The organism is Rathayibacter sp. AY1C9, from assembly GCF_002932315.1.
Lineage (GTDB): Bacteria > Actinomycetota > Actinomycetes > Actinomycetales > Microbacteriaceae > Rathayibacter.
Window position 1 is genome coordinate 1 of sequence record NZ_PSVZ01000009.1, and the last position, 55,986, is coordinate 55,986.

The window sequence follows — 55,986 nt, forward strand, 5'->3', positions numbered from 1 at the left end:
CTCCCGATGTCGACCCGCCACCCCCTCGCTCTCCCCCCGAGCCGAACGATCGATCCGCGTGCCAGCGGATCGGTCTAGGCGGTCGCTCCCCGCTCTGCGAATCGCAGCCACCCTCTCCGGCCGACCGCGCCGAGCCCGGCGGGGACGGGCTCGGTATGAAACACCCTCGAGCCGAACGATCGATCCGCGTGCCACCGGATCGATCTAGGCGATCGCTCCCCGCTCTGCGAAACGTGACCACCCTCTCCGGCCGACCGCGCCGAGCCCGGCGGGGACGGGCTCGAAGGAAGATCAGCCGAGGCTCGCGACCCACTCCGAGCTGCCGTCGACGAAGGACTGCTCCTTCCAGATCGGCACCGACGCCTTGATGTCGTCGACCAGTGCCGCGCAGGCTTCGAAGGCCGCTGCGCGGTGGGCCGAGGCCACGGCGCAGGCGAGGGCGAGGTCGCCGACCACGAGGTCGCCGACCCGGTGCACGGCGGCGATCCGGACGTCAGGCCAGCGCTCGGCGATGCGGCGGGCGGAGGCGAGGAGTGCGGCGGGGGCGTCCGGGTGCGCCTCGTAGGACAGCCGGAGCACGCCGCGGCCCTCGTCGTGGTCGCGGACGACGCCCGCGAAGGTCACGACGGCGCCGTGCGTCGGGGAGTCGACCGCCTGCTCGCACTCGTCGACGGTGATGGCCTCGGCCGCGAGCCGGGCGAGGGCGACCGGCTCAGCGGGCATGGTCGCCGCCTCCGAGCTGGTCGAGCAGGTGCCCGATCACCGGGTCGAGCACGTCGATCCCGTCGCGGACGCCGCCGGGGGAGCCGGGGAGGTTCACCACGACGGTGCGGCCGCTGACGCCGGCGAGCCCGCGGCTGAGCACGGCGGTCGGGACGTGGGCGGCGCCCTTGGCGCGCACCGCCTCGGCGAGGCCGGGCAGGGGCCGCTCCAGGAGGGGGGCGGTCTGCTCCGGGGTGACGTCGCTCGGGGCGACGCCCGTCCCGCCGGTGGTCACGACCACGTCGACTCCGCTGCCGATCGCGTCGGCGATCGCCTCGCCCACCGCGTCGCCGTCGGCCACGACGACCACCCGGGACTCCCAGCCGCGGGTGGTGAACCAGGCCTCGAGCGCCGGTCCCGTCCGGTCCTCGTACACGCCGGAGGCGGCACGGGTGGAGGCGACGACCGCCACCGCCCGCCGCGTCACGGGGTTCCTCCGCTCGTCCACGAGCCGCTCCTCCCGCCCGCCTTCGCGAGCACACGGATACCGGTGATCGCGGCACCGCGATCGACCGCCTTGATCATGTCGTAGACCGTGAGGGCGGCCACGCTGACCGCGGTCAGCGCCTCCATCTCGACGCCGGTACGCCCGGTCGTGCGCACGCGCGCCTCGATCCGGACGCGGCCGTCCTGCGGCTCGAGGTCCACGTCGACGCCGTCCAGCGCGAGCGGGTGGCAGAGCGGGATGAGGGTCGAGGTCGCCTTCGCGCCGAGGATCCCGGCGATCCGCGCCACGCCGAGCGCTTCGCCCTTGGGCAGCTCGCCCTGCTCGAGGAGCCGCACCACCTCGGGCGAGGTCTCGACGTAGCCCTCGGCGACGGCGGTGCGCGCCGTGACCTCCTTCGCGCTCACATCGACCATGTGCACGGCTCCGTCGCCGCGCACATGGGTGAGCCGATCGCTCTCAGTCATCGATCCTCCAGATCTCGACCGTGTCGCCGGTCGCTGCGTGGTCCGTCCCGACGGGGACGTGGATGAGCACGGTGGAGCGGGCGTAGGACGCCAGCAGGTGCGAGCCGGGCCCGCCCACCGGGTGCACGAGGCCCTCGTCGTCGAGGACTCCGCGGCGGATCTGGTGCAGGTGCGCGGGCGAGTCGAGCGCCGTGCCGAGGCGCGCACGGAGCCGCGGCCGCTCGGCGGGCGTCCGTCCCGCGAGCGAGCGCAGCACGGGCCGGAGGAACACCTCGAACGAGACCAGGGCGCTCACCGGGTTCCCGGGAAGCGAGACGACCGGCAGGTGCAGCCCCTCGGCCACGCGCACGAGACCGAGGCCCTGCGGGCCGCCCGGCTGCATCTCGACGTGGCCGAACTCCGAGCCCGCCGGGCCGAGCGCGTCGCGGACGACCTCGTAGGCGCCCGCGCTGACACCGCCGACCGTGATCACCAGGTCGGCCGCGCCCGCGTGCTCCTCGAGCAGCGCCAGGAGGTCCTCGGCCCGATCGCTCGTGCATGCGGCGACGACGGGCAGCGCGCCCGCTTCGCGGACGGCCTCGGCCAGCAGGGCGCCGTTCGCGTCGTGGATCTGCGCCTCCTCGAGGACGGCGCCTGCGGGACGGATCTCGTTGCCGGTGGGGACGACGAGCACCCGGAGTCGCGGCAGCACCTCCGCCTCGGTCAGCCCGAGGGAGGCGAGGAGTCCGTAGTGGGCCGCGCGGAGGACCGTGCCGGCCGGGAGGGCGAGCTCGCCGCGGCGGGCGTCGCTGCCCCGGGCTCGGACGAAGGTCGCCGGCACCACCGGGTGCGCGAAGGCGACGCTGCCCTCCTCGGGGAAGCGCGGAGGATCGACGCGCTCGACCGGGACGACGGCGTCGGCCCCCACCGGCAGCGGCGAGCCGGTCATGATCGGTGTCGCCGTGCCGGGCTCGTGCCGCGGCGCCCGGTCGCCCGCGGGGATCGGCGCCGAGACGGGCAGGGCGACGGGATGCTCCGGCGCCGCCGCGTCGAGGTCGGCCGCCCGCACCGCGAAGCCGTCCATCTGCGAGTTGTCGAAGCGCGGCAGGTCGAGCGGGGAGTCGACGGAGCGGGCGAGGACCCGCCGGTCGTACGCGCCCGGATCGGCGGCGACGGCGGCCGGCTCCAGGCTCAGCGTCTCGCGGGCGCCCCGCGTGGCCAGCGGCGCGAGCAGCGCCCGCACCCGGGCGGCGTGCAGGTCGATCGAGGTCATCGTGTCCTCTCGCGAGCGGCGGAGCCCGACCGGCGGCGGGACCGAGTCCATCTTGCCGGGTCGCGCCCGGTTCCGCGGCGTAGTGTGAGCGGATGAGCACAGCACTGGGGATCCCGGGCTTCCGGCCCCGACAGCGCAGCGCGGTCCTCCCGGCCGACCGCCCCGCCACCCCGCTCCTCCTGGACACCTACGGGCGCGTCGCGGACGATCTGCGGATCTCGCTGACGGACAAGTGCAATCTGCGCTGCACCTACTGCATGCCGGCGGAGGGCCTTCCGTTCCAGCCGCCCGCGTCCCTGCTCAGCCGTGAGGAGATCCTCCGCCTCGCGCGCATCGCCGTGGAGCAGTTCGGCGTCCGCCAGATCCGCTTCACCGGCGGCGAGCCGCTCCTGCGCAAGGACCTCGTCGACATCATCCGCGACGTCGCCTCCCTCGACCCGCGCCCCGAGATCTCGCTCACCACGAACGCGATCGGCCTGTCGGGTCGGGCGGCGGCGCTCGCCGACGCCGGTCTGAACCGCGTCAACGTCTCGCTCGACTCCATCTGCGCCGAGACCTTCGCGAAGGTCACCCGTCGCCCGTTCCTCGACCGCGTGCTCGCGGGCATCGACGCGCTCGGTCCCGCCGGCCTGGACCAGACCAAGATCAACGCGGTGCTCCTGCCCGGGATCAACGACCACGAGGCCCCGGAGCTGCTCGCCTGGGCCCTCGCGGGAGGCCACCAGCTCCGCTTCATCGAGCAGATGGCGCTCGACGCCGACCACGGCTGGGACCGCGCGACCATGATCACCGCCGCGGACATCCGGGCGCTGCTCTCGGAGCGCTTCTCGCTCAGCCCGCACGCGGCCCCCCGTGACGGCGCCCCCGCCGAGCTCTTCGACGTCCGCGAGGCCGGGGGGTCCGAGGTGCTCGGCCAGGTGGGGATCATCGCGTCCGTCACCGAGAACTTCTGCGACGACTGCCGCCGCACCCGGCTCACCGCCGAAGGAGGTGTCCGCAGCTGCCTCTTCTCGAACGAGGAGACGGACCTGCTCGGCCCGATGCGCGCGGGCGCGGACGACCACGAGGTCGCCCAGCTCTGGCGCGGGGCGATGTGGGCCAAGCCCGCGGGACACGAGATGAACAGGGCGGGCTTCGTGCAGCCCGAGCGCACGATGAGCGCGATCGGCGGATGAGCATGCGGGTCCGCTACTTCGCGGCGGCCAAAGCCGCCCTCGGCCGTGGTTCCGACGAGCTCGACGAGGTGCCCGACCTGGGCGCTCTCGAGGAGAGACTCGTCGCCTCCGCGCCCTCGGCCGCCGACGTGCTCGCACGGTGCACCTACCTGGTCGACGGCGTGTCGACCGCGGACAGGGCCACGCCGCTGCGTCGCGATGCCGCGGTCGACGTCCTGCCGCCGTTCGCCGGCGGCTGACCCCGAAGAGCCCTCCGTGACGAGCCGTCCTCGACCGGACCGGTGCGTCCGCTCCGGGCGGTCCGCAGCAGGTGCGTCCGCGCTTCTGGAGGACGCTGCATCCCGAGGACGGACTGGTCCTGTCCCGCCGCACAGGGACCCGCGGGACGCCTCCCTCGGACCCGCGTGCGGCGGGGCAGGACCGGGTCAGCGGCCGATCCCGTGCGTCACGGGCACAGGACGTTGGTCATCGTGTCGAGCACGTTGCGGTTCTGCACGTCGAGGAATCCGAACGCCGAGGAGACTCCGGTGGCGACCAGCACGCCGCTGACGAAGGCCCTGCCGTCCCGGGTCACGTAGGCGTCCGGCGCGAAGATGGTGGCGTCGGAAGGCACACCGGAGGCGACGCGGATCTGCGGCTGCGTCCTGTCCGCGAACGCGCCGTACCGGACGAGAGCGCCGTTCTGGATCACGTCCACGACGTCACGGTTCTGTCGATCGCGGTAGGCGTCGGCACTGGTCACCCCGGTGGCGACCAGGATGCTGCTGTTGAAGAGGCGCCCGTCCGGCGTCAGGTGGTACGAGGGCGCCAAGGCCGTCGATCCTGCCGGAACGTTCCTGGCGTAGACCTGGTTCTTCGTGGAGGAGATGTAGCGGACGAGCTCCGAGCCGACGATCACGTCAATGACGTCGTTGTTGCTCTGGTCGCGGAAGGAGTCCGCGCTCGTCACTCCGGTGGTCACGAGGGCTCCGCCGGCGCGCCGCAGCTCGCCGTTCGGTGTGACGTAGAAGGCGGGCGCATGGACCGTCGATCCGGCCGGCACGCCGCTCCCGATGGCCTTCGGCGCGGCCTCTCCGGTGACGAAGCGGTAGAAGACGCCGTCGACGACGAAGTCGGCGACGTCGCGGTTCTGCTCGTCGCGGAAGCCCTGGACGCTGGTGACGCCGCGCGCGATCCGCCCCCCGCCGTGATAGAGCTCGCCCGACTCCGTCAGGTAGTACCGGGGTCCGACGGTCTTGGCTCCCGAGGGCACGTTGCCGTTCGACTCCGTCGTCGTCCGTCCGCCGTCGGTGACGTACCGGACGGCGGTCCCCGTGGTCGCGGTGGTGCTCGCGGTCGCCGTCGCGCCCGCGGCGCCGGAGACGGCGGAGAGGGTGATGCCGTTCTGCGCCACGTTCCCGGCCGTGACCGGGATGCTCACGCGTCCGTCCGCGCCGGTCGTCGCCCTGACGGTCTGCGCGCCGCCGCTGGTCAGGCCGGCGGGGAGAGTGATGGTGACCGTGTCGCCGGCAGCGGGAGCGCCGTTGGTCGTGGCGAGGACGGAGACCGTTCTCGTGGTGCAGGCGGGGAAGGAGTACGCCGGGGCGTCGAAGGCGAGGGTGAGGCCGGTGGACGCGGCGGCCGCGGGGGTCGCGACCGCCGCGGCGACGACGGGGACGGACCAGGCCGCACCCGACATGATCGTCCGCCGGGCGGGCCCCCGCCGGTCGAGTCGATCCGCGGTGGGAGGGAGCGCGAGTGCGCTGCCGTCGGGTCCAGGGCGTTGGTGTCCGTCATGGTGTTCCTTTTCTTTCTTTCGTGCGAGGGGTGGTGGACGCGCCGATCCTGCCGAACGTCCGGCCTCCGGTCGACGCGGAACGGGCCGCGACGAGGTTCCATGCCCGACCGTGGACGTTCCGTCGCGCCGCCGGACCGGGGGAGCCACTCAGGGCGCCTCCTCGCCGGGAGCCCGTCCGGCGCGGGGGACGCGGCGGCCCACGTCAGCTCGCGTCGTCGATCCGGCGGAGGGTCCGCTGCATGTGGATCCGCGAGCTGAAGCCGGCCGACCGCGCCACGCGGTCCAGGTCCGTCGCCGCCCGCGGGCCGGGCTCGTCGAGGAGGCGCTGCGCCTCGAAGGCCCGCGCGCGCTCGATCCGCTGACGAGGGGTGGTGCCGGCGGCCGAGAACGCCCGGTGCAGGTGGCTGACCGACACGCCGAGACTCTCCGCGAGCGTCTCCACCGTGAAGGAGCGGTCGCGGTAGTGCCGCTCGATCAGGCGCGTGCCGTTCGCGTACACGGCGGCGGGGGACCGGTCCTCCCGGTCGGAGGAGGGCAGCAGCGCCGAGAAGGCCGAGGCCAGGAGGTGCTCGCTCGCGATCTCGAAGTGCTCGAAGGCCGCGTCCGAGGGCTCGACGCCGAAAGTGAGGACGGTGTTCGCCGCACCGGTGAGTGCGCGCCAGTAGGCCTCGGGGAGGGCGAGGACCCGGTCCGTGAGCGAGGCGAACTCGCTCGCGCGGAGCACCGAGGGGCGCAGCTGCCACTCGAAGCGCGCCCACGGACTGAGCGCCGCCGCGTACTGCACCGTCGAGGCGCGGGTCACGAGAGCGCTGCCGGCCGGGAGCCGGTGGTCGCGGCCCCGGGCGGAGAGGCGGCCGGTCCCGTCGAGGCTGAAGAGCACGCGGAGCCTTCCGGGATGGGGGAGGACCTCGAACTCCCCGGTCTGCAGCCAGGCGCGGCTGAGGCTGAGGCGCGGCGAGACGATCGCGTCGCAGACGGCACCTCGCGGAAGGGGGCGCCGCGGAATCCAGCCGAGCCGACGCAGCCGCCTCTCGGCGGGACTCCAGACCTCGGGCATCACGCCTCCGCGCCGGGGTCGAGCGGGTCGGGAGGATCGAGCAGCGCCGCCTGCCGCGCGGAGTGCGGTGAAGGCGTCGGCATGGGTGCTCTCCTCGGAACGGTGGCCGCGAGCACGCCACCGCCGATCAGCTTCGGACACTGCTCCGCCCTGATCCGCGGAGAAGGACGGATCCTCTCCGCTGCGAGCACCGAACATCCCGGGTCGCCGATCGGCAGGGCGCTGGGTGCGCCTCACCCCTCCCGTTCCGCGGCGCACGCGGCCGCGGCGCGGGTCACCGCTCCCGCCACGACGCCATCCCGCCGTCGAGCGAGTCGGACGCCACGCCCGCCGCCGCCGCGCGCTCCGCCGCGAGACGCGATCGGACCCCGGAGGCGCAGTGCAGCACGAGCGGACCGGCCGGCAGAGCGACGGGGTCGAAGCGCGACATCGGCATCCGCACGGCACCGGGCACCGCGACGGTCCGGTCCTCGTCGTCCTCGCGGAGGTCGACGACGGTCGGGGGCGTCGGCCCGGCCAGCCGCTCCCGCAGCTCGGCCGCCGTGATCGAGCCCGCCGCGGCCCGCCGCTCCGGGACCGGCGGCACCCGCCGCTCGAGAGGGAGCTCGGCCCAGGAGGAGTCGAGGGCGTCGTGCACGAGGACGCGACCGAACAGCGGCTCGCCCGCCCCGGTCACGAGCTTCACGACCTCGGCCGCCATGGCCGAGCCGATCAGCGCGCAGAGCGCGCCCAGCACGCCCACCGTCGAGCAGCTGTCGCCCGCGTCCTCGGCCTCGGGGTGCAGCGCGCGCAGGGTCACCCCTCCGCCCGGGGCGCCGGCCCAGAAGGTCGAGAGCTGCCCGTCGAAGCCGAGTGCCGATCCCCACACGTGCGGGATCCCGGCGCGCGTCGTCGCGTCCGAGGCGAGGTAGCGCGCGCCGAAGGTGTCGAAGCCGTCGACCACGACGTCCCAGCCCGCCACCAGGGCGTCGACGTTGGCCGAGGTCAGCGACACCGGGAAGGCCCGGGCGTCGATGCCGGGGGAGAGCCGCCGCGCGGTCGCCGCCGCCGACTCCGCCTTCGACCGGCCCACCGAGGAGTCGTCGTGCGCCGTCTGCCGCGCCAGGTTCGAGAGCTCGACGACATCGCCGTCCACGATGCCGAGCCGCCCGATCCCGGCCGCGGCGAGCGCCGTGATCACCGGCGAGCCGATGCCGCCCGCGCCGAGGATCAGCACGCGCGCGTTCCGGAGGCGCCGCTGTCCGAGCTCCCCGAGGGGCGCCAGGCGGATCTGCCGGGCGAACCGCTCGCGCTCGGCGGCGGTCAGCGGCGGTCCGGGCTCGACGAGCGGGGTCATGGGAGCTCCTTCCTCCACTGGCCCTCGTGGGCGACGGGGGTGAAGCCGACGGCCTCGTTCACAGCGAGCATCGGTCGGTTCTCCTCGGCGTTCCAGGTGTAGACGGCCCGGCAGTCCGGGGCGGTCCCCACCGCATCGCCGATCGCGGTCAGGGCGAGGAAGTCGCTCCAGCCGTGGGCGCCCACGGCCTCGGGGATCGCGAGCTCGCGGATCCGGAGCGCCGGGTCGGAGGTGCGGTTCACCACCCCAGTGTGCACGTCCCGGCGCCCGCGGCGGCCTCCTGCGCCTGTTCCGGTGCGGGATCGCGGCGGTCCGTCGGCCGGTCGGGGCTCCGCCTCCCGGCCCGGCCGCGGCCGTCGGCTACCGTGGAGGCGTTGTGGACGGGAGCGAGGCGGCCGGGTGTACCTGAAGAGCCTGACCCTCAAGGGGTTCAAGTCCTTCGCTCAGCCGACCACGTTCGCCTTCGAGCCGGGGGTCACCTGCGTCGTCGGCCCCAACGGCTCGGGCAAGAGCAACGTCGTCGACGCGCTCGCCTGGGTGATGGGGGAGCAGGGGGCGAAGACGCTCCGCGGCGGCAAGATGGAGGACGTCATCTTCGCGGGCACCTCCACCCGCGGACCCCTCGGCCGCGCCGAGGTCGCGCTCACCATCGACAACTCGGACGGCGCCCTGCCGATCGAGTACACCGAGGTGACGATCACCCGGACCCTCTTCCGCAACGGCGGCAGCGAGTACGCGATCAACGGACGCGGCTGCCGGCTGCTCGACGTGCAGGAGCTGCTGAGCGACTCCGGTCTCGGGCGCGAGATGCACGTCATCGTGGGGCAGGGACAGCTCGACGCCGTGCTGCACGCGACCCCCGAGGAGCGGCGCGGGTTCATCGAGGAGGCCGCCGGGATCCTCAAGCACCGACGCCGCAAGGAGAAGACGCTCCGCAAGCTCGAGGCGATGCAGGCGAACCTGACCCGCCTCTCCGACCTCGCGGGCGAGATCCGGCGCCAGCTCAAGCCCCTCGGGCGCCAGGCCGAGGTCGCACGGCAGGCTCAGACGATCGCCGCCGTGGTGCGCGACGCCCGGGCGCGCCTGCTCGCCGACGACGTGGTCGAGCTCCGGACCGCTCTGGACGGCTTCGCCCGCACCGAGAGCGAGCGGCACAGCGAGCGGGTGGTCCTGCAGCAGCGGCTCGAGCAGGCGACGCTCCGGCGAGCGCGGATCGAGGCGGAGGTGGTCGGCGACGCGGTCGACGACGCCCGGCGCACCTCGTTCGAGCTGGAGTCGGTGCAGGAGCGGCTGCGCAACCTCTCGGCCCTCGCCGGGCAGCGGCTCGCGATGCTCGAGCTCGAGTCCGAGCAGCCGCAGATCCAGCCGCGCGTGACGCCGGCGCAGGTGGAGGAGGCGCGGGTCGAGTTGGAGCGCCTGCGGCAGGCCGTCCTCGACGCGGAGACGGCGTGGGTCCAGGCGCAGCGCACGACCGTCGCCGCCCGCTCCGCCCTCGACGCGGTCGACGAGGAGATCGCCGCGCAGGCGGCCCTCGTCTCGCGCTACGACCTCGAGCTCTCCACCCTCTCGGGGCAGGCCGACACCGCCGCCTCCCGTCTCGCGTCCGTCCGGGGCGAGGTCCTGCGCGCGCAGAACACCCTCGACGCGGCCGACCGGCGGAAGGAGGCGGCGCGGCGGGCGCTCGACGCTCTGGAGGCCGAGCTGGACGACGCGGGCCGTGGCCCCGACGGCGGCCTCGACGAGGGCTACGAGCTCGCCCAGTCCGCGGTCTCGGCCGCCGAGGCCGGAATCGAGCGGCTGCGCGAGGAGCTGCACGCCCTGGAGCGCGAGCGCGAGGCGCTGGCCGCCCGCACGGGTGCCCTGTCGCTGGCCCTCGACGTCTCGGACGGCTCGGCCGAGCTGATCGCCGCCCGGATCGAGGGGGTGCGCGGCCGGGTCGCCGAGCGGATCCAGGTGCGGCCGGGCTCCGAGGCCGCGATCGCCGCCGCCCTCGGCGCGGTCGCCGACGCCGTGCTGGTCGAGTCGACCACCCGGGCCGACGCGGCTCTGGACGCCGCGCTGGAGCGCGACCTCGGACGCGTCGAGCTGCTGGTCGCCGACGCCGCCCGGCCGTACGTCGCTCTCACCGTTCCCGAGGGGGCGGAACGCGCGGGCGACCTCGTCTCGGCGCCGGTCGGGGTCCTCTCGCTCCTCGAGCGCGTGCTCGTGGTCGAGGACCTCGCCGCGGCGCGGCGCCTGAGGGAGCGCATCGATCCGGGCACCGTCCTGGTCACCCGCGACGGCGCGACCGTCTCCGACGCCGTGCAGAGCGCCGGCTCCGGCGGGCAGCGCAGCCGGATCGAGCTCGTCTCCGAGCGCGACTCCGCCGCCGCCCGGCTGGAGGAGGTCGAGGGCGGGATCGACCGGCTCCGCTTCGAACTCGCCGAGCAGACCGGAGCGCTCCGCGGCGCGAAGGAGCAGGCCGCGAGCGCGCTCTCGGCCCTCCGCGAGCACGACGCCGCCCGTGCCGCCCACACCGAGCGGCTCGGCGGCGTGCGCGCCCAGCTCGAGGCGGCCACCGCCGAGCACGGCCGGGGCTCGAGGGCGCTGGCCGTCGCCTCGGACCGGGTCGGCGACGCCGAGCGCGCGGCCCAGGAGGCGAGGTCGGCGCTCGACGCCGCGCGCGCCAGGCCCCGGCCGGTGCTCGACGCGAGCGCGCGCGACGGTCTGCAGAGCGACGTCGACACCGCACGCGAGCGCGAGATCGAGGCGCGACTCGGCGTCGAGACCGCCAAGGAGCGGGTGCGGGCGGAGCAGTCCCGCGGGGAGGCGCTTGCCCGCCAGCTGGCCGCCGACCGCGCCGCGGCCGACGAGGCCGCGCGCCGCGCCGTGATCCGCCGTCGCCAGCGCGACGCCGCGGCCGAGGTGACCGCCGCGCTCCCCGCCGTCCTCGCCTCCGTCGACCGCTCCGTCCAGCAGGCCCGGGCCGAGCTCGTCGCGGCCGAGGCGGCGCGCTCGCAGCAGAACGCCGAGCTGCAGGGGCTCCGCCGCGAGGAGGGGAGCGTGCGCGACCGGCTCCAGTCCGTCACCGAGAGCGTGCACGGCCTCGAGCTGCAGATCTACGAGAAGAGGCTGCAGCTCACCGGTCTGCTCGAGCGCGCCGCGTCCGAGCTCGGGCTCGCCGAGGACGTGCTGGTGGAGGAGTACGGTCCCGGAGTCGGCGTCCCCGACGAGACGGACGAGGAGCAGGAGCCGCGGCCCTACGTCCGCGAGGAGCAGCGCCGCCGCCTCGAGAAGGCCGAGAAGCAGCTCGGGCAGCTGGGCCGCGTCAATCCGCTCGCGCTGGAGGAGTTCGCCGCGCTGGAGCAGCGGCACGCGTTCCTGACCGAGCAGCTGGCCGACCTCACCGGGACCCGGCGCGACCTGCTCACCATCATCGAGGAGCTCGACGAGACGATGCAGACCGTGTTCGCCTCCGCCTTCGACGACACGCAGGCGGCGTTCGCGGACGTGTTCCCCGTCCTCTTCCCCGGCGGCACCGGCAGCATCCGGCTGACCGACCCGGAGAACCTGCGCACCACCGGCATCGAGGTCGCGGTGCGGCCGGCCGGCAAGAAGATCGAGCGGCTGTCGCTCCTCTCCGGAGGGGAGCGCTCGCTCGCGGCCGTGGCGTTCATGGTCGCCATCTTCAAGTCGCGGCCGAGCCCCTTCTACATCATGGACGAGGTGGAGGCCGCTCTCGACGACGCGAATCTCGGCCGACTGCTCAGCATCTTCGAGGACCTGCGCACCTCGAGCCAGCTGATCGTCATCACCCACCAGAAGCGGACCATGGAGATCGCGGACGCCCTCTACGGCGTGTCGATGCGGCAGGACGGCGTCTCGGCCGTCGTCGGCCAGCGCGTCGCCGCGCCCCCGGCCTGAACCCGCCTCCCCGACCGCTCGGAGGCGCGCCCGCCGGTAGCCTGGACCCATGGCAGAACGCACCTCCTGGTCGCTCGGCCGCGCACTGCGCGGCCTGTTCGAGAAGCGCACGATCGACGACCAGACCTGGGACGACCTCGAGACGGCGCTGATCACCGCCGACTTCGGCCCCGACATCACCGAGGAGATCGTCGACGACCTCCGCGCCAAGGTCGCCCGCTACTCCACCACCGACCCGCGCGACCTGCAGCGGATGCTCCGCGAGTCCCTCGAGGAGCGCCTGTCGAAGTACGACACCACCCTCAAGCTCAGCGAGCGCCCCGCCGTGATCCTCGTGGTCGGCGTGAACGGCGTCGGCAAGACCACGACCATCGGCAAGTTCGCCAAGTTCCTCCGCAACTACGGCCGGAGCGTCGTGGTCGGCGCGGCCGACACCTTCCGCGCGGCGGCGGTCGACCAGCTCGCCACCTGGGCGCAGCGCGCCGACGCCCAGATCGTCCGCCCTCAGCAGGAGCGCCAGGATCCGGCGTCCGTCGCCTTCCAGACCGTGCAGTTCGCGAAGGACACCGGCGTCGAGATGGTCATCATCGACACGGCCGGCCGCCTGCACACCAAGGGCGGGCTGATGGACGAGCTCACGAAGATCAAGCGCGTCATCGAGAAGCAGGCCCCGATCTCCGAGATCCTGCTCGTGCTCGACGCGACGACCGGTCAGAACGGGCTGAGCCAGGCCGAGGCGTTCATCGAGCACGCGGGCGTCACCGGCCTGGTCATCACCAAGCTCGACGGCTCCGCGAAGGGCGGCTTCGTCCTCGCGGTCCAGGAGCGCACCGGCATCCCGATCAAGCTCGTCGGCCAGGGCGAGGGCATCGGCGACCTCACCGGCTTCACCCCCCACGTCTTCGCCCAGCAGCTCGTCAGCTGAGCGGCCCCGCTCGGGACGACGCGCCGGCGCCGTCCCGGTGGCGGGCTACACGGCCTGCGAGAAGCCCAGCGCCGCGTCGGCGAGGTGGCGCAGGTGCTCCGGGACCGGCAGCCCCTTCGACTCCATCGAGCGCGCCCAGAGCCGGCCGGCCCGGTAGGAGGAGCGGACCAGGGGCCCGGCGAGGACGCCGAGGAAGCCGATGTCCTCGGCCTCCTCCTTGATCGCCACGAACTCCTCCGGGTGCACCCAGCGGTCCACCGGCAGATGCCGCGGCGTCGGGCGGAGGTACTGCGTGATGGTCACGATGTCGGTGCCGGCGTCGTAGAGGTCCTGCAGCGCCTGCGAGATCTCCTCCCGCTCCTCGCCCATGCCGAGAATGAGGTTCGACTTCGTGATCAGCCCCGCCTCCCGGCCCTGGGTGAGCACGTCGAGCGAGCGCTCGTAGCGGAAGGCCGGCCGGATGCGCTTGAAGATCCGCGGCACCGTCTCGACGTTGTGGGCGAACACCTCCGGCTCCGCGTCGAACACCCGCTGCAGGTGCTCGGCGCGGCCGGTGAAGTCCGGGACCAGGATCTCGACCCCCGTGCCCGGAGCCTGGGCGTGGATCTGGCGGATGGTCTCGGCGTAGAGCCAGGAGCCCTCGTCGGGCAGGTCGTCGCGGGCGACTCCGGTGACGGTCGCGTAGCGGAGGTTCATCCGCGCCACGGACTCGCCGACGCGCCGGGGCTCGTCCGCGTCGTAGTCCGCGGGCTTCCCGGTGTCGATTTGGCAGAAGTCGCAGCGGCGGGTGCACTGGGCGCCCCCGATGAGGAAGGTCGCCTCTCGGTCCTCCCAGCACTCGAAGATGTTGGGGCAGCCCGCCTCCTGGCAGACGGTGTGCAGCTCCTCGCTCTTCACCAGCGACTGCAGCTGCCGGTACTCCGGGCCCATCGAGGCCTTCGTGCGGATCCACTCGGGCTTGCGCTCGATCGGCGTCTCGGCGTTGCGGATCTCCAGCCGCAGCAGCTTGCGGCCGCCGGCCTCGGCGCTCACGCGGCGACCTCCTCGATGCGGGCGGAGAAGGCGGGGGCCGCCTCCGAGAAGCGCGCCGCCACCCGCGCCCGCACCGCCTCCATGGGCGGAGCTTCGCCGCGCTCGCGCTCGAGCGTGGTCACTCCGGCGTCGGCGATGCCGCAGGCGACGATGCGGGCGTAGGGCTCGAGGCTGTTCGAGACGTTGAGGGCGAATCCGTGCATCGTCACGCCCGAGGCGACGCGGATGCCGATCGCGGCGATCTTGTCGGCGCCGCCGTCCCTCGGGATCCACACTCCCGAGCGCCCGTCGACGCGCCGCCCCTGCACGCCCAGGTCGTCGAGAGCGGCGATCAGCACGCCCTCCAGCGAGCGGACGTAGGCGACCACGTCGACGGGCTCGCCGAGCCGCACGATCGGGTAGCCGACGAGCTGCCCCGGGCCGTGCCAGGTGATCCGCCCTCCGCGGTCGACGTCGACCACGGGCGAGCCGTCGACCGGGCGCTCGTGCGCCTCGGTGCGCTTGCCTGCGGTGTAGACGGAGGAGTGCTCGCAGAGCACGAGGGTGTCCGGCCTCGAGCCCGCCACCACCTCGGCGTGCAGGCGGCGCTGCAGCTCCCAGCCGTCGGCGTAGTCCAGGGGTTCCGCGGAGTCGCCCGCCACCAGTGTCTCGATCACCGGGCCACCCTAGCCCTGTTCTTGGACCCGGACCAGTTAATCCGCTCCGCGGTGATCGCGCCGATCGCGAGCCGATCGGCGGCCCCGCCCGCCGACCCTCCGGGCCTCCGGTAGAATTCCGGGCATCATGGCTACTTTCGGCACCCTCTCCGATCGACTCGTCGAGACCTTCAAGAACCTCCGGACGAAGGGCAGGCTCTCCGCGTCGGACGTCGACGGCACCGTCCGCGAGATCCGGCGGGCCCTCCTTGACGCCGACGTCGCGCTGGAGGTCGTGAAGGAGTTCACCGGCAAGGTGCGCGAGCGCGCCCTCGGCGACGAGGTCAACAAGGCGCTCAACCCGGCCCAGCAGGTCGTCCAGATCGTCAACGAGGAGCTCGTCGCGATCCTCGGCGGGCAGTCGCGCCGGCTCGAGTTCGCCAAGCGGCCGCCGACCGTCATCATGCTCGCCGGCCTCCAGGGCGCGGGCAAGACGACCCTCGCGGGCAAGCTCGGCAAGTACCTCGGCAAGGACGGCCACACCCCGCTGCTCGTCGCCGCCGACCTCCAGCGCCCCAACGCCGTTCAGCAGCTGCAGGTCGTCGGCGAGCAGGCCGGAGTCGCGGTCTACGCGCCGGAGCCGGGCAACGGCGTCGGCAACCCGGTCAAGGTCGCCCAGAACGCGATCCGCTTCGCGACCGACAAGCAGTACGACACGGTCATCATCGACACGGCCGGACGCCTCGGCGTCGACGCCGACATGATGAAGCAGGCCGCCGACATCCGCCGCGTCACGAACCCCGACGAGGTCCTGTTCGTCATCGACGCGATGATCGGCCAGGACGCGGTCGCGACCGCCAAGGCCTTCCAGGAGGGCGTCGACTTCACCGGCGTCGTCCTCTCCAAGCTCGACGGCGACGCCCGCGGAGGCGCGGCGCTCTCGGTCGCCTCGCTCACCGGCCGCCCGATCCTCTTCGCCTCCACGGGTGAGTCGCTCGACGACTTCGAGCAGTTCCACCCCGACCGCATGGCGAGCCGCATCCTCGACCTCGGCGACGTGCTGACGCTCATCGAGCAGGCCCAGTCCGCGTTCGACGAGGACGAGGCGCGCAAGATCGCCGAGAAGATCATGGGGGACACGTTCACCCTCGACGACTTCCTCGGCCAGATGCAGCAGCTGCGCAACATGGGCTCGATCAAGAAGATGATCGGCATGCTGCCCGGCGCGAAGGGCATGCGCGAGCAGCTCGACCAGTTCGACGAGCGCGAGATCGTGCGCACCGAGGCGATCATCCAGTCGATGACGAAGGCGGAGCGGGTCAACCCGAAGCTGCTCAACGGCTCACGGCGCCTGCGCATCGCCCGCGGCTCCGGCATGACGGTCACGGACGTCAACCAGCTCGTCCAGCGCTTCGAGCAGGCCGCCAAGATGATGAAGACGGTCGCCAAGGGCGGCATGCCCTCGGTCCCCGGGATGGGCCCCGTGCCCGGCGCCGGCTACCAGGGCCGCCCGAAGCCGCAGAAGAAGAAGAGCAGCAAGTCCGGCAACCCCGCCAAGCGCGCGGCCGAGAACGCGGCGATCACCTCCGGGCCCCGCCCGGGCGACGCGGGCGGCTCCGGCTTCGGCCTGGGCGGCGGCGCCGGCAAGGGCGCCCAGCCCACGCCGGAGGAGCTCGAGCAGCTGCAGAAGCTCCTCGGGCGATGAGGCGGGTCGCGGCCGGACGCGCGGGCGGAATCCTCGTCCTCGCGGCCGTGCTCGGGCTCACCGGCTGCGCCGAGGGCTCCGGGGTCGACGCGATGACGGCGCCCTCCCCGGAGGACCTGGTCGGCCGCTGGGTGACGGGCGTCTCCTACGACGCGCCCGACGTGCCGTTCCTCCTGATCGCGGAGGACGGGACCTGGACGGGCTCCGACGGCTGCAACGGCGCGCAGGGCGAGTGGTCGATCGACCAGGAGGGCGCCCTCACCGTCTCGGCCGGGCCGAGCACGCTGATCGCCTGCGACGGCGTCGCACTGCCGATGATCTTCTCGGAGGCGGCGATGGCCTCGATCGACGGCGGACGGCTCCGCCTGTTCGACGACGAGGGGGCCACCGTCGTCAAGCTCGCCCGCTCCACGAGCGACGAGGCGCCCTCGGCGTCGCCGGACCCGGCGGGGGAGTAGCGCGCCGTCCCTCCGCGGGCCGCAGCGGGGATCCCCGTGAGGCGCACCGCTCGCTAGCGTGAGGGCATGACAACCGCACACGCGCGCCCCGTCCGCATCGGCGTCCAGATCGCACCGCAGCACGTCCCCTACGAGGTCATCCGCGACACGCTCGCCGAGCTCGAGGACCTCGGCGTCGACATCGCCTTCAACTGGGACCACTTCTTCCCGCTCTCAGGAGAGCCGAACGGCCTGCACTTCGAGGGCTGGAGCATGCTCGCGGCCTGGGCCGAGCAGACCAGCCGCATCGAGTTCGGCCCGCTGGTCACCTGCAACAGCTACCGGAACCCCGACCTCCTCGCCGACATGGCGCGCACGGTCGACCACATCAGCGCCAAGGGCGCCGAGGGCCGTCTGATCTTCGGCATCGGCTCGGGCTGGTTCGAGCGCGACTACGAGGAGTACGGCTACCAGTTTGGCACTCCCGGCTCCCGCCTCGACGAGCTCTCCGAGGCGATGCCGCGCATCCGCAGCCGGTGGTCGATGCTCAACCCGGCGCCCACCCGCGACATCCCGGTGATGATCGGCGGCGGCGGCGAGAAGAAGACGCTGCGGATCGTCGCCGAGCACGCCGACTTCTGGCACAGCTTCTCGGACGTCCCGACGCTCGAGCGCAAGCTCGGCGTGCTCTCGGAGTGGTGCAGCCGCGTCGACCGCGACCCGGCGGCGATCGAGATCTCGACCGGCGCGAGCGTGCGCGGCGGTGTCGGCGACGCCTCCTTCGACGTGCTCGACCAGCAGTACGAGCTGGGCGCCCGCCTGTTCACGCTCGGCATCACCGGTCCGGACATCGACCTCGCGCCCGTGCGCGACCTGCTCGGCTGGCGCGACGGCCGGAACAGCACCGCGCGCTGACCCGGCGGGGCGCCGTCAGGGCGGCGCCCCGCGTCGGAGTCAGGCCGGCGGCGCGTCCGTCGCCTTCTGGCCGGTCGGCACCGCCCGGGCGAGGCCGGACTTCTCGGCCGCCACCTCGAACGCGTCGGCCAGGGCGCGCTGGCCCTCGACGGTGGGATGCACGCCGTCCTCGCCGAGCAGCCCGTCCTCGCGGAGGGGGTCCGGGTACTCGAGCGCACCGCCGCCGGCGGCAGTCACGGCCTCGACCAGCGCCGCGTCGTACTCGTCGAGATCGGAGGGGCGCGGGTCGGGGCCCCAGACCGAGTCGAGCGCGATGAGCCGGGCCGAGGGCGAGGCGGACACGATCGCGTCCACTGCCGGCCCGATCGCGGCGTCCACGTCCTCCGGATCCCAGCCGAGATCGTTGCTGCTGGCGATCAGCACGATCGCGTCGGGCCGGGTGTCGGCGATCTCCTCCGCGCGGTCGCCGATCGCGACGCCGCAGTCGCCCGGCTCGATGAAGCCGCCGCCGTCGCAGCCCAGGTTCGTGACCTCCCAGCCGAGGTCGTCGCCGACGAGAGCGGGCCAGGCCTGCTCCGGGTCGACCGTCAGACCGCGCACGATGCTGTCGCCGACGATCGTCACCCGGGAGCCGGCGGGGAGAGAGCCGCCGATCGAGAGCGGCAGCGGATCGGCGGTGACGGTCGGGAGGGGAGTGGCGGTGCCGGCGGGGGACGCGGTCGCCGGGCCGGTCGTCGTCGAGGACGAGCAGCCGGCGAGGCCGAGGGCCAGCGCGCCGATCGCGGCTGCGGCGAGGAGGACGGGACGCGTCATGAGCGGGGATCCTGGAGCCCGTCGCGCAACTCGCCCGCGAGCGCCCGGACCACCGCCTTCAGGTCGCCGTCGTTCGCCGCGGCCGTCCGCAGCTGGCGCTGATAGCTCGCTCCCGCGACCAGGATCAGCTCGACGTCGCCGAGCTCCTTCACGCAGTCGAGACGCTCGGCGACCGGTGCGAGGGTGACGAGCAGGTCCCGGATGTCGTCGGTGACCAGCCGCTCCGCTCCGGCGGCGTCGAGGATGATCTCGGCGTCGAGTCCGTAGCGGGCCGCGCGCCACTTGTTCTCGCGCACGTACCAGGGCTGCATCGTCGGAAGGTCCTCGCCCGCGTCCAGCCGCGACGAGAGGTGCTCGACGAGGCACTGGATCAGCGCGGCGACCGCTCCGATCTCCTCCGCGGAGGAGAGGCCGTCGCACGCGCGCATCTCGAGAGTGCCCCACTGCGGCGAGGGGCGGATGTCCCAGCGGACCTCCGTGTGGTCGTCGATGACGCCGGTGCGCATCATGTCGTCGACGTACTCCTCGTAGTTCGCCCAGGCACCGAACTGCGGAGGCAGGCCCGCCGTCGGCAGCTGCTGGAACATCAGCGCGCGGTTCGAGGCGTAGCCCGTGTCGACTCCGCCCCAGAACGGGCTCGACGCCGAGAGCGCCTGCAGGTGCGGGTAGTAGTCGAGCAGGGAGTTGAGGATCGGCAGCACCTTGTCGCGGTGCTCGATGCCGACGTGCACGTGGATGCCCCAGATCATCATGTTCCGGCCCCACCACTGGGTCCGGTCGATCAGGCGGTGGTACCGCTCCTTGTCCGTGATGGCCTGGTCGAACCACTGCGCGAACGGGTGCGTGCCCGAGCACACGAGGTCGAGTCCCATGGGGTCGGTGATCTCGCGCACCTGCCGCAGCTGATCCTGCAGGTCGGCGACCGCGTCGCGGACGGAGGTGTGCACGCCGGAGACCAGCTCGACCGTGTTGCGCAGGAGCTCGCCGGTGATGTGCGCGTGCGGGGCGCCGTCGTCGCTGCGGAGCGCCTCCAGCACCACATCGGCGACGTTGGCGAGATCGCCCGTCTGCCGGTCGACGATCGCGACCTCCCACTCGATCCCGAGCGTGGAGCGGTCTGATGCGGCGAAGCTGATCTCCATGGCGTGGTCCTCATCGGATCCGGGCGTCCGCCGATCGGGACGCGCCTCGCCATCCTGCCACCTGCGGCCGGGGCGGACGCAGAGCCCCGGCGGCGGCCTTCGGGGTCCCGCGCGGCCCGCTCCCGCGAGGGTGCCGCTGGTCGGCGGCGTGCCGGGCCCGCACCGGGGCGGTTTTTCTGGCAGAATGATCCGTCGGGTCCGAGGCGGTCGACCCTCTACTCACCGCCGACGAAACCCCCTCGAGCTTCCGCCGGGTGTGCCCCCACGCTCACGGCTCAGTTCATCCATCATCGACCGGACACCGGTCAACGACCACACAGGAGAATTGTGGCTGTCAAGATTCGTCTGAAGCGCCTCGGCAAGATCCGGGCGCCCTACTACCGCATCGTCGTCGCCGACTCGCGCACCAAGCGCGACGGCCGCGTGATCGAGGAGATCGGCAAGTACCACCCGACCGAGCAGCCCTCGTTCATCCAGGTCGACTCGGAGCGCGCGCAGTACTGGCTCGGAGTCGGCGCGCAGCCGACCGAGCAGGTCGCCGCGATCCTCAAGCTGACCGGCGACTGGGGCCGCTTCAAGGGCGACGCCGACGCCGTCAGCACGGTCCAGGTGAAGGAGCCCAAGGCTCCGTTCGTCGTCGACGCGAAGAAGAAGCCCGTCCTCAAGCCGAAGTCCGAGGCTCCGGCCAAGGCCGCCCCGGTCGAGGACACCGCCGACGAGACCTCCACCGAGGCGTAGTCAGTGCTCGCTCCCGCCGTCGAACACCTCGTCAAGGGGATCGTCGAGAACCCCGATGAGGTCAGTGTCGTGGCCACGAGCTCCCCGCGCGGAGAGGTCCTCGAGGTGCGCGTGCACCCCGAGGACCTCGGCCGCGTGATCGGACGCTCCGGTCGCACCGCCAAGGCCGTCCGCACTCTCGTCGCCGCGCTCGCCGACGGGCGCCGAGTGCGCGTCGACGTCGTCGACACCGACAAGTAGAGGTGTCGGTCACCGGACCGGGCACGACGCAGCTCCGCGTCGCCCGACTCACCAAGGCCCACGGACTCAAGGGCGCCATCAAGCTCGAGCTCTACACGGACGAGCCCGACAAGCGCTTCACCCCCGGATCCACGTTCACGCTGCAGGTCCCGCGCACCTCCGAGTGGCACGGCAAGAAGCTCGAGCTCGTCGAGCTGCGCTGGTACAACAGCCACCCCGTCGCGTTCTTCCGAGGCGTCGACGACCGCAACGCCGCTGAGACCCTCCTGAAGGCGATCCTCTGGATCGACGAGGAGGTGCAGACCCAGCCGGGCGAGGACGACTCCTGGTACGACTACCAGCTGGTCGGCATGAAGGTCGTCCGCGACGGCGTCGAGGTCGGCACCGTCCGCCGCGTCGACCACTTCCCCGCGCAGGACCTGCTCATCGTCGGTACCCCCTCCGGCGAGGTGATGGTGCCGTTCGTGAACGCGATCGTCCCCTCCGTCGACGCCGCGGCCGGGATCGTCACGGTCACGCCTCCGATCGGCCTGTTCGAGGAGGCTCCCGAGGAGGAGCCCGCCGCGGTCGACCTCAGCGGTGTCGACCTCGCGGACCCGGCGCTGAGCGCGCCTGCGGACGCCGACGCGCCGGACGCCTCCGATGACGCGGACTCCGCTCTTGAGGAGCCCGCCGACGACGAGCCCCCGGCCGCCTCCGACGCCGCCTCCGAGGAGGAGCCCCGGTCGTGAGGATCGACATCGTCACGATCTTCCCGGAGTTCTTCGGCGTGCTCGACATCAGCCTGCTCGGCCGTGCTCGGCAGAGCGGGCTGATCGAGCTCGGCGTGCACGACCTGCGGGACTTCACCCACGACCGCCACCGCACCGTCGACGACACGCCCTACGGCGGCGGCGCCGGCATGGTGATGCGACCGGAGCCGTGGGGCGAGGCGCTCGACACGATCCTCGACGGCGCGGACGACCCCGTCGTGATCTTCCCGTCGCCCGCGGGCGAGCTGTTCACCCAGGCGACCGCCCGCGAGCTCGCGGAGGAGTCCACCCTCGTCTTCGGCTGCGGCCGCTACGAGGGCATCGACCAGCGCGTCGTGGACCACACCGCCGAGCGCGCGCGGGTCCGGCTGATCAGCCTCGGCGACTACGTCCTCAACGGAGGAGAGGTCGCCGTGATGGCGATGATCGAGGCCGTCGGACGCCTGGTCCCGGGCGTGGTCGGCAATCCGGCGAGCCTGGTCGAGGAGAGCCACTCCGACGGGCTGCTCGAGTACCCGAGCTACACCAAGCCGGCCTCCTGGCGCGGCCTCGACGTCCCTCCGGTGCTCCTCAGCGGCAACCACGGGGCGATCGCCGCCTGGCGCCACGAGCAGAGCGTCGAGCGCACGCGCCGCGTCCGCCCCGAACTGCTTCCCTAGCCCCGCGCCGCACGGTCACCGGGCCGCGAGGGCCAGGTGCCGGTCGCGGAGGGCGAGGAAGAGGGGGAACGCGAACGCGAGGGCGACCAGCGGCGCGAGCAGCACCAGGATCCACACGCGGCGCATCCCGATCCGGCGGCCCTCCACCACCATGAAGGCGACGGCCGCGATCGCGACGACCAGCAGGTCGGTCGAGAACGACGACACCCACGGCCCGCCCGCGGCGAGGCCGGCGAGGACGTCCGCGCCCTCCTGCATCGCCCTCACGTTCCAGGTCCAGGTCCCGATCAGCCCGGCGAGGGCGAGGACGAGGTAGACGATCCCGAGCGGCGTCCAGCCGCGGTGCAGCCGGCTCATGCGCGGGCCTCCGTTCGTGCGAGGGTGAGGATCGTCCCTCCGGCGAGGGCGATCACGGCCACAGTAGCGACGGCGAGGGTCAGCGCGTCCGGTGCGGTCAGCGCCTGTCCGCGCAGCGCCTGCCAGCAGGTGAGGGCGACCGCGGCCGCCCAGCCCGCCGAGGCCAGTGCGACGAGCCGCAGCCGGGTGGATCCGGGGCGCAGCACGGGGATCCGCGGTGCCAGCCGTCCGAGCAGCAGCGCGAGCAGCGGGAGCCCCTGCAGAGCGTGCATCCCGACGAAGTGCGGGATGCGCAGATCGCCCCCGATGGTGCTCCAGCCCAGGAGCGGGAGGCCGGGTCCGCCGTCCGCGACTCCGACGGCGTGCGCGCCGACGACGCCCTGGTAGTCGCTGATCTGGCCGGGCGAGGGCCCCGTCATCAGGAACGCGAGGGCCATCCCGACGAGCCCGATCACGAGTCCGACGCGGACGGCGAGCGTCAGCGCAGGGTCGCCGAGCGGCACCCGCGCCAGGAGGGCGGCGAGGACCAGCGTCGCCAGCCAGACCACCACGATCGAGACGGCCATCGAGGCCCAGAGCGCGGCGTGCAGGGGAGTGGAGACGTCGAAGTGGCTGCGCTCGCCGACCAGGGCGGCGCCTCCGATCACGACCATCTCGACCGCCAGACCGACCGCCGCGACCGTGCCCAGCGCTCGGGCGAGGCGGCGCCGGCGGGGCACGAGCCCGATCAGCCAGGCGAGCGTCACGGCGTACAGCGCGATCGAGAGGCAGAACTTCAGCGGCTTGCCCCAGAGCGGCTGCCCGCCGAGCTCGCGGGGATCGACGACCAGCGCGATCGCGCAGAGGAGGGCGCCGACCGCCATCGCGGCAGCGAGCACCAGGAGCGGCCGGTGCGGAGCAGCGGAGGCTGTGGGCGCGGGCGTCTCGGTCGCGGCGCTCATCGGGGCACCTCCGTCGAGCCGAAGCGGCTCTGCGTCTCGCGCGCCTGGGCGACGCGCCGGAGCGACTGCAGCACCACGTCTCCGAGCGCGGTGCCGACGGCGGCGACGGCAGCCTGCTCGCTCACGCTCTCGCGGGCCTGCAGCTCGTCGAGGTCGGCGGAGGCGACGAGGGCGGCGGCGCGGGCGTAGGTCTCGAGCCAGCCGGCGCTCATCGGTCCGGTGGAGAGCTCGAGCGCGTCGAGCGCCCGTGCCGCCGTCGCGACGGCAGGGTGGCCGCAGTGGTCGGAGCCCGCGGCCTCGGCGATCCGCCGCGTCGACGCCTCGGTGGCGGACGCGGTCGAGTCGGCGCTCACGGAGACCACGTCCTGCGCCACCTCGAACGCTGCTGTCGGACCGACGCCCGCGTCGAGCGCGGCCGTGATCCGCTTCGCGCCGGCGATACCGACGCCGCCGCTCTCGATGAGCGCCCGGAGCAGCGTCAGGCGGGCGACATGGGCGTCCCCGTACTCCGCCCGCTGGGGGCCGGCGGCGTCGCCCGGCGGCAGCAGCCCCTCCCGGATGTAGTACTTGATCGTGGGCAGGCTGACGCCGCTGCTGCGGCTGAGCTCCGAGATTCGCACGTGGACAGTATCGCTATCGGATAGCAGTACTGTCCACCGCTTGGTCAGTCCCGCGTTGACAGGACGATGTTTCCCGTCTCGGTGATGGCGATCGTGTGCTCCATGTGGGCGCCGCGAGAGCCGTCACGGCTGCGGAGGGTCCAGCCGTCCTTGTCCGTGTAGATCTCGTCGGTCGTCTGCAGGAACCACGGCTCGATCGCGACGACGAGGCCCGGGCGGAGCGGGTAGCCGCGGCCGGCGCGTCCGTCGTTGGGGATGTGCGGATCGCCGTGCATCGTGCGGCCGACGCCGTGGCCGCCGAAGTCGGTGTTGATGGACAGGCCCTCGGCGTGTGCGACGGCCGCGATGGCCGCGGAGATGTCGCCGATCTTCTTCCCGGGCTGCGCGGCGGCGATGCCGGCCTCGAGCGCGCGGGTGGTGGTGTCGATGAGGGCGAGGTCCTCCTCGCGCGGCGTCCCGACCACGACGCTGATGGCCGAGTCGGCGACCCAGCCGTTCACGGAGGCGGCGAAGTCGAGGGTGAGCAGGTCGCCGTCCCTCAGCCGGTAGTCGAAGGGCAGGCCGTGCAGCACCGCGTCGTTGACGGAGGTGCAGATGACCTTGCCGAAGGGACTCGCGCCGAAAGAGGGGTGGTAGTCGATGTAGCAGGACTCGGCGCCGGCCGTGCGGATCATGTCGTGGGCGAGCCGGTCGAGCTCGAGCAGGTTCACGCCGACCGCGGCAGCGGCGGAGGTGGCCTTCAGTACCTCGCCGACGAAGCGGCCGGCGGGACGCATCTCCTCGATCTCGGCGGGGGTGCGTAGCTCGATCATCCTGATCCTCTCGGGGTCCGCTGAGCCGTCGCTCAGCGGTGGTGGGTACGGTCGGTGCATGCGCACGCGACGGGCATTCGGTTCCTGGCAGTTCCCGGCGGCGATCGTGCTGCCCTTGTGGATCCTCCTCGGCTACGGGGTCTTCGGAGGATCGAGCGGCTGGACCGTGCTCGGCCTGGTGATCGCCCTCCCCATTCTGGCGGTCGCGCTGGCGGCTGTGGCCGCGATCGTCGCATTCCGGGTGACCGTTCGGCCCACGCGCACTCCCGCGTGGGGCGACGTGGCCGTGGTCGGCGCCTGGCACCTCTCCCTGATCGCCTTCGGCTTCTTCCCGCCCGGCGCCTGGGCGCTGGGCCTGCTCTCGGTGGTCCTCGGAGTGGCGGCCTTCTGGCACTCGGGGTGGCGGTTCCTCGCCGACGCGAGGGCCACTCTCCTCGCCTTCTCGGAGGCGGCGTCCGTGCAGGCCGAGGGCGCTCACCGCCCCGTCGCCGGCGAGGGCTTCGACCCGGAGCGCCCGCAGGACGGGCAGACCATCGTCCTCTGAGGGGTCGGGCGTCCCGCGAGGCGCTGTCCCACTGCGAGGCCCCGCCCTGTTCCACGGCTCGGCCCTCTCGACGGACCCGCCCTCTGCGCGGCTCTGCCCTCCGGGTGACCCTGCCCTCCAGACGAGCCTGCTTTGACTCGGATCGACGCGGCATGGCAGAATGAGCGCTTGTGCCTCGCGCAGGCTCTGCCACAGGGGAGCCGCGACGACGTGGGCACGACCGACTTCCATCAACGAAACGGTGTTCGACCTGTGGCGGGCACGGAGAGCGATACAGCATGCACATCCTCGATTCCGTCGATGCGGCGTCCCTCCGCAGCGATGTCCCGGACTTCCGCGCCGGCGACACCGTCAAGGTCCACGTCAACATCGTCGAGGGCTCCCGCTCGCGCATCCAGGTCTTCCAGGGCGTCGTCATCGGCCGCTCCAACGAGGGCGTCCGCGAGACCTTCACCGTCCGCAAGGTGAGCTTCCAGGTCGGCGTCGAGCGCACGTTCCCCGTGCACTCGCCGGTCATCGACCACATCGAGGTCGTCACCCGCGGTGACGTCCGTCGCGCGAAGCTCTACTACCTGCGCAACCTGCGCGGCAAGAAGGCCAAGATCAAGGAGAAGCGCGACGCCTGAGCGGCTTCCGCACGACTTCTCGGGAACCCCGGTCCACCTATGATGGACCGGGGTTCCTCCTTTTCTCGGGGGCGATCCGTCCGGGGAGTCCACCCGGTGATGCACAGTAGGGGCGACGGCGAGCGATGACAGACAGCACGGCCCCGGTCCGCCTCCCCGGAGGCGAGGACCACGCCCGCCACTCGGCGGATCCGTCCGAGAAGCGCCCGCGCAAGCGCCGGGGTGTCCTGCTCTTCCTCCGCGACGTGCTGATCATCTTCGTGGTCGCGGTGCTCGTCTCCTTCCTCGTGAAGACCTTCCTGATCCGCTCGTTCTACATCCCCTCCTCCTCCATGGAGCAGACGCTCGTCGAGAACGATCGCATCCTCGTGAACGAGCTCGTGCCCGGAGTCGTGCCGATCTCGCGGGGCGACGTCGTCGTCTTCCGCGATCCCGGCGGATGGCTCTCGCCGAGCTCCGAGCCCTCCGTGCCGCCGTTCCAGGCCGCGGTCGACTCCGCCCTCGCGCTCGTCGGCCTCACCGCTCCCGACAGCAACGACCACCTCATCAAGCGCGTCATCGGCCTGCCCGGCGATCACGTGACCTGCTGCACGCCGCTCGGCCAGGTCGAGATCAACGGCAACCCGATCGACGAGCCCTACGTGAAGCTGCCCGACGGGGTGCAGGCCGTCTCGGCCACCCCCTTCGACGTCGTCGTGCCCGAGGGCTCGCTCTGGGTGATGGGCGACAACCGCTACAACTCCGCCGACTCCCGCTACAACACCGACAAGCCGGGCGGCGGCTTCGTGCCGATCGACAACGTCGTGGGCCGCGCGATCCTCGTGACCTGGCCCGTGCAGCAGTGGGCGTGGCTCGACGACTACCCGTCGGTGTTCCGCGGAGTCGACACCGAGGCCTCCGACGAGGGCTCGGACGACGCGCAGAGCGGGCAGGGCTAGGTGGTCGTCGCCGAGCCGACGCTGACGCAGGAGCGGCGCCTCTTCCGGCAGGGCTACGAGACGGTCATCGGCTGCGACGAGGTCGGCCGCGGCGCGATCGCCGGCCCGGTGTCGGTCGGTGTCGTGTCGATCGGCAGCCGTTGCGGGCGCTTCCCCGGGGGGCTCCGCGACTCCAAGATGCTCGCTCCCGCCCGCCGCGAGGCGCTCCTGCCGGGAGTCGCGAAGTGGGTCTCGGCCTGGGCGATCGGCGAGTCCTCGGCGGACGAGATCGACGAGACCGGGATCATCGCCGGCCTCGGCCGCGCCGCGTCGAGGGGCATCGAGCGCCTCGCCGACCAGGGCGTCGACCTCGCCACCGCCGTCGTCCTCCTCGACGGCGCCCACGACTGGCTGACGCCCGCGCTGGGCGAGTGGGCGGCAGAGCTGACGATCGTCACCCGTGTGAAGGCCGACCGCGACTGCGCCGCCGTCTCCGCCGCCTCCGTGCTCGCGAAGGTGGGCCGGGACGGTCAGATGGTGCGCCACCACGACGACTTCGCCGACTACGCCTGGGACAGCAACAAGGGCTACGGCAGCGCCGCGCACTGGGCGGGGATCGAGCGGGTCGGCCCGTCCCCGCTGCACCGGGTGACCTGGCTGTCGAAGTCGCGGGAGAGCGTCGAGGAGCCGCTCCCGGCGCTCGGGCCCGTCGGCTCGGCGTAGGATTGTCCAACGATGGATGAGGACGAATTCGAGGACTACGACCGCGAGGTCGAGCTGGCACTGTACCGGGAGTACCGCGACGTCGTCTCGCAGTTCTCGTACGTCGTCGAGACCGAGCGCCGGTTCTACCTGGCGAACGAGGTCGACCTGGTCCGCCGCGACACCGAGCACGACTTCTACTTCGAGCTCACCATGCGCGACGTGTGGGTCTGGGACGTCTACCGCTCCGACCGCTTCGTGAAGTCGGTGCGCGTGCTGACCTTCAAGGACGTCAACGTCGAGGAGCTCTCCCGCAAGGAGTTCGAGCTCCCCAAGGAGCTCGCGCTCGACGAGTAGCCCTCTGTCGCGGCAGGCTCCGGACCCCTTGCTGGTCGCGTAGCCGCCTCCGACGGCGCATCGAGACCCGGTGCCAGGAGCCCCACCCCGCTCCGGAGCTCTCTCGGATCCTCGGCTCCGCGGGTCTCGTCGTCAGGCGGCGCGGATAGATCAGCTGGTCGCGTAGCCGCACCCGGCGGCGTATCGAGACCCCGGTCCGACGTCCCTCCCCACCCGCCACCTCGGCCCTCTTCTCCCCGGATCCCCTCCCGGCCGTACAGCGCTTGTTCCTGCTCCGGCACGCTTCCGGCAGGAGGACGCATGGACAAGGACGAACTGGGGCGGCGCGGCGAGGAGATCGCGGCGGCGCACCTGAGAGACAACGGATTCGAGATCCTCGACCGCAACTGGCGGGTCCGCGAGGGCGAGCTCGACATCGTCGCCCGCGACGGGTCGGCACTGGTCGTGGTGGAGGTGAAGACGCGCTCGTCGACGCGCTTCGGGCTTCCGGTCGAGGCCATCACGCGGGCCAAGGCGCAGCGCCTGCGGCGACTCGGCTACGCCTGGGCCGACGAGCACCACGAGCGCTCCCGGCATCTGCGGATCGACGCGGTCGGCATCGTCGCGCCCGGGGGAGTCCCGTCGCAGATCCGGCACCTGCGGGCGGTGGCCTGATGGGCCTGGGGAGGACTTCGGCGGTCGGTCTCGTCGGCTTCGCGGGAGCCGTGGTCGGGGTGGAGGCGCACTCGGCCGACGGCACCCCGGGCATGGTGATCATCGGCCTGCCCGACGCCGCGCTCGCGCAGGCGAAGGAGCGGGTGCGCTCGGCGGCGATCAACTCCGGCAGCACCATCGCCGAGTACAAGATCACCGTGAACCTCTCGCCGGCCGCGATGCCCAAGCACGGCTCCGCCTTCGATCTCGCCATCGGGCTGGCCGCGCTCGCGTCGCTCCGCGAGGTCGATGCGGAGTCGGTCGCCGCGGTCGTCCATATCGGGGAGCTCGGCCTGGACGGCCGGCTGCGCTCCGTCCCGGGCGTGCTGCCCGCGGTGCTCGCGGCCGCCCGCGAGGGCAGGCGCCGCGTGATGGTCCCCGTCGAGGACCGGCTCGAGGCGGAGCTGGTCGACGGCGTCGAGGTGATCGCGGTCTCCTCGCTGGCGGCGGCCGCCGTCTGGCACGGAGCCGAGTGGGAAGTGCCGGTGCTCCCCGAGGCCGCGCCGCCGGCTGAGACGGTGTCCGAGCCGGAGGCCCGCCTCGACCTCTCCGACGTGGTGGGGAACGAGGAGGCGGCCGAGGCGATGGTCGTCGCGGCGGCGGGCGGGCACCACGTGTTTTTGCTCGGGCCTCCCGGCGCCGGGAAGACGATGCTCGCCTCGCGCTTGCCGGGCATCCTCCCCGACCTCGATGACGACGCAGCGCTGGAGGCCACCTGCATGCGCTCGCTGGTCGGAGCGCCGACCGGTGGCGCGCTGGTGCGCAGACCGCCGTTCGAGAGTCCGCACCACTCCGCCTCGTCCGCAGCGATCGTCGGCGGGGGCAGCGGCCGCATCCGGCCCGGCGCGGTCGCCCGCGCCACCCGGGGAGTGCTGTTCCTCGACGAGGCCCCCGAGTTCTCGTCCGTCGCCCTCGATGCGTTGCGCCAGCCGCTCGAATCCGGCGTGATCCGCATCCACCGCGCGAACGCCGTCGCCGAGTTCCCCGCGCGGGTGCAGCTCGTCCTCGCGGCGAACCCGTGCCCGTGCGGCCGCTTCGGCATCCCCGGAGAGACCTGCACCTGTGCTCCCTCGGTCCGCCGCCGCTACCTCGCGCGGCTCAGCGGACCGCTGCTCGACCGCGTCGACATCCGCCTGACGGTCCGCCGGATCAGCGCGGCTCAGCTGGCCGCACGTCGAGACACGTCCGGAATGTCGACGGCGCAGGCTCGCGCCCATGTCGCCGCGGCGCGGTCCCTCGCAGCGGCTCGCCTCGCCTCCACGCCGTGGACGCTCAACTCGGAGGTCTCCGGCGCCTGGCTGCGCTCGGACGCGGTGCGCCCGACCAGTGCCGAGTCCCGCACGCTCGACCGGGCTCTGGAGCGAGGTCTGGTGACCATGCGCGGCTACGACAGGGTCCTGCGCCTGGCCTGGACGCTCGCGGACCTCGACGCAGCCGACCGGCCGTCAGCAGCCCACCTCGCGCGCGCGCGCTCGTCCTTCGAGGAGGTGCCGCGTGATCCGGCCCGACGCGCTCTTCGACGGAGCGGAGCTCGACGCTGTTCGCCGACTGCTGCCGAGCGGTGCAGCCGAGCCCCGGTCAGCTGCCGACGGCGAGGCGACCGATGAGTCTGACGGTGGTCGGGGGTCACTCGTCGACGCTGCTGCCCGGTGCGGCTGGAACTCTCTGACCGAGCCCGGCGACTCCGTCGCCGCCCTCCTCATCGAGAGGGTCGGCGCGGCCGAGGCCTTCGCCCACGTCGTGTCCTCGTCGTCCGCGGAGGAGATCCTCGCGCCCCCGCATCGCGCTCCCTCCGACGAAGAAGGCCCGGCACCCGCGCCCCTCGACTCCGAGGTCGCCGCCCTGCAGTCGGGGCTGGCGCGCTGGCGACCGCGCCTGGACCGCAGGCTCCTGTTCCGACGTCTCGAGATCGCCGAGCGACTCGGCGCCCGGCTGCTCCTGCCCGGGGCTCCCGTGTGGCCCGAGTCGCTCGACGACCTCGGGCCGCACGCGCCACTCCTGCTCTGGCTGCGCGGTGATCCCGCCGCCTTCGATCCGACGCACCGCCTCGCCCTCGTCGGCGCCCGCGCTGCCACCGGCTACGGCGAGCACGTCGCCGCCGAGCTCGCCGCGGGCGTCGCGGCGCGAGGCGTCTCCGTCGTCTCGGGCGGTGCCTTCGGGATCGACGCGGTCGCCCACCGTGCCGCCCTCGGCTCCGGAGGCCGGACGGTCGCCTTCCTCGCCGGGGGAGCGGACCGCCTCTACCCGACGGCCCACGCCGACCTCCTCCACCGCATCATCGCCACACCCGGCTGCGCCGTCGCCACCGAGGTCCCGCCGGGCACCACGCCCACTCGCTGGCGATTCCTGCAGCGCAACCGTCTCATCGCCGCCTCCACCGCGGGCACCGTCGTCGTCGAGGCCGGCGCCCGCTCCGGATCCCTCAACACCGCCGGCCACGCGGCTGCCCTGGGCCGCCCCCTCGGCGCGGTCCCGGGCCCGGTCACCAGTGCCTCCTCCGCCGGCTGCCACCGGCTCCTCCGCGAGTACGCGGCGACCTGCGTCACCTCGCCGGCGGATGTGCTCGAACTGCTCGCCGTCGGCGACGCCGACGGATCGTGCCGAGCGCTGACCGCGGCTGAGGCGCGAGTCCTGGCCGTCGTCGAATCCGAAGGAGGCTGTGACGCCGCAACCGTCGCCCGGCTCTCCGGGGAATCGCTCGATTCGGCACTGTCGGCGCTGGGTGCGCTCCTCGCAGACGGACGCGTCCACCGTTCCGAGGACGGGGACTGGGAGCGGGCGCCCGGGTGAGCGGCCCCGCCGCCGCGGCGCTGTCGGCGGTCCGCCCTACGCTGAAGGGGCATCGGCGAGGGGAGCGGCATGGACGCCACGGCAGCAGGACACGGCGGAGAGCGCCCGCAGCTCGGGCACTTCCGCGCCCCCGACAGGGTCATCGCGCATCTGAGCGACACGCACCTGCTGGCCGACGGCGCTCCGCTCTACGGGAAGGTCGACACGGTCGCCCGCCTCGCGCAGGCGGTCGACCGGCTGGCCGAGCGCGGCGGACGCCTGGACGCGATCGTGGTGACCGGGGACGTCGCGGACCGCGGCGAGGAGGACGCCTACCGGCGCGTGCGCGAGCAGCTCGACCCCGTGGGCGAGCGGTTCGGCTGCCCGATCGTCTGGGTGGTGGGCAACCACGACGAGCGCGGAGCGTTCCGGCGGGTGCTGCTCGGGCAGGACCCGGCGGGCGCGGGACCCGTGGACCAGGTCGTCGACCTCGGCGGGCTCCGGCTCATCGCGCTCGACAGCGCGGTGCCCGGCTTCCACCACGGCGACCTCACCGACGCCCAGCTGGCCTGGCTGAAGGACGAGCTCGCCGCACCGGCCCCGCTGGGGACGATCCTCGCCCTGCACCACCCTCCGCTGCCCACGCCGCTCGGCGCGATGACCGTGCTCGAGCTGCGGGGGATCGACCGCCTCGATGAGGTGGTGCGCGGAACCGACGTCCGCGCGATCCTCGGCGGCCACCTGCACTACCCCACGGCTGCGACCTTCGCGGGCGTGCCCGTGCTCGTCGCCGGCGCCACCAGCTACACGATGGACCTCGGAGCGCCCGAGCGGGAGCTCGCCGGCGTCGACGGAGCGCAGAGCCTCTCGCTCGTCCACGTCCACCCGGAGACGGTGGCCGCCTCGTTCGTGCCGACGGCACCGGCCCCGATCGCGACGCGGTTCGGCACCGACCTGATCGAGCGGCTCGAGGGGCTCGACGAGCAGGGGCGCATCGACCTCTGGTCGCGGATGCCGGACGGATCATGACCGGCGAGACGCTCGCCGACTCGGTCGAGCACTTCCTCCGGTACGTCCTCGATGAGCGGTCCCTCTCGCCCGCCACCGCGAAGGGCTACCGCTCCGACCTGGCGCGCCTGATCGCCCACACGGAGGAGAAGGGGCGGCTCCTCACCGCCGAGCTCGACCTCGAGCTGCTGCGCGACTGGCTCTGGCGAGAGTCGGAGTCGGGGATCGCCCGCGCGACCCTCGCCCGGCGCACCGCGGCCGTCCGCTCCTTCTCCTCCTGGGCGCATCGGACCGAGCGGCTCCCCGTCGACGTCGCCGCACGCCTCAAGACGCCCAAGTCGGGACGGACACTGCCGCGGGTCCTCACGCTCCCGCAGGCGGAACAGGTGCTCGACACGGTCGCGGCGCGAGGCGCGACCGATGACCCGGTGGCGCTGCGGGACCTCGTGATCGTCGAGCTGCTCTACGCCTCCGGCATCCGCGTCTCCGAGCTGGTCGCCGTCGACCTGGGCGACGTCGATCTCGGCCGGCTCACCGTGCTCGTCACCGGCAAGGGCGCCAAGCAGCGGGTCGTCCCGTTCGGCGTCCCCGCGAAGGAGGCGCTCGTCGACTACCTGGAGCGCGCCCGACCCTCTCTCGCCACCGGCGACGGGAGCGGGGCCCTGCTGCTGGGACGGCGGGGCGCGCGCCTCACCCCGCGCACGGTCTACGGCGTGGTGGCGAGGCTCCTCGACGGCGGGCAGGGCTCCGGACCGTCCGGTCCGCACACCCTCCGCCACACCGCGGCGACCCATCTGCTCGACGGCGGAGCCGACCTCCGCGCCGTCCAGGAGCTGCTCGGCCACGCGAGCCTGGGCACCACGCAGATCTACACCCACGTCTCGACCGAGCGGATCCGCGACGCCTACCGCCTCGCCCACCCCCGCGCCTGACCGGACGCGCGAGTCGCTGGACGCACCCTTCCGCGCCACTCGCTGAACACCCTGCGCCATGTCGTCCATCGGCAGGAGCACCGCCCGGGGGATCCCGCCGAAGAACCGCATCGGCGAAACGTAGTCGCCACCCTCGCGGACGCCGAGGTGCACGCACCTCCCGTCGCAGTGGCCGCCCGCACCCACTGCTCCGACGGGCTGGCCCGCGGTGAGGACCTGCCCGGCCGTCACCGATCCGTCGACCGGCTCGACCGTCGAGACCAGACCGTCCGCGTGCACGATGCTCACCACGGACCGGTCGACCACCCTGCCCGAGAACGACACGGTACCCGCAGCGACGGCGACCACGGGCTGCCCGGCCGCTGCGGCGAGGTCGATCCCGCGGTGCCCGGGGGCGTAGCGGTGCGCTGGCGCGCCCCACGGCTCCACGACGGAGAAGCCCGCGACGGGGGAGGTCCACCGCGGGTCGGACCGGCCGGGGGACGAGGTGCCGGAGGGCGAGGCGCCGAGAGGCGCCCCGACGAGCAGAGCGGCGAGGGCGAACACGCCCGGGCGCAGGAGTCGGGATCGGAGCATGCGGCCACCCTCCTGGAGCCGGTCCGGGACCGGTGGTCGGCCGAGCGGATCAGGGGAGGAGAGCGCGACGGGCCCGGCTGTGGAGGGAGGACATCGGCCGGGGGAGAGCGCAACCCGTCCCGGCGGTGCCGCGGCGAGGAGTAACGTGCCGGTGATCCGGCTCGGGAGCGGCACCCCGCCCCCACCGGCGGCGAGAATCGGAGACGACCATGACCAGCGGACGATCTGACACGACCAGCGGGAGAGCGGACATCCCGAACCCCTCGGCGGCGAAGCTGAAGAGGAAGGTGATCGGCCTCGCGATCGCGGCGGCGGTCGGCGGCTTCCTCTTCGGCTTCGACTCGTCGGTGGTGAACGGTGCCGTGGAGGCGGTGCAGGGCGAGTTCCAGCTCTCGGCCGCCCTGATCGGCTTCGCCGTCGCCTCCGCGCTGCTCGGCTGTGCGCTCGGCGCGTACCTCGCTGGGCGCCTGGCCGACCGCTGGGGCCGCATCAAGGTCATGCTGCTCGGCGCCGGGCTCTTCTTCATCTCCTCCATCGGCGCCGGCGCGGCGTTCGCGGTCTGGGACCTCGTGCTCTGGCGCGTGGTCGGAGGCCTCGGCATCGGCATCGCCTCCGTGATCGCTCCGACCTACATCTCGGAGATCGCGCCCAAGGCCATCCGCGGAGCTCTCGCGTCGCTGCAGCAGCTGGCGATCACGCTCGGCATCTTCGCCGCCCTGCTCTCGGACACCCTCATCGCGAACGGCGCGGACGGCGCCTCCGAGCCCTTCTGGTTCGGCGTCGCCGCCTGGCGCTGGATGTTCATCGCCTGTGCCGTGCCTGCGGTCATCTACGGCCTCCTGGCCCTGACCCTGCCGGAATCGCCCCGCTACCTCGCGACCCGCGGCCGCTCCGAGGACGCCCGCGCGGTGCTCGCGACGGTCACGCCGCGCGACGAGGTCGACGAGGCGCTCGCGGACATCCAGAAGAAGATCGACGAGGACTCCGAGAACGCGAAGCGCTCCAGCCTCCGCGGTCCCGCCCTCGGCCTGCTCCCCGTGGTCTGGGTCGGCATCCTGCTGTCGGTGTTCCAGCAGTTCGTGGGCATCAACGTGATCTTCTACTACTCCACCTCGCTCTGGAGCGCGGTCGGATTCGACGAGTCCAACTCCTTCGCGATCTCGGTCTTCACCTCGGTCGTGAACGTCGTCGTCACCTTCGTGGCGATCTTCCTGGTCGACAAGGTCGGCCGGAAGCCGCTGCTGCTGGTCGGCTCGGCCGGCATGGCCGTCTCGCTCGCGCTGATGGCCATCGCCTTCAGCCAGTCGACGATCAGCGGAGAGGACGTCTCGCTGCCCGGCGCGTGGGGGCCGATCGCCCTCGTCTCGGCGAACGCGTTCGTCGTCTTCTTCGGTGCGACCTGGGGCCCGCTGGTGTGGGTCCTCCTCGGCGAGATCTTCCCGAACCGGATCCGGGCGGCCGCCCTCGGCCTGGCGGCATCTGCCCAGTGGATCGCGAACTTCGCCATCACGGTGACCTTCCCGATCCTCTCGCAGGACGTGTCGCTCACCCTGGCCTACGGCCTCTACGCCGCCTTCGCGGCTATCTCGTTCGTCTTCGTCTTCATGTTCGTGCCCGAGACCAAGGGCCGCTCTCTGGAGGAGATGGACACCCTGCACATCCGCACCGTGATGAAGTCGGCGCGCAAGTAGCACCGGTCTTCCGAGCCTCGACGGCCGCCCTCCTGCAGCAGCGGGGGAGGCGGCCGTCCTGGTGCTAGACTCCACGGAGCACCTCGCTCGTCGGGGTGACTACGCGCGCCCGTTCGGCCTCCGCTCCCCACGGTCCCTCTCCGCTCACGCGGCCGGGGCGGGAGTGCGCCGGGCGCCAGGGCGACGTGCCGACCGGCCGTCGCAGACAACCGAACGGGAGTTCGGCGCCGTCGTGCGCCCGGGCCCCGAGACAAGGAGAACGACTCATGGCAGTCGTCACCATGCGCCAGCTGCTCGACAGCGGCGTCCACTTCGGGCACCAGACCCGTCGCTGGAACCCGAAGATGAAGCGCTTCATCCTGACCGAGCGCTCGGGCAGCTACATCATCGACCTCCAGCAGTCGCTGGCCTACATCGACAAGACCTACGACTTCGTCAAGGAGACGGTCGCCCACGGCGGCACCATCCTCTTCGTCGGCACCAAGAAGCAGGCGCAGAACGCGATCTCGGAGCAGGCGACCCGCGTCGGCCAGCCCTACGTGAACCAGCGCTGGCTCGGCGGCCTCCTGACCAACTTCCAGACGGTCTCGAAGCGCCTCGCCCGCATGAAGGAGCTGGAGGAGCTCGACTTCGACGACACGTCGAAGAGCGGCTTCACCAAGAAGGAGCTCCTCATCAAGAAGCGCGAGCTCGACAAGCTGCACAAGTCGCTCGGCGGCATCCGCAACCTCTCGAAGACGCCGTCGGCCCTCTGGGTCGTCGACACCAAGAAGGAGCACCTCGCGATCGACGAGGCCAAGAAGCTGGGCATCCCGGTCATCGGCATCCTCGACACGAACTGCGACCCGGACGAGGTCCAGTACCCGATCCCGGGCAACGACGACGCGATCCGCTCGGTGAGCCTGCTCACCCGCATCGTCGCCGACGCCGCGGCCGAGGGCCTCATCCAGCGCCACCAGAAGCCCGAGGCCGAGGGCAACGTCTCCGCCGTCGAGCCGCTGGCCGAGTGGGAGCAGGAGCTGCTCTCCACCGGTGCGCCCGCCGCCGACGTGCAGGAGCCGAACGAGCAGGCCGGCGCGGAGACCGAGAAGGTCGCCGACGCCGAGGCCGAGACCGCCGACGAGGCCGTCGTCGAGGCCGAGACCGCCGCCGCGGAGGAGGCCCCCGAGGCCGACGCCGCCGCGACCTCGACCGACGAGACCGCCACCGCCTGACACCCCGTTCCGTGACGGGGGTCGGACGCCGCACCCGCGGTCGTCCGGCCCCCGCTCGGTCGGTGCACGTTCACCACGAGTAAGAACCGCCGTCACCTCGGCGTGCTGGGCTCCTCCCGTGAGCCCGCCGCGAGTGACGGCGCCACAGGGTTTCCGAACCAAGAGGAGTTCCGAGAACATGGCAAATTTCAGCCTCGCTGACGTCAAGACGCTGCGCGAGCAGCTCGGTACCGGCATGGTCGACACGAAGAACGCGCTCGTCGAGGCCGACGGCGACCTGGACAAGGCGGTCGAGATCCTCCGCCTCAAGGGCGCCAAGGGCAACGCGAAGCGCGCCGACCGCTCCACGAGCGAGGGCCTCGTCGCCGCCGCCGAGAAGGAAGGCGTCGCCACGATGATCGAGCTCGCGTGCGAGACCGACTTCGTCGCCAAGGGCACGAAGTTCATCGCCCTCGCCGACGCCGTGCTCGCCGCGGTCGTCGCCGCCGGCTCCACCACGGTCGAGGAGGCCCTCGCGGCCCCCGCCGACGGCAAGACCGTCGCCGACCTCATCAACGACGAGGCCGCGATCCTCGGCGAGAAGGTGGAGCTGCGCCGCGTGGCCTCCGTCTCCGGCGAGCACTTCGCGATCTACCTCCACAAGACGAACAAGGACCTGCCCCCGCAGGTCGGCGTGGTCGTCGGCTACGCGGGTGAGGACGCCGAGACCGCGCGCTCCGTCGCCCAGCACATCTCGTTCGCGAACCCGTCCTACCTCTCGCGCGAGGACGTGCCGCAGTCCGAGGTCGACAACGAGCGCCGCATCGTCGAGGAGATCTCGCGCGGCGAGGGCAAGCCCGAGGCCGCCCTGCCGAAGATCATCGAGGGACGCGTGAACGCGTACTTCAAGCAGGTCGCCCTGCTCGACCAGGACTACGCGAAGGACAACAAGCTGTCCGTCAGCAAGGTCCTGAGCGACGCGGGCCTGACCGTGTCGGGCTTCGCCCGTTTCAAGGTCGGCGCCTAACAGCACTGCAGGAGGGAGTCCGGGTCGTTCAGTCGCCCCGGGCTCCCTTCGCTCTGCCCGGGGCGGCCCCGGGCGTGGTCGCGGGGTCCGCTCCGCGCGGGATAGGTTTGTACGGGTCTACGGGAGGAAACGTCCATGACGGAGACGGATGCGATGACGACGGGCAAGCGCCGCAGGGTGCTTCTGAAGCTGTCGGGGGAGGCGTTCGGAGCCGGCACGCTCGGCGTGAACCCTGACGTAATCAGCGCCCTGGCGCGCGAGATCGCCGATGCCGCGACCGAGGTGGAGATCTCGGTGGTCGTCGGCGGCGGCAACTTCTTCCGCGGAGCCGAGCTCTCGCAGCGCGGCATGGACCGCGGCCGGGCCGACTACATGGGCATGCTGGGCACGGTGATGAACGCCCTCGCTCTCCAGGACTTCCTCGAGCAGGCGGGCGCCGAGACGCGCGTTCAGTCAGCGATCGCGATGACGCAGGTCGCGGAGCCCTACATCCCCCGCCGGGCGATCCGGCACATGGAGAAGGGCCGCGTCGTCATCTTCGGCGCCGGCGCCGGACTCCCGTACTTCTCGACCGACACGGTCGCCGCGCAGCGCGCGCTCGAGACGCACGCCGACGTAGTCCTCGTCGCCAAGAACGGCGTGGACGGCGTGTACGACGCCGACCCGCGGACGAACCCCGACGCGAAGAAGCTCGACGCGCTGACCTACCAGGAGGCGCTCCAGCGGGGCCTCAAGGTGGTCGACTCCACCGCGTTCAGCCTCTGCATGGACAACGGCATGCCGATGCAGGTCTTCGGCATGGAGCCCTCGGGCAACGTCGCGAAGGCCATCCGCGGCGCCGAGCTCGGCACGCTCGTCTCGAACTAGACTGACCACTTCCCTCTCTTAAGGAGCTCCCTGTGATCTCGGATGTACTGGCCGACGCGAAGACCAAGATGGGCAAGGCCGTCGAGGTCGCCAAGGAGGACTTCTCCACGGTCCGCACCGGACGCGCGAACCCCGGCATGTTCCAGAAGGTGCTGGTGAGCTACTACGGCACCCCGACGCCGCTGTCGCAGCTCGCCTCGATGCAGAACCAGGAGGCCCGCACGCTCGTCTTGACGCCCTACGACAAGGGCTCGCTGCGCGACATCGAGCAGGCCATCCGGGACATGCCGAACCTCGGCGCGAACCCGACCAACGACGGCACGATCATCCGCGTGACCCTGCCGGAGCTCACCGCCGAGCGCCGCAAGGAGTTCGTCAAGATCGTCCGCACCAAGGCCGAGGACGCCAAGATCGCGGTGCGCAACATCCGCCGCAAGGGCAAGGACGACCTCGACGCGCTGAAGGGCGACATCGGCGACGACGAGCTCGCCCGCGGCGAGAAGGAGCTCGAGGCGCTCACGAAGCAGCACGTCGACGCGATCGACGAGGCGCTCAAGCGCAAGGAATCCGAACTGCTCGAGGTGTAGCGGTGCCCGAGATCCCCGAAGGACCCGAGGGCGGCGAGAAGAGACCGTCTCCGCACGTCCCGGGTGCCCGGGGATCCCGGATGGTCACCCGCGACGCGCTGCGTGCGCGCGCCCAGCAGGGCCGGGCCGACGTCGAGCGCCAGCTCGAGGCGACCCGCGCCCAGCTCGAGGCGACTAACGACCGCCTGACCGCGCGCTCGGGCCGGAACCTCGTGTCGGCGACCGCGATCGGACTCCTCGGCGGTGGCGCGATGGTCGTCAGCCTGCTGCTGGTCAAGGAGCTCTTCATGGTGCTCGCGGGGGTGGTGGTGCTGCTCGCGGCGCTCGAGCTCTCGAACGCCCTGCGCCACGCCGGTCGCGACATCCCGCGCATCCCGACCGGGATCGTGGCGGTCGTCGCCGTGCCGGCCGCCTACTACGGCGGCCTCGGCGCCGCGTGGGCCACCGTCCTCGGCGGATCCGTCCTCGTCGGCGTCTGGCGGCTGGGGGAGCAGCTCTTCCGGCGCACCGCCTCGAGCCGGAGGGACCTCGCCCTCGACATCGGCCTCGGCGCGTTCGTCCAGGGCTACACGACCTTCCTCGGCGCCTTCGCGATTCGTCTCGTCGCCGAGCCCGGCGGCCAGCTCTGGGCGTTCGCGTTCCTGGTGCTCGTGATCGTCGTCGACACCGGCGCCTACGTGAGCGGACTCACCTGGGGCAAGCACCCGATGGCACCGCGGATCAGCCCGAAGAAGACCTGGGAGGGGTTCGCCGGTGCTGCCGTCGCGGGGATCGGCGTCGGCGTCCTGCTCGCCCTGCTGATGCTCGGCCAGCCCTGGTGGGTCGGCGCGGTGTTCGGGGCGGTGGTGCTGCTCACCGCGACGCTCGGCGACCTCGCCGAGTCGCTGATCAAGCGCGACATCGGCATCAAGGACATGAGCTCGTGGCTGCCCGGCCACGGAGGAGTCCTCGACCGGCTGGACTCGATCCTGCCGTCGGCCGCCGCGGCCTACGTGCTGTACTTCGTCTTCGCCCACTGAGCGGGCGCCTCACCGGGGCGTGCCGATTCCGCTCCCGGCGCGCGGCTTGGCATGATGTCGGGATGACCGCTCCCTTCCCCCGAGCCCGCGAGTCCCGTCCCGGCTACGACACGGCCGAGGTCGACTCCTTCCTCGCGTCGGCGCGCGAGGCCTACTCGCAGCTCTCCGGGGGACCGGCGGACCTCCGCGCCGCCGACCTGCGCCACACCGCGTTCACCCTTCGCAAGGGCGGCTACTCCGCGCCCCACGTCGATGCGGCGCTCGAGCGCCTCGAGGACGCCTTCGCCCTGCGGGAGCGCCAGTACGCGATCGCGGCCCGGGGCGAGGAGGCGTGGCTCGCGGACGCGCGGTCGACCGCCCAGGAGATCGTGAACCGGCTGGCCCGCGCTCCCCGCGAGCGGTTCACCCGGGCCGGCGCTCTCACGACGGGCTACAACATCCGCCAGGTCGACGCCTTCGCCGACCGGATCTCCGGGTACTTCCGCGACGGATCGGTGCTGACCGTGGACGACGTGCGGACCGTCTCCTTCGCCCCGCAGCGCGGCGGGTACGCCGAGGCGCAGGTCGACCTGCTGCTCGACACGGTCGTCGACGTGATGCTGGCGGTCCGCTGACCGGAGCCGGATCTGCTGGCCGATCAGGTCATCGTCCGTTATGCTTTCGTAATCGTGGCTCAGCATCCTCAGACCTCCGTCGCCCACACGCCCGCGAACCGCACCAGCGGTCGCCCGGCGGTCCCGCACCAGACCCCGGTGCGGCGCTCCTGGGCTCGGATCCCGGTGACGGTGCTGGCCTTCACGGCGTCGATCGCGTTCGCCATGGTGAACGTCGTCGATCCGTCCAGCGGCGCGGTCGCCTCCCCCTACTACCAGGCCCCGGCGCGCTTCAACGGCGACTCCGCGCAGCGGCTCGTCGTCGCGGACGCCGTCGAGCGGACCGTCCAGCGCGACTCGTTCGGCGCCGAGGCGAAGCCGACGCCCACTCCGACCCCGACGCCCACTCCGACCGAGACTCAGACCGCTTCCGCGACCGTCGACGAGGAGGAGTCGGGCTCCGCCGAGGCGGAGACCGCCGCTCCCGTCCAGCGCGCCGCCGCTCCGGATCCCGGATCCGCGAAGGCCATCGCGTACGACATGATCGTGCAGCGCGGCTGGGCCGACAGCGAGTACGACTGCCTCGTCCTCCTCTGGAACCGCGAGTCCGGCTGGAACGTCTACGCCGAGAACAAGTCCAGCGGTGCCTACGGCATCCCGCAGGCACTCCCCGGCAGCAAGATGGCGACGGCCGGCTCCGACTGGGCGACCAACGCGAGCACCCAGATCACCTGGGGCCTCGGCTACATCTCCGGCCGCTACGGCTCGCCCTGCGGCGCCTGGGCCCACTCCGAGTCGGTCGGCTGGTACTGATCGTTCCCCTCCGCTCGGCACCGCGTCCGGCGGGCTGAGGCTCTCGCTACCCTGGTGCCGTGGATTACGCGCTGCTCGGGGTCGTCGGGATCATCACGGTCGTCACCGTCGCGCGGTTCTCGAGCCGCCTCGGGATCGCCGCACCGCTGCTCCTGGTCGTCATCGGTATCGGCGCGTCCTACCTCCCCGGGGTCCCGGACATCGAGGTCGAGCCTGAGCTGATCCTCGCGGGCGTGCTGCCGCCGCTGCTGTACTCGGCCGCGATCCAGGTGCCCCTCACCGACTTCCGGCGGAACCTGCGCTCGATCTTCGGGCTCTCGGTGCTGCTGGTCGTCGTGACCGCCCTCGTGGTGGGCGGCTTCCTCTACCTCGTGTTCCCCGATCTGAGCCTGCCCGCAGCGATCGCTCTGGGCGCCGTCGTGAGCCCAACCGACGCGGTGGCAGCGACCTCGATCGGCAAGAAGCTCGGACTCCCGCCCCGCCTGGTGACGGTGCTCGAGGGCGAGAGCCTCGTGAACGACGCGTCGGCGCTGGTGCTGCTGCGCGCCGCGACGGCTGCGGCGGCCGTGGTCGGCGCCTCCGTCACGACCGACGCGATCGACGTGGGCGAGGTGGGGGTCCTCTTCGTCTACTCCGTCCTGATGGCGATCGTCCTCGGACTGGTGATGGGCGTGCTCACCGTCTTCGTGCGCTCGACGCTGCGGGACCCGGTGCTCGACACCGCCGTGTCCTTCGCCGTGCCGTTCCTGGCCTACATCCCGGCCGAGGAGCTGGGCGCGTCCGGGGTGCTCGCCGTCGTGGTCACCGGGATCTACACGGGGCACAACAGCGCGCGCTTCCTCTCGCCGCAGTCGCGGATCAGCGAGCGGGTGAACTGGCGGACGGCGCAGTTCCTGCTCGAGAACGGCGTCTTCCTGCTCATGGGCGCCGAGATCAAGGCGATCGTCTCCGGGGTCGTGGACCCGGGCGAGTTCGGAGTGGGCACCGCGGTGCTGCTGGGTCTGGCCACCGTGGTCATCCTGATCGTGCTGCGGGCCCTCTTCGTGTGGCCGCTGCTCCTGTGGCTGCGCAGCTCCGGTCGGCGGGCGGAGCGGATCAACCGGCGGCTGGCGGTGGGCCTGATGCGACTGCGCAACAGCGCCACCAGCGACGAGCGCTTCCGGCGGCGGCAGGTGCGAGCGGAACGGCTCTACCTCCGGCGCGAGACCGACCTGGCCGCGACCACGAGCGAGGCGTTCGGCTGGCGCGGAGGAGTCGTCCTGTCCTGGTCCGGGATGCGCGGCGTGGTCACGCTCGCCGCGGCCCAGTCGCTGCCGGACGAGACTCCCTACCGCTCCCAGCTGATCCTGATCGCCTTCACCGTCGCCGTCGTGACGCTGCTCCTGCAGGGTGCGACGCTCCCCGCGCTGATCCGGCTCACCGGCATCCAGGGCACCGACGGAGAGGCCGACCGCCGCGAGCTCGCGACGCTGCTCGACGAGGTCGCGGCCACGGGCATCCAGGCCCTCCCCGAGGCAGTGGCTGAGCTGCCCGACGGCGAGGCGGGCGAGCGCGTCCTCGAGCGCGTGCGCCGCGACACTCTGACCCGCTCGCAGGTGGCGTGGGAGCAGGTCGGCCGCGCGGAGGACGCGCCCCTCGGCCCGCACGCGCAGTACCTGCGGCTGCGCCGAGCGGTCCTGCTCGCCGAGCGGGAGGCGCTGCTGGACGCCCGGGGGCGCGGGGTCTACTCCTCGCGGACGCTGCGGCGGGCGCAGCTGATGCTCGACGCCGAGGAGACCCGGCTCGAGATAGACGACAGCTCCCACTGACGGAAGGGGCACGGCGGCGGCCTCCTAGACTGGGGGGATGCCGCGCAGCAACAGACCCCGGGGCGGCCGCCGTGACGACGACGACGAGCAGCGCGACCTCTCGCAGATGCTCGCCGGCTTCCGGCGCACCGAGTCCCACGCCGGCCGGGAGTGGAACGTCCAGCCCGTCTCCGCAGCGCGGGCCGTGAAGAACTACCTCTGCCCGGGCTGCGGGCTCACCATCGACATCGGCCAGCCGCACCTGGTCACCTGGCGGGCCGACGGCGCGCTCGGCGACGCGGCCGACCTGGCCGGCCGCCGTCACTGGCACACGCACTGCTGGAGAATCCGAGGAGCACGATGACCCACGAGATCCGCGGAGGCGTCGTCCTCCCCGCCCGCCGCGAGGACGTCGAGCTGCACACCGCCGACGGGCTGACCCTTGTCGGGGAGCTCGCGCTGCCCCTGGAGCACGAGCCGGTCGCGACCCTGGTCACCCTGCATCCGCTGCCCACCCACGGCGGCTTCATGGATTCGCACATCCTGCGGAAGGCCGCCGCCCGCCTGCCCGCGCTCGCCGATCTGGCGGTCCTCCGCTTCAACACCCGCGGCACTGCGTCGCCGCGCGGCACGAGCGAGGGCGCGTTCGGACACGGCACCGAGGAGCGCGCCGACGTCGCCGCAGCCCTGGCGCTCGTCGCGGAGCGCGGACTGCCGCACCCCTGGCTGGTCGGCTGGTCCTTCGGCACCGAGCTCGCGCTGAAGTGGGGGAGGGAGCACCCCGTCGAGGGAGCGATCCTGCTCTCGCCGCCGCTGCACCGCACGAGCGCGGAGGAGGTCGCCGCCTGGGGCGAGGACGGCCGCCCGCTCGTGGCGCTCGTCCCGGAGTTCGACGACTACCTGCGGCCGGAGGCAGCCGCCGAGCGCTTCGCGAGCGTGCCGCAGCTGGACCTCGTCGCTGTGGAGGGCGGGAAGCACCTCTGGGTCGGCGAGGCGCAGACCCGGCGCGTCCTCGACGAGATCGTGCGCGTGGTCGCGCCCGCCTCGTCCCCGCTGCCGACGGAGTGGGCGGGCGAGCTCGGCTGAGCCCGCCCGCCCAGCGACCGCCTAGCGGCCGGACGAGCCGCCGTCGGAGCCGTCGCCGTCAGAGCCGCTGCCGTCGGAGCCGTCGCCGTCGCTGTCGTCCGCGAGTCCGTCGATGTGGCCGATGAGCCCGCGCAGTCCCGACACGTAGCCGGCGATCGCGTCGCGCTCGGTGCGGATCTCGTCGAGGCGCCGCTCGGCGGTGTCCATCAGCTCGCGGCTGCGGCGCTCCGCGTCCGCGACGAGCTTCTGCGCCTGGTCGCGCGCGTCGTCGAGGAGGGCGTCGGAGTCGTCCTGGGCCTTCCGGCGCAGTCGCGTCGTGTCGTCGAGGGCGTCGCTGCGCAGGGCGTCCGCCTCGAGGCGCTTGTCGTTCGCGCGTCGGATGGCGTCGGCGAGCTGCAGGTTCGACTCGTCGAGGTAGCGCTGGGTCTGCGCGACGGCCTCCTGGTGGCGGAGCAGGTCGTCGCGGTCGGCCTCCTCGCGGCGCGCGGCGAGCTCGACCACCAGGTCGATCCGGGCCTGCTCGACCTCGCGCGAGAGCGCAGCGGCCTCGTCGGCGGACGCGGCACGCAGGCCCGCCAGCTCGGCGTCGAGCACGGCGACGGCCTCGGCGCGCTCCTGGGTGAGCCGGGTGCGCTGGTCGGCGATCTCGCGGGCGCCCTCGGCGCGGGCGGCGGCGACCTCGGCGTCGAGCGCGGCGCGGGTCGAGAGCACCTCGGCCTCGACCGCCGCGCGAGCCTGGGCGACCTCGGCCTCGACGGCCGCCCGGAGCCGGTCGACCTCGGAGGCGACCTCGGCCCGCAGGAGCTCGTTGGCCTGGGCGAGGCGGGCGGCCTCGGCGCGGGCGACCTCGATCTCGCGGGCGGCGACGGCGCGCATCTCCGCGGCCTCGCGCTCGGCCTCGGAGCGGATCGCGGCGGCCTCGCGCTTCGCGGTGGCGCGGGTCTCGGCGGCCTCGGTCGCCACGGTGCCGCGGATCGCGGCGGCCTCGCGGACGGCGTCCTGGGTCATCACGTCGCGGTCGTCGGCGGCCTTGCCGAGCGTCGCCGCGGCCTGCGCCTCGGACTCGTTGCGGGTCCGGTCAGCACGGCGGCGCGCCTCGGTCACCAGGCGCTCGGCCTCGTCGCGCGCCTCCTGGAGGATGCGGTCGCCGTCGTCGCGGGTGGATCGGCGGAGGGCGGAGGCGTCGTTCTCGGCCTGGGCGATGATCCGCTCGGACTGCTCCTCGGCCACGCGCAGGGTGTGCTCGAGCTTGGCGCCCAGGCCGGCGTAGGTGGGAGTGCCGACCTGCTGCAGCTCCTTCTCGAGGCCCTCGATCCGGGAGGACAGGCGCTTCACCTCGCGGCCGCTCTCGGCCGCCTGGGTGTTCGAGTGGATGAGCTCGCGGCGCAGGCCCTGGACGGCCTTGTCGACCTCGTCCCGGTCGTAGCCACGGAACACCTGGGTGAATTCGGCCTCGTCGTTCGCCACGTCGTCTCCTTCAGAGCAGGACCGCGGTGGGGCTCGCGGCACTGGGAAAGTGTATTCAGCAGGGAGGCCGCGGCCGGGGCGACACCCGCACCGCGCGCCGCTCGGGCCGCACTCTCGGCTTCTCCCGGGCATCGGAGCGAGGGCATCGGCTATCGTGGACTGTCTTTGTCTGTTGCCGTCGCGCCCCGGTCCGGCTGCGTACCCCGAGCCGGCCCCGGCCGTCACCCCGATCCGGCAACGCAGGAGGAGTTCTTTCGTGCGGTTCGTCTTCGCCATCATCGCCACCGTCATCGCTGCCGCGATGATCGTGCTCGGCATCGGTCAGCGGACGGTCTGGGCTCCTCCGGAGTCCCTCACCGCCGAGACCGCGCTCGACTCCTCCGCTCCCTACGCGGTGATCGACGGCAGCACCCTGGGCGCCAACCCGGGACGCCAGACGATCACGGTCGAGGGCAGCGGCGACCTCGTCGTCGCCTACGCCCGGACCTCCGACGTGCTGGGCTGGGTGGGCGGCTCGAGCTACGACGCCATCGGCTACGAGCGCGCCGACGACACCCTCACCTCCGCGGAGGAGACGGGCGAGCGCGTCCAGCTCTCCTCCGACGTCGAGACCGCCGACGCGGCGGTCGTCGATCCGCGCGGCTCCGACCTCTGGCTCGAGGAGTTCGAGGGGAGCGGCAGCGTGACCCTGGCGCTCGACGTGCCGGAGGACGTCTCCATCCTCATCGCGAGCGACGGCACCGCGCCGGCAGCCGACTCCGTGCGCGTCAGCTGGCCCGTGGACACCGCGACGCCCCTCGCCGGCCCGCTGCTGCTCGGAGGAGCCGTGTTCCTCCTCCTCGGCCTCGTCCTCTACGTCTGGGCCTTCGTCCACCTGCGCCGCCAGCACGGCCCGCGCCGGAAGGGACCGCAGGGCAGGATCCCCCGCGGTGCCCGCCGCCCCCGGCCGCGAGCCGGGATCCAGGCCTCCACGGCGTCGCCGGCGCCCTCGCGCCGCCGGGCCGCCCTGGTGCTGCCCGTCGTCCTCGGGACGACGGTCCTCCTCTCCGGCTGCAGCTCCGACTACTGGCCGGATCTCGCCGCGGGCGCGAGCGAGGCGCCGACCGCGTCCGCCACGGCGACCGCGGGGGCAGAGCCGGTCTCGGCCGAGCCGACCCCCGTGGTCACCACGCAGCAGGCGGAGGCCGTCGTCGCCCAGGTCGCCGATGTCGCGTCGCGCGCCGACGCCGCCCGGGACGCCGGGATCCTGGCCGAGCGCTTCCAGGGCGAGGCGCTCACCGAGCGCACCACGAACTACGACGTCGTCGCCAAGGGCGGGACGATCGACCCGCCGCAGACGATCCCGGCCTCCCCGGTGAGCCTGGTGCTCCCGCAGGACACGGAGTCGTGGCCGCGCCTGGTCACCGCCGTCGTGCAGAACTCGACGGACACCACCCAGGCCCCGATCGCGCTGATGATGAGCCAGGCGAGCCCGCGCGTCGACTACAAGGTCGACTACGCCATCTCGCTCGAGGCCAACGCGCGCATCCCCGACGTCGCGCCCGTCACCGTCGGCACGTCGATCGTGGCGCCCGACTCGCGCCTGATGAAGCTCGCCCCGCAGACCGTCGGCTCCGCGTATGCCGACGTGCTCGCCAACGGCGACTCGAGCCAGTACGCCGAGCTCTTCGCGGCCGACGGCGACACCCTCCGGGGGCAGGTCGGCGTCGACAAGAAGAACGCCGACCGCGAGGCGCTGCCGGACACCGCCTCGATCGAGTTCTCGAACGCCGCCGGCACGTCGCCGACGATCGCGCTCGCGACGAACGACTCGGGGGCCCTCGTCGCGGCGAGCATCGCCGAGACGTCGACCGTCCGCCCCACTGCCGAGGGCTCGACCGTCTCGACCTCCGGCGCCTCGCAGACCCTGCTGGGCACGGACAAGTCGACGACCGGCATCGAGACCACCTACGGATACCAACTGCTGTTCTACGTACCGCCCGTCGGATCGGAGGAGAAGATCGTGATGCTCGGATGGAGCCAGGGACTCGTCTCGGTGGTGCAGCTGCCGTGAGCACCGTCCCGCCCCTGCCCGGAAACCTCCGCGGCGCCGTCGACCTCTCGTCGCTGGTGAACCGCCGCACCCCGCCCGCCGCCTCCGCCGGCGTCCCGGCCGCGCCCGCCGCTCCCGGAGGCGCGCCCGGCGCGAATCCGCTGCTGCTGACCGCCGGCGACGCCGAGTTCGACCAGGTGGTCCAGCTCTCCTCGCGCGTGCCGGTGATCGTCGACCTGCGCGGCTCCTGGTCGGACCAGAGCCAGAGCATGACCGCGCTGCTCGAGAAGGTCGTCGTCTCGTACGCCGGCGCGTTCGTGCTCGTCGGGGTCGATGTGGAGTCGAGCCCGCAGCTGGCGCAGGCGTTCCAGGTGCAGTCCGTGCCGACGGTCGCCGCGATCGTCGGCGGCCGCCCGGTGCCCCTGTTCAGCGGCCTCGTCGCCGAGGAGCAGCTGCGCGACCTGCTCGAGCAGGTCCTCCAGCTCGCCGCTCAGAACGGTGTGACGGGCACGGTGCCGGTGGAGGGAGTCGCTCCCGCCGAGGGCGGCGAGCCCGAGCCCGAGCCGCTGCCGCCGCACCACCAGGAGGCCTACGACGCGATCGACCGGGGCGATTACGCCGCGGCGATCACCGAGTACGAGACCGCCATCGCGCAGAACCCGCGCGACGACCTCGCCGTCGCCGGTCTCGCGCAGGTGCGGCTGCTGGCCCGCCTCCAGGGCCGCACGCTCGACGACATCCGCTCGACCGCCGCAGCCGAGCCGTCGAACCTCGACGCGCAGCTCGCCGTCGCCGACCTGGACGTCTCTGGCGGCCACGTCGAGGACGCCTTCGACCGGCTGCTCTCGATGTTCCCGCGCCTCGACGCCGAGGGGAAGGCCGCCGTCCGGGCTCGTCTCCTGGAGCTCTTCGAGATCGTCGGTCAGACCGACCCGCGCGTCAACAAGGCTCGGGCCCGGCTCACCGGCCTGCTCTACTGACGCCGGCCGGAACGCCGAGAGGCCGCCCGCTCGCGACGATCGTCGCGGCGGGCGGCCTCTTCCGTGCGGGGACCGATCAGTCGGCGGGTCGCAGGTAGAGCACGGCCAGCGGGGGCAGGACCAGCTCGGCGGAAGCCGGGCGGCCGGCCCACGGCTCCTCGCGAGCCTCGACCGCTCCGAAGTTCCCGACTCCGCTGCCGCCGTAGATCTCGGCGTCCGTGTTGACGAGCTCCTCCCAGCGGCCGGCCGTGGGCAGGCTCACGCGGTAGCCGTGCACGGGCGAGCCCGAGAAGTTGGCGATGACGGCGATCGGGCGACCCTCGCTGTCCTTGCGCAGGAACGAGACGACGTTGGCCGCCGCCGCGCCGCCGTCGATCCACTCGAAGCCCGACTGCTCGTGGTCGAGCTCCCAGAACGACGGCGAGTCGCGGTACACGCGGTTCAGTTGACCGACGAGGCTCCAGAGACCGCGGTGGCTCGGCTGATCGAGGATCCACCAGTCCAGACCCCGCTCTTCGCTCCACTCGGAGTACTGGCCGAACTCCTGGCCCATGAAGAGCAGCTGCTTACCGGGGTGGGCCCACATGAAGGCGAGGTAGGCGCGCACGTTCGCGAGCTGCTGCCAGTGGTCGCCCGGCATCTTCTGGATCAGCGAGCCCTTGCCGTGCACGACCTCGTCGTGGCTGATCGGCAGGACGAACTTCTCGCTGAAGGCGTAGACGAACGAGAAGGTGATCTCGCCCAGGTGGTACTGGCGCCAGAGCGGGTCGTTCGCCATGTAGTCGAGCGAGTCGTGCATCCAGCCCATGTTCCACTTGAGCCCGAAGCCGAGGCCGCCGGAGCTGGTGGGCTGGGTGACGCCGGGCCAGCTCGTCGACTCCTCGGCGATCATCATGATGCCGGGGTGCAGCTTGTAGGCCGTGGCGTTGACCTCCTGGAGGAAGCTGATCGCCTCGAGGTGCTCGCGTCCGCCGTACTGGTTCGGCAGCCACTCGCCCTCCTTGCGGGAGTAGTCGAGGTAGAGCATCGAGGCGACGGCGTCCACCCGCAGGGCGTCGACGTGGAACTCCTCGAGCCAGAACAGGGCGTTCGCGACGAGGAAGTTGCGCACCTGGGTGTGCCCGAAGTCGAAGACGTAGGTGCCCCAGTCCATCTGCTCGCCGCGGCGCCAGTCCGGGTGCTCGTAGAGCGGCTCGCCGTCGAAGCGGGCGAGGGCGAAGTCGTCCTTGGGGAAGTGCCCGGGCACCCAGTCGACGATGACGCCGATGCCGGCCTGGTGCAGACGGTCGATCAGGTACTTGAGGTCGTCGGCCGTGCCGAAGCGGCTCGAGGCGGCGTAGTAGCCGGTGACCTGGTAGCCCCAGGAGCCGCCGAACGGGTGCTCGGCGAGCGGCATGAACTCCACGTGCGTGAAGCCGAGCTCGGTGACGTACTCGATCAGCGGGTCCGCGAGGTCGCGGTAGCCCAGTCCCGGACGCCAGGAGCCGAGGTGCATCTCGTAGACGCTGAGCGGCTGCGTGTGCGGATCGACCGAGGCTCGCTTCTCCATCCAGCCGGAGTCGCCCCACTGGTGGTGCGAGACGGGGACCTTCGAGGCGGTCGCGGGCGGCACCTCCGTGGCGCGGGCCATCGGGTCGGCCTTGCGGACCCAGTGGCCGTCACGCGAGAGCAGGTCGAACTTGTAGGAGGCTCCGGGCTCGACGCCCGGGACGAAGATCTCCCAGACCCCGGTCGTCCCGAGGTTGCGGAGGGAGTGGCCCTCGCCGTTCCAGTCGTTGAAGTCGCCGACGACCCGAGCGGCCTGGGCGTGCGGGGCCCAGACGGCGAAGCTCGTGCCCCAGACCCCCTCGTGCTCGCGGTGACGGGCGCCGAGCGCCTCCCAGAGGCGCTCGTGGCGGCCCTCGCCGATGAGGTAGAGGTCGAAATCACCGACCGTCTTCGAGAAGCGGTAGGGGTCCTCCGCGGTCCACTCGCCGCCGCCGCCGTAGCGGGCCTCGACGGTGTACGCCTGCGGACCGAGGACGTGGAAGCCCTGCCAGATCCCGTCGCTGAGGTGGCTGAGCTCGACGCGGGCGCCGGTGGCGAGCACCACGGCGACCTTCTCGGCGAGCGGGCGGCGCACGCGGACGACCGTCACCGGGTCGGAGACGCCGGGGGCCGCGACGAGGTGCTGGCCCAGGACGTCGTGGGGGAGCGCGTTGCTGCCGGTGGCGAGCTGCTGCAGCACCCACTCCGGGATGTCGGGCAGCGCGATCGCAGCGGTGCCGTCGACGGGGCCCGAAGCGGATGCGGGGTCCGCGGTCGTCTCGACGGGAGCGGCGCTGTCGGCTGCGACGGAATCGGCGGCGTCCGTGTCGTCGGGCAGGTCGCCCTCGGCCCCGCTGCCGACCGGAGCGGACTCCGCGTCGTCGGCGTCGGGCTCGACGGTCACGGCGTCGTCGGCCGCGACCGGCTGAGGCGCCTCCGGGACCGTCTCGACCGCGTAGCTGCGCGCGTTCTCGCCGTCCGCTCCGGGGTGCTGTCGAGCGTCGGGCGCCGCGTCGGCGACGTGCGCGCCGTGGCCGGAGGTGGTCGCCGAGCTGGTGCCCGTCGTGGGGACCGTCTCGGCGTGCGCGCCGAGGCCCGCCTCCTCGGCCGGGCTCGTGCCCTCGGGGGTGGTTCCGCTCATCGCTCGTCCGCCTTCACGCTCAGGATGTGCACGGGCTCGACGAACGAGTCGAGCCGCACGTAGTCGTCGCTGCCCCAGGTCCAGACGGCACCGGTGATCAGGTCCTCGACCTCGAAGGTCGCGCTCCAGTCGAGCCCGATCGCGGGCAGGTCGAGGTGGACCGTGGTCTCGCGGGCCGAGTGCGGGTCGGTGTTGACGACGACGATGATCGTGTCGTCGGTCCCGGTGCCCGTGAACGCGGCCTGCAGGTGCTTGGAGTAGACGAGGATCGCGTCGTCGTCGCTGCCGTGCACGTGCAGGTTCCGCAGCTGCCCGAGCGCGGGGTGCGAGCGCCGGATCTCGTTGAGGCGCGTGATGTACGGCGCCAGCGAGCGGCCCGACTCCTCCGCGCCGGCCCAGTCGCGCGTCTTGTACTCGTACTTCTCGTTGTCGATGTTCTCCTCGGCGCCGGGGCGAGCGACGTTCTCGACCAGCTCGTAGCCGGCGTAGACCCCCCACAGCGGCGACGCGGTCGCGGCCAGGGCCGCCCGCACCTTGTACGCCGAGCGGCCGCCGTACTGGAGGTACTCGGTGAGGATGTCCGGAGTGTTCACGAAGAGGTTCGGCCGCATGTAGTCGGCCGTCTCGTGGGAGATGCTCGTGAAGAACTCGCCGAGCTCCTCCTTGGTGTTGCGCCAGGTGAAGTACGAGTACGACTGCTGGAAGCCGACCTTGCCGAGCGCGCGCATGATCGCGGGGCGGGTGAACGCCTCCGCGAGGAAGACGACCTCGGGGTGCTCGGCGTTGACCTCGTGGATGATCCACTCCCAGAAGTCGAGCGGCTTCGTGTGGGGGTTGTCGACGCGGAAGATCCGCACGCCCAGGTCGATCCAGTGCCGCAGGACCCGCAGCGACTCCTGACGGATGCCCTCGGGGTCGTTGTCGAAGTTGATCGGGTAGATGTCCTGGTACTTCTTCGGCGGGTTCTCGGCGTAGGCGATCGAGCCGTCGGGGAGCGTCGTGAACCACTCGGGGTGGCTGGTGACCCAGGGATGGTCGGGCGAGGCCTGCAGGGCGAAGTCGAGGGCGAGCTCGAGGCCCGCGGCCTCGACCGCGGCGTGGAAGGCGCGGAAGTCGTCCTCGGTGCCGAGGTCCGGGTGGATCGCGTCGTGGCCGCCCTCGGCCGAGCCGATCGCCCACGGCGAGCCGGGGTCGTTCTCGCCGGCGTCGAGCGTGTTGTTCGGGCCCTTGCGGAAGGAGCGGCCGATGGGGTGGATCGGCGGCAGGTAGAGCACGTCGAAGCCCATCGCGGCCACAGCGGGGAGGCGGTCGATCGCGGTGCGGAAGGATCCGCTGGTCACGGTCCCGTCCTCGTGGCGCACGGCGCCCTCGGAGCGGGGGAAGAACTCGTACCAGGCGCCGACGCCGGCGCGGGTGCGCTCGACGTGGATGGTGCGCGGCTCCGAGACGCTGGTGAGGCTCATCACCGGGCGGGCGTCGAGCGCGCCGTGGACGGCGGGATCGGTCGCCGCGGCGAGGCGCTCCTCGGCGCTCAGCGTGGTGTCGCCGACGCGGGCGGCGGTGTCGGAGAGCAGGCTGCGCTCGCCCTCGGGCCGCGAGGAGTCGTCGGCGCCGCTGCGCAGCAGGCCCTCGCCGATGGCGAAGGTGACGTCGATGTCCAGGCCGGCCGGGATCTTGACCTCGGCCGTGTGGAGCCAGGTCGCCCAGTCGTCGGCGTAGGCGCGGATGCGGTAGCTCCAATCGCCCTCCTCGTCGAGGGCCACGAGGCGCCCGTAGCGGTCGGTGCCGGTCGCGAGGAGCGACATGCGGTGCTCCGACTCGGCCCCGGACGGCGAGCGCAGCAGGAGGTCGACGCCGATGAGGTCGTGCCCCTCGCGGAAGGCCGTGGCAGCGAAGGGGACGACCTCGCCGACGAACGCCTTCGCGGGCCAGCGGTCGTCCTCGAGCCGCGGCTGCGGGTCGATGATCGGCAGGCGCTCGGCCCGGACGCGGTAGCCGCTCCCGGTCGTCGCGGTCGCCGGCGACGCGTGGGGTGCGTCCGCGGTCACCGGGGCGGCCGGTGCACTGTCGGCCGCGGGGGGAGCAGGAGTCGCCTCGGGGGCGGCGGCGGGCGCCCGAGCGGCCGTCTCGGGAGGCGCCGACGCCTCCTGGGGTGCGCGTCCGCGACCCGCTCGCCGTGCGTCCTTGCCGTTCTGAGCCTTGCCGAAAGGTATCTGAGCCACGTCACGACAGTAGCGACCGGCGGCGGCTCGCACACGACGGTTGCGCCCGCGCTCGGGCCTGTGCAAACGGATCCGGGGAGCGCGTGCCGGAGCGTCGGGGCGGGTGCGCGTCCGGCCGATCCGCGGCGGCCGAGGGGTCCGCTAGGGTGACCGAGCGCGACCGCCCCGGTGCTCCGCGACCGGGCGCTCCGGGGTCCGCAGAGAGTCGAGGGGTGCCGTGAAGGCGATCCGCCGCTTCATCGTCCGCTCCGTCCTCCCGCCCGAGCTCTCGGCTCTGGGCGATCTGGCGGGCAATCTGCGCTGGGCCTGGCACGAGCCCGCCCGGCGCTTGTTCGAGCGGGTCGATCCGGAGCTGTGGCGGCGCGGGGGAGCGGACCCCACCGCTCTGCTCGGAGCAGTGAGCCCCGAGCGCCTCGCCGAGCTGGCGGGGGATCAGGGCTTCGTCGACGAGGCGTGGCGCCTCCGCGACGAGCTGGAGCGGTACCGCACCGAGCCGCGGTGGTACCAGTCGCTGCCGGAGTCCGCCCCGCGCTCGATCGCCTACTTCTCGCCGGAGTTCGGCATCGCGGCGGCGCTGCCCCAGTACTCCGGCGGACTCGGAATCCTCGCGGGCGACCACCTGAAGGCCTCCTCGGACCTGGGCGTGCCGCTCACCGGCGTGGGCCTCTTCTACCGGTCGGGCTACTTCTCGCAGAAGCTCTCCGCCGACGGCTGGCAGCTCGAGTCCTACCCCTCGCTCGATCCCGACGGGCTGCCGCTGCGCGTCGTCCGTCTCGCCGACGGCTCGCCCGCCCGCATCGTGCTGGCGCTCCCCGAGGGACGCGCGCTCTACGCCCGGGTCTGGCGCGCGGAGGTCGGCCGGGTGACCCTCCTCCTGCTCGACACCGACATCCCCGAGAACGAGGACTCGCTCCGCTCCGTCACCGACCGCCTCTACGGCGGCGGGGGCGAGCACCGCCTGCTGCAGGAGCTGCTGCTGGGCATCGGCGGGGTCCGCGCGCTCGAACTCTGGGCCGAGGTCTCGGGCGGCGTCCTCCCGGAGGTGTTCCACACCAACGAGGGGCACGCCGGCTTCCAGGGGCTCGAGCGCATCTCCGGCCTGATCGGCGCGGGCCTGGACTTCGACCAGGCTCTCCAGGTGGTGCGGGCGAGCACGGTCTTCACCACGCACACTCCGGTGCCGGCGGGCATCGACCGCTTCGACCGCGGGATGATCGAGGAGTACTTCTCCACGGAGCTGCTCCCGGGCGTGCAGGTCGAGGACGTGCTCGCGCTGGGCGCCGAGCCGGGGGACTCCGGGACGGCGTTCAACATGGCGTACATGGGCCTGCGGCTCGCGCAGCGCTCCAACGGCGTCTCGACGCTGCACGGCGAGGTCAGCCGATCGATGTTCTCGAGCCTCTGGCCCGGCTTCGAGACGGCGGAGGTGCCGATCGGCTCGGTGACGAACGGCGTCCACGCGGCCACCTGGACCGATCCGATCCTCCGGCGGCTCGCGGAGGAGCGGCTCGGCACCGACGACACGACGCGGGCCGACTGGGCCTCAGGTGCGCTCGGCGACACCGAGCTGTGGGCCGCGCGCCGGGCGATGCGGGAGCAGCTGGTGCGGGACGCCCGCCGCCGGGCCGCCCGCTCCTGGCGCGAGCAGAACCCGGGCGGCCTCCCGCCGGCCTGGCTGGACGAGCTGCTGGACCCGGACGTGCTCACCATCGGCTTCGCGCGGCGGGTGCCGACCTACAAGCGGCTGACCCTGATGCTCCACGACCCCGAGCGTCTGCGGGCGCTGCTCACCCACCCGCAGCACCCGATCCAGATCGTCATCGCGGGCAAGTCCCACCCGGCCGACGAGGAGGGGAAGCGCCTGATCCAGCGGCTCGTCCGCTTCGCGCAGGAGCCGGACGTGCGCCGCAGGATCGTCTTCCTGCCGGACTAC

General features: G+C 72.8%; 54 protein-coding genes and 1 pseudogene (1 of these 55 only partly in view). 35 read left to right on the top strand and 20 right to left on the bottom strand.

The features are described from left to right. Positions 1-291 precede the first annotated feature (291 nt). The 4 genes from C5D09_RS08160 to glp are packed head-to-tail and all read right to left on the bottom strand — an operon-like array spanning position 292 to position 2,926. Positions 292-723 (bottom strand): molybdenum cofactor biosynthesis protein MoaE, encoded by a 432-nt coding sequence (locus tag C5D09_RS08160; RefSeq protein ID WP_104226891.1) that lies wholly within the window; start codon positions 721-723, stop codon positions 292-294. Further along, positions 713-1,210, bottom strand: a complete 498-nt coding sequence (locus C5D09_RS08165; protein ID WP_244229433.1) for a molybdenum cofactor biosynthesis protein B — start codon at positions 1,208-1,210, stop codon at positions 713-715. The genes C5D09_RS08160 and C5D09_RS08165 overlap by 11 nt, the downstream gene beginning before the upstream one ends. Next, complete coding sequence (gene moaC, locus C5D09_RS08170) at positions 1,186-1,674, bottom strand: cyclic pyranopterin monophosphate synthase MoaC (protein WP_104232482.1); 489 nt, start codon at positions 1,672-1,674, stop codon at positions 1,186-1,188. The genes C5D09_RS08165 and moaC overlap by 25 nt, the downstream gene beginning before the upstream one ends. Next, positions 1,667-2,926, bottom strand: a complete 1,260-nt coding sequence (gene glp, locus C5D09_RS08175; RefSeq protein ID WP_104269101.1) for a gephyrin-like molybdotransferase Glp — start codon at positions 2,924-2,926, stop codon at positions 1,667-1,669. The genes moaC and glp overlap by 8 nt, the downstream gene beginning before the upstream one ends. Before the next feature lie 92 nt (positions 2,927-3,018). On the opposite strand from glp, the gene moaA reads away from it, so the two are divergent. Continuing rightward, the gene (gene moaA, locus C5D09_RS08180; RefSeq protein WP_104226889.1) at positions 3,019-4,101 is read left to right on the top strand and encodes a GTP 3',8-cyclase MoaA; all 1,083 of its coding nucleotides are present in this window, start codon (positions 3,019-3,021) and stop codon (positions 4,099-4,101) included. Further along, a complete protein-coding gene (locus tag C5D09_RS08185) occupies positions 4,098-4,340 on the top strand; it encodes a MoaD/ThiS family protein (protein WP_104269056.1) in 243 nt (80 codons plus the stop codon). Before moaA ends, C5D09_RS08185 begins: the two co-directional genes overlap by 4 nt. A gap of 206 nt (positions 4,341-4,546) precedes the next feature. On the opposite strand, the gene C5D09_RS08190 is transcribed toward C5D09_RS08185, so the two are convergent. From C5D09_RS08190 to C5D09_RS17940, 4 genes are all read right to left on the bottom strand, one after another. Continuing rightward, positions 4,547-5,779 carry a hypothetical protein gene (locus C5D09_RS08190; RefSeq protein WP_104269057.1) on the bottom strand — a complete coding sequence of 411 codons (1,233 nt, stop codon included), beginning with the start codon at positions 5,777-5,779 and terminating at the stop codon, positions 4,547-4,549. A gap of 301 nt (positions 5,780-6,080) precedes the next feature. Next, on the bottom strand, positions 6,081-6,935 hold the full coding sequence (locus C5D09_RS08195) for an AraC family transcriptional regulator (protein ID WP_104269058.1): 855 nt from the start codon (positions 6,933-6,935) through the stop codon (positions 6,081-6,083). Between the two features lie 274 nt (positions 6,936-7,209). Then, positions 7,210-8,271 (bottom strand): ThiF family adenylyltransferase, encoded by a 1,062-nt coding sequence (locus C5D09_RS08200; RefSeq protein ID WP_104226886.1) that lies wholly within the window; start codon positions 8,269-8,271, stop codon positions 7,210-7,212. After that, complete coding sequence (locus C5D09_RS17940; RefSeq protein WP_146080865.1) at positions 8,268-8,513, bottom strand: hypothetical protein; 246 nt, start codon at positions 8,511-8,513, stop codon at positions 8,268-8,270. Before C5D09_RS17940 ends, C5D09_RS08200 begins: the two co-directional genes overlap by 4 nt. 157 nt (positions 8,514-8,670) lie before the next feature. Here C5D09_RS17940 and smc point away from each other — a divergent pair, with 157 nt between their 5' ends. Beyond that, positions 8,671-12,174, top strand: coding sequence for a chromosome segregation protein SMC (gene smc / locus C5D09_RS08210; protein WP_104269059.1), 3,504 nt, complete (start codon positions 8,671-8,673; stop codon positions 12,172-12,174). 49 nt (positions 12,175-12,223) lie between these two features. After that, positions 12,224-13,099: a signal recognition particle-docking protein FtsY gene (gene ftsY, locus C5D09_RS08215; RefSeq protein WP_104223920.1), complete on the top strand. Its 876-nt coding sequence runs from the start codon at positions 12,224-12,226 to the stop codon at positions 13,097-13,099. Between the two features lie 45 nt (positions 13,100-13,144). Here the strand turns inward: ftsY and lipA are convergent, their stop codons facing one another. Further along, positions 13,145-14,131, bottom strand: a complete 987-nt coding sequence (gene lipA / locus C5D09_RS08220) for a lipoyl synthase (RefSeq protein WP_104226884.1) — start codon at positions 14,129-14,131, stop codon at positions 13,145-13,147. Next, positions 14,128-14,787 carry a lipoyl(octanoyl) transferase LipB gene (gene lipB, locus C5D09_RS08225; protein WP_104269060.1) on the bottom strand — a complete coding sequence of 220 codons (660 nt, stop codon included), beginning with the start codon at positions 14,785-14,787 and terminating at the stop codon, positions 14,128-14,130. The genes lipA and lipB overlap by 4 nt, the downstream gene beginning before the upstream one ends. A gap of 127 nt (positions 14,788-14,914) precedes the next feature. On the opposite strand from lipB, the gene ffh reads away from it, so the two are divergent. The 3 genes from ffh (at position 14,915) to C5D09_RS08240 (ending at position 17,823) form a co-directional block, all read left to right on the top strand. After that, entirely contained in the window at positions 14,915-16,471 is a 1,557-nt protein-coding gene (ffh, locus tag C5D09_RS08230; RefSeq protein WP_104269061.1) for a signal recognition particle protein, read from the top strand. Continuing rightward, positions 16,468-16,929 carry an META domain-containing protein gene (locus C5D09_RS08235; protein WP_104260572.1) on the top strand — a complete coding sequence of 154 codons (462 nt, stop codon included), beginning with the start codon at positions 16,468-16,470 and terminating at the stop codon, positions 16,927-16,929. The genes ffh and C5D09_RS08235 overlap by 4 nt, the downstream gene beginning before the upstream one ends. A gap of 66 nt (positions 16,930-16,995) precedes the next feature. Further along, positions 16,996-17,823: an LLM class F420-dependent oxidoreductase gene (locus C5D09_RS08240; RefSeq protein WP_104269062.1), complete on the top strand. Its 828-nt coding sequence runs from the start codon at positions 16,996-16,998 to the stop codon at positions 17,821-17,823. Positions 17,824-17,862: 39 nt separating this feature from the next. Here the strand turns inward: C5D09_RS08240 and C5D09_RS08245 are convergent, their stop codons facing one another. Continuing rightward, positions 17,863-18,636, bottom strand: a complete 774-nt coding sequence (locus C5D09_RS08245) for an SGNH/GDSL hydrolase family protein (protein WP_104269063.1) — start codon at positions 18,634-18,636, stop codon at positions 17,863-17,865. Then, a complete protein-coding gene (locus C5D09_RS08250) occupies positions 18,633-19,778 on the bottom strand; it encodes a glutamate--cysteine ligase (protein WP_104269064.1) in 1,146 nt (381 codons plus the stop codon). Before C5D09_RS08250 ends, C5D09_RS08245 begins: the two co-directional genes overlap by 4 nt. 327 nt (positions 19,779-20,105) lie before the next feature. Here C5D09_RS08250 and rpsP point away from each other — a divergent pair, with 327 nt between their 5' ends. The 4 genes from rpsP to trmD are packed head-to-tail and all read left to right on the top strand — an operon-like array spanning position 20,106 to position 22,167. Further along, a complete protein-coding gene (gene rpsP, locus C5D09_RS08255; protein ID WP_104223912.1) occupies positions 20,106-20,516 on the top strand; it encodes a 30S ribosomal protein S16 in 411 nt (136 codons plus the stop codon). A 3-nt stretch (positions 20,517-20,519) separates the two neighbouring features. Next, entirely contained in the window at positions 20,520-20,756 is a 237-nt protein-coding gene (locus tag C5D09_RS08260; RefSeq protein ID WP_068210678.1) for an RNA-binding protein, read from the top strand. Between the two features lie 2 nt (positions 20,757-20,758). Next, entirely contained in the window at positions 20,759-21,487 is a 729-nt protein-coding gene (rimM, locus tag C5D09_RS08265) for a ribosome maturation factor RimM (RefSeq protein ID WP_104247631.1), read from the top strand. Next, positions 21,484-22,167 carry a tRNA (guanosine(37)-N1)-methyltransferase TrmD gene (trmD, locus tag C5D09_RS08270; RefSeq protein WP_104226875.1) on the top strand — a complete coding sequence of 228 codons (684 nt, stop codon included), beginning with the start codon at positions 21,484-21,486 and terminating at the stop codon, positions 22,165-22,167. Before rimM ends, trmD begins: the two co-directional genes overlap by 4 nt. Positions 22,168-22,182: 15 nt before the next feature. On the opposite strand, the gene C5D09_RS08275 is transcribed toward trmD, so the two are convergent. From C5D09_RS08275 to map, 4 genes are read right to left on the bottom strand one after another with little or no spacing between them, the layout of a single operon-like run. Next, positions 22,183-22,524, bottom strand: coding sequence for a DUF2834 domain-containing protein (locus C5D09_RS08275; RefSeq protein ID WP_104250523.1), 342 nt, complete (start codon positions 22,522-22,524; stop codon positions 22,183-22,185). Further along, positions 22,521-23,465 (bottom strand): hypothetical protein, encoded by a 945-nt coding sequence (locus tag C5D09_RS08280; RefSeq protein WP_104260576.1) that lies wholly within the window; start codon positions 23,463-23,465, stop codon positions 22,521-22,523. The genes C5D09_RS08275 and C5D09_RS08280 overlap by 4 nt, the downstream gene beginning before the upstream one ends. After that, positions 23,462-24,085 carry a MerR family transcriptional regulator gene (locus C5D09_RS08285; protein ID WP_104226873.1) on the bottom strand — a complete coding sequence of 208 codons (624 nt, stop codon included), beginning with the start codon at positions 24,083-24,085 and terminating at the stop codon, positions 23,462-23,464. Before C5D09_RS08285 ends, C5D09_RS08280 begins: the two co-directional genes overlap by 4 nt. Positions 24,086-24,129: 44 nt before the next feature. Continuing rightward, positions 24,130-24,897 carry a type I methionyl aminopeptidase gene (gene map, locus C5D09_RS08290; RefSeq protein WP_104260578.1) on the bottom strand — a complete coding sequence of 256 codons (768 nt, stop codon included), beginning with the start codon at positions 24,895-24,897 and terminating at the stop codon, positions 24,130-24,132. Between the two features lie 58 nt (positions 24,898-24,955). Here map and C5D09_RS08295 point away from each other — a divergent pair, with 58 nt between their 5' ends. The 10 genes from C5D09_RS08295 to C5D09_RS08340 all read left to right on the top strand — a co-directional run bounded on the left by C5D09_RS08295 (position 24,956) and on the right by C5D09_RS08340 (position 33,445). After that, positions 24,956-25,441 (top strand): hypothetical protein, encoded by a 486-nt coding sequence (locus tag C5D09_RS08295; RefSeq protein WP_104247628.1) that lies wholly within the window; start codon positions 24,956-24,958, stop codon positions 25,439-25,441. A gap of 278 nt (positions 25,442-25,719) precedes the next feature. Next, positions 25,720-26,067, top strand: a complete 348-nt coding sequence (gene rplS / locus C5D09_RS08300; protein ID WP_104223904.1) for a 50S ribosomal protein L19 — start codon at positions 25,720-25,722, stop codon at positions 26,065-26,067. A 125-nt stretch (positions 26,068-26,192) separates the two neighbouring features. Next, on the top strand, positions 26,193-27,005 hold the full coding sequence (lepB, locus tag C5D09_RS08305; protein ID WP_104269065.1) for a signal peptidase I: 813 nt from the start codon (positions 26,193-26,195) through the stop codon (positions 27,003-27,005). Continuing rightward, positions 27,006-27,707: a ribonuclease HII gene (locus tag C5D09_RS08310; protein ID WP_104260580.1), complete on the top strand. Its 702-nt coding sequence runs from the start codon at positions 27,006-27,008 to the stop codon at positions 27,705-27,707. 12 nt (positions 27,708-27,719) lie between these two features. After that, on the top strand, positions 27,720-28,043 hold the full coding sequence (locus tag C5D09_RS08315; RefSeq protein ID WP_055792576.1) for a DUF2469 domain-containing protein: 324 nt from the start codon (positions 27,720-27,722) through the stop codon (positions 28,041-28,043). Positions 28,044-28,343: 300 nt separating this feature from the next. Then, the gene (locus tag C5D09_RS08320; protein WP_104269066.1) at positions 28,344-28,697 is read left to right on the top strand and encodes a YraN family protein; all 354 of its coding nucleotides are present in this window, start codon (positions 28,344-28,346) and stop codon (positions 28,695-28,697) included. Continuing rightward, positions 28,697-30,343, top strand: a complete 1,647-nt coding sequence (locus C5D09_RS08325; RefSeq protein WP_104269067.1) for a YifB family Mg chelatase-like AAA ATPase — start codon at positions 28,697-28,699, stop codon at positions 30,341-30,343. The genes C5D09_RS08320 and C5D09_RS08325 overlap by 1 nt, the downstream gene beginning before the upstream one ends. 133 nt (positions 30,344-30,476) lie before the next feature. After that, positions 30,477-31,526, top strand: coding sequence for a DNA-processing protein DprA (dprA, locus tag C5D09_RS08330; RefSeq protein WP_258066948.1), 1,050 nt, complete (start codon positions 30,477-30,479; stop codon positions 31,524-31,526). A gap of 69 nt (positions 31,527-31,595) precedes the next feature. Then, complete coding sequence (locus C5D09_RS08335; RefSeq protein WP_104269068.1) at positions 31,596-32,534, top strand: phosphodiesterase; 939 nt, start codon at positions 31,596-31,598, stop codon at positions 32,532-32,534. Continuing rightward, positions 32,531-33,445: a tyrosine recombinase XerC gene (locus C5D09_RS08340; RefSeq protein WP_104269069.1), complete on the top strand. Its 915-nt coding sequence runs from the start codon at positions 32,531-32,533 to the stop codon at positions 33,443-33,445. Before C5D09_RS08335 ends, C5D09_RS08340 begins: the two co-directional genes overlap by 4 nt. 123 nt (positions 33,446-33,568) lie before the next feature. Here the strand turns inward: C5D09_RS08340 and C5D09_RS17990 are convergent. Continuing rightward, a pseudogene (locus tag C5D09_RS17990) lies at positions 33,569-34,021 on the bottom strand (murein hydrolase activator EnvC family protein); the annotation flags it as partial. A gap of 209 nt (positions 34,022-34,230) precedes the next feature. Here C5D09_RS17990 and C5D09_RS08350 point away from each other — a divergent pair. The 11 genes from C5D09_RS08350 (at position 34,231) to C5D09_RS08400 (ending at position 44,684) form a co-directional block, all read left to right on the top strand. Beyond that, on the top strand, positions 34,231-35,712 hold the full coding sequence (locus tag C5D09_RS08350) for a sugar porter family MFS transporter (RefSeq protein ID WP_104223897.1): 1,482 nt from the start codon (positions 34,231-34,233) through the stop codon (positions 35,710-35,712). A gap of 266 nt (positions 35,713-35,978) precedes the next feature. Further along, positions 35,979-36,926, top strand: coding sequence for a 30S ribosomal protein S2 (rpsB, locus tag C5D09_RS08355; RefSeq protein ID WP_104269070.1), 948 nt, complete (start codon positions 35,979-35,981; stop codon positions 36,924-36,926). Positions 36,927-37,104: 178 nt separating this feature from the next. Then, positions 37,105-37,932, top strand: a complete 828-nt coding sequence (tsf, locus tag C5D09_RS08360) for a translation elongation factor Ts (protein ID WP_104269071.1) — start codon at positions 37,105-37,107, stop codon at positions 37,930-37,932. A 153-nt stretch (positions 37,933-38,085) separates the two neighbouring features. Then, the gene (gene pyrH, locus C5D09_RS08365) at positions 38,086-38,799 is read left to right on the top strand and encodes a UMP kinase (RefSeq protein ID WP_374952923.1); all 714 of its coding nucleotides are present in this window, start codon (positions 38,086-38,088) and stop codon (positions 38,797-38,799) included. 32 nt (positions 38,800-38,831) lie between these two features. Next, positions 38,832-39,386, top strand: coding sequence for a ribosome recycling factor (gene frr / locus C5D09_RS08370; RefSeq protein WP_104232499.1), 555 nt, complete (start codon positions 38,832-38,834; stop codon positions 39,384-39,386). A gap of 80 nt (positions 39,387-39,466) precedes the next feature. Continuing rightward, positions 39,467-40,405 (top strand): phosphatidate cytidylyltransferase, encoded by a 939-nt coding sequence (locus C5D09_RS08375; protein WP_104269072.1) that lies wholly within the window; start codon positions 39,467-39,469, stop codon positions 40,403-40,405. 62 nt (positions 40,406-40,467) lie between these two features. Then, a complete protein-coding gene (locus C5D09_RS08380; RefSeq protein ID WP_104226865.1) occupies positions 40,468-41,019 on the top strand; it encodes a DivIVA domain-containing protein in 552 nt (183 codons plus the stop codon). Positions 41,020-41,073: 54 nt separating this feature from the next. Then, a complete protein-coding gene (locus C5D09_RS08385; protein WP_258066949.1) occupies positions 41,074-41,811 on the top strand; it encodes a lytic transglycosylase domain-containing protein in 738 nt (245 codons plus the stop codon). 59 nt (positions 41,812-41,870) lie between these two features. Beyond that, positions 41,871-43,619 (top strand): sodium:proton antiporter, encoded by a 1,749-nt coding sequence (locus tag C5D09_RS08390; protein WP_104269074.1) that lies wholly within the window; start codon positions 41,871-41,873, stop codon positions 43,617-43,619. 37 nt (positions 43,620-43,656) lie between these two features. Beyond that, positions 43,657-43,962, top strand: a complete 306-nt coding sequence (locus C5D09_RS08395; protein ID WP_181027199.1) for a hypothetical protein — start codon at positions 43,657-43,659, stop codon at positions 43,960-43,962. Beyond that, entirely contained in the window at positions 43,959-44,684 is a 726-nt protein-coding gene (locus tag C5D09_RS08400) for an alpha/beta hydrolase (RefSeq protein WP_104269075.1), read from the top strand. The genes C5D09_RS08395 and C5D09_RS08400 overlap by 4 nt, the downstream gene beginning before the upstream one ends. Before the next feature lie 21 nt (positions 44,685-44,705). On the opposite strand, the gene C5D09_RS08405 is transcribed toward C5D09_RS08400, so the two are convergent. Next, a complete protein-coding gene (locus tag C5D09_RS08405) occupies positions 44,706-46,151 on the bottom strand; it encodes a DivIVA domain-containing protein (protein ID WP_104269076.1) in 1,446 nt (481 codons plus the stop codon). 256 nt (positions 46,152-46,407) lie between these two features. Between C5D09_RS08405 and C5D09_RS08410 the strand changes: the two genes are divergently transcribed. Together C5D09_RS08410 and C5D09_RS08415 are read left to right on the top strand one after the other, a co-directional pair. Further along, on the top strand, positions 46,408-48,204 hold the full coding sequence (locus C5D09_RS08410) for a hypothetical protein (protein ID WP_104269077.1): 1,797 nt from the start codon (positions 46,408-46,410) through the stop codon (positions 48,202-48,204). Beyond that, positions 48,201-49,163 (top strand): tetratricopeptide repeat protein, encoded by a 963-nt coding sequence (locus C5D09_RS08415; protein WP_104269078.1) that lies wholly within the window; start codon positions 48,201-48,203, stop codon positions 49,161-49,163. The genes C5D09_RS08410 and C5D09_RS08415 overlap by 4 nt, the downstream gene beginning before the upstream one ends. Before the next feature lie 76 nt (positions 49,164-49,239). Here the strand turns inward: C5D09_RS08415 and glgB are convergent, their stop codons facing one another. Continuing rightward, entirely contained in the window at positions 49,240-51,831 is a 2,592-nt protein-coding gene (glgB, locus tag C5D09_RS08420) for a 1,4-alpha-glucan branching protein GlgB (protein ID WP_104269079.1), read from the bottom strand. Next, the gene (locus tag C5D09_RS08425) at positions 51,828-53,798 is read right to left on the bottom strand and encodes an alpha-1,4-glucan--maltose-1-phosphate maltosyltransferase (protein ID WP_258063673.1); all 1,971 of its coding nucleotides are present in this window, start codon (positions 53,796-53,798) and stop codon (positions 51,828-51,830) included. The genes glgB and C5D09_RS08425 overlap by 4 nt, the downstream gene beginning before the upstream one ends. 472 nt (positions 53,799-54,270) lie before the next feature. On the opposite strand from C5D09_RS08425, the gene glgP reads away from it, so the two are divergent. Continuing rightward, positions 54,271-55,986, top strand: the 5' portion of a protein-coding gene (glgP, locus tag C5D09_RS08430) for an alpha-glucan family phosphorylase (protein ID WP_104269081.1). Its footprint extends 858 nt past the window's final position; the window shows 1,716 of its 2,574 coding nt (coding positions 1-1,716); it begins with the start codon at positions 54,271-54,273; its stop codon lies beyond the right edge, outside the window.

Excerpts from the sequence above, each read along its gene's own strand:
- C5D09_RS08245 (WP_104269063.1), bottom strand. The coding sequence starts at position 18,636 with ATGACGCGTCCCGTCCTCCTCGCCGCAGCCGCGATCGGCGCGCTGGCC.
- moaC (WP_104232482.1), bottom strand. The coding sequence starts at position 1,674 with ATGACTGAGAGCGATCGGCTCACCCATGTGCGCGGCGACGGAGCCGTG.
- C5D09_RS08320 (WP_104269066.1), top strand. The coding sequence starts at position 28,344 with ATGGACAAGGACGAACTGGGGCGGCGCGGCGAGGAGATCGCGGCGGCG.
- map (WP_104260578.1), bottom strand. The coding sequence starts at position 24,897 with ATGATCGAGCTACGCACCCCCGCCGAGATCGAGGAGATGCGTCCCGCC.
- C5D09_RS08185 (WP_104269056.1), top strand. The coding sequence starts at position 4,098 with ATGAGCATGCGGGTCCGCTACTTCGCGGCGGCCAAAGCCGCCCTCGGC.
- C5D09_RS08195 (WP_104269058.1), bottom strand. The coding sequence starts at position 6,935 with ATGCCCGAGGTCTGGAGTCCCGCCGAGAGGCGGCTGCGTCGGCTCGGC.
- pyrH (WP_374952923.1), top strand. The coding sequence starts at position 38,086 with ATGACGACGGGCAAGCGCCGCAGGGTGCTTCTGAAGCTGTCGGGGGAG.
- C5D09_RS08400 (WP_104269075.1), top strand. The coding sequence starts at position 43,959 with ATGACCCACGAGATCCGCGGAGGCGTCGTCCTCCCCGCCCGCCGCGAG.
- ftsY (WP_104223920.1), top strand. The coding sequence starts at position 12,224 with ATGGCAGAACGCACCTCCTGGTCGCTCGGCCGCGCACTGCGCGGCCTG.
- C5D09_RS08275 (WP_104250523.1), bottom strand. The coding sequence starts at position 22,524 with ATGAGCCGGCTGCACCGCGGCTGGACGCCGCTCGGGATCGTCTACCTC.
- C5D09_RS08200 (WP_104226886.1), bottom strand. The coding sequence starts at position 8,271 with ATGACCCCGCTCGTCGAGCCCGGACCGCCGCTGACCGCCGCCGAGCGC.
- ffh (WP_104269061.1), top strand. The coding sequence starts at position 14,915 with ATGGCTACTTTCGGCACCCTCTCCGATCGACTCGTCGAGACCTTCAAG.
- glgB (WP_104269079.1), bottom strand. The coding sequence starts at position 51,831 with ATGAGCGGAACCACCCCCGAGGGCACGAGCCCGGCCGAGGAGGCGGGC.
- C5D09_RS08240 (WP_104269062.1), top strand. The coding sequence starts at position 16,996 with ATGACAACCGCACACGCGCGCCCCGTCCGCATCGGCGTCCAGATCGCA.
- C5D09_RS08340 (WP_104269069.1), top strand. The coding sequence starts at position 32,531 with ATGACCGGCGAGACGCTCGCCGACTCGGTCGAGCACTTCCTCCGGTAC.
- C5D09_RS08235 (WP_104260572.1), top strand. The coding sequence starts at position 16,468 with ATGAGGCGGGTCGCGGCCGGACGCGCGGGCGGAATCCTCGTCCTCGCG.
- C5D09_RS08250 (WP_104269064.1), bottom strand. The coding sequence starts at position 19,778 with ATGGAGATCAGCTTCGCCGCATCAGACCGCTCCACGCTCGGGATCGAG.
- C5D09_RS08335 (WP_104269068.1), top strand. The coding sequence starts at position 31,596 with ATGGACGCCACGGCAGCAGGACACGGCGGAGAGCGCCCGCAGCTCGGG.
- C5D09_RS08395 (WP_181027199.1), top strand. The coding sequence starts at position 43,657 with ATGCCGCGCAGCAACAGACCCCGGGGCGGCCGCCGTGACGACGACGAC.
- C5D09_RS08315 (WP_055792576.1), top strand. The coding sequence starts at position 27,720 with ATGGATGAGGACGAATTCGAGGACTACGACCGCGAGGTCGAGCTGGCA.
- C5D09_RS08380 (WP_104226865.1), top strand. The coding sequence starts at position 40,468 with ATGACCGCTCCCTTCCCCCGAGCCCGCGAGTCCCGTCCCGGCTACGAC.
- glp (WP_104269101.1), bottom strand. The coding sequence starts at position 2,926 with ATGACCTCGATCGACCTGCACGCCGCCCGGGTGCGGGCGCTGCTCGCG.
- C5D09_RS08160 (WP_104226891.1), bottom strand. The coding sequence starts at position 723 with ATGCCCGCTGAGCCGGTCGCCCTCGCCCGGCTCGCGGCCGAGGCCATC.
- C5D09_RS08325 (WP_104269067.1), top strand. The coding sequence starts at position 28,697 with ATGGGCCTGGGGAGGACTTCGGCGGTCGGTCTCGTCGGCTTCGCGGGA.
- C5D09_RS08190 (WP_104269057.1), bottom strand. The coding sequence starts at position 5,779 with ATGTCGGGTGCGGCCTGGTCCGTCCCCGTCGTCGCCGCGGCGGTCGCG.
- rpsB (WP_104269070.1), top strand. The coding sequence starts at position 35,979 with ATGGCAGTCGTCACCATGCGCCAGCTGCTCGACAGCGGCGTCCACTTC.
- moaA (WP_104226889.1), top strand. The coding sequence starts at position 3,019 with ATGAGCACAGCACTGGGGATCCCGGGCTTCCGGCCCCGACAGCGCAGC.
- C5D09_RS08295 (WP_104247628.1), top strand. The coding sequence starts at position 24,956 with ATGCGCACGCGACGGGCATTCGGTTCCTGGCAGTTCCCGGCGGCGATC.
- tsf (WP_104269071.1), top strand. The coding sequence starts at position 37,105 with ATGGCAAATTTCAGCCTCGCTGACGTCAAGACGCTGCGCGAGCAGCTC.
- C5D09_RS08350 (WP_104223897.1), top strand. The coding sequence starts at position 34,231 with ATGACCAGCGGACGATCTGACACGACCAGCGGGAGAGCGGACATCCCG.
- C5D09_RS08375 (WP_104269072.1), top strand. The coding sequence starts at position 39,467 with ATGGTCACCCGCGACGCGCTGCGTGCGCGCGCCCAGCAGGGCCGGGCC.
- rplS (WP_104223904.1), top strand. The coding sequence starts at position 25,720 with ATGCACATCCTCGATTCCGTCGATGCGGCGTCCCTCCGCAGCGATGTC.
- lepB (WP_104269065.1), top strand. The coding sequence starts at position 26,193 with ATGACAGACAGCACGGCCCCGGTCCGCCTCCCCGGAGGCGAGGACCAC.
- C5D09_RS08280 (WP_104260576.1), bottom strand. The coding sequence starts at position 23,465 with ATGAGCGCCGCGACCGAGACGCCCGCGCCCACAGCCTCCGCTGCTCCG.